Genomic DNA, 57671 nt, shown 5'->3' with positions numbered 1-57671 from the left:
AGTGCCAGGCACAGCCAGGAGGATAGCTTCTTGTCCGGGAGACTTCGGGCCAGACGCATCAGATCTTCCACATTCCGGGTCTGCGGAAGCTGCTGGGCGCATGCCTTGAGTCCATCCTCATTTAGCAGACGCAGACATAATATAGCAAAAGAAAACAGGTCGTAGCTCTCGTCCCCCGTACGGCTCCCGGCATTCCAGAAGCCGCGGTCATGCCATTCGGTAAACTGCTTGACGCTGCGCCCTATCGGGCTGGCTCCCCCGTAATCAATAAGCTCGGCGTCCCCGTAATCGGATACCATGATATTCTCCGGCTTCAGGTCGCCGAACACAAAGCCGCATTCATGCAGCTTCTCCAGCTTCTCCAGCACCCGGAGTCCCACCAGTCCCAGCCAGGTAGCTCCTTGTCTTGCCAGAAAATGATGCAGCGGCCGTCCCTCCACATAACGCATGACGTAAAACGGTTCATTGACGCCATCCTTAAAATCATCCGATTCCAGCAGGTACGAGGACAGCGGGGACTCACGGCGGGCCCGGTGTTCGCTGCGCTTGCGGCAGGACTGAAGAGAGGTCAGCACATTGATTTCGGACTGCAGCTCAAGGGTATCGTTACCTACCTTCAGCGCATACCTCTCCCGTCTGCCTTCCCGCTGCACGAGATATACGGTTCCGTTCGCCCCTTTTCCCAGCATCCGTTCGACGACATAGCGGTTCCCCCGCCATTTGCCTGTAATTACTGTGCCTACTGGATAGGGTGGATTAGACGACATACCCACCAATCATCCCTTCTCGTTCATCATGCTCCGCGCGATCAACGCGTTCGCGTTGTTCATCCAGTTTATCATAACGGTAATGCTCAAGCACACTGAAAATCGCCGGACCGGTCGGAGTTGCGCCTCTCATCTTTAGCCTGCTGAAAAGAGAGCGGACTTCCGATACATTGCTGCTCCAGTCCATATCAAGCGTTGCCTCCTCGCTGCTGGACCGTCCCGGAAAATGAAATACGGCAATTTCACTGCGCCCTTCACGGGCTTCCAGACTAAGCGCCAGGTCACGGATTGCTTCCTCTACCGCTGCAAGCTTGGGCTTCATGCTGGCACTTGCATCAATAAGCAGGGCAATGCGCAGAGGCGTTGTTTCAGTAAGCTCATCCACTACTGTTACCACCTGTGAGCGCTTGGCCGGCGGCAAATCCTCCAGCGAGCCTTCACCCAGTATTTTTTTCACCTCTTTATTAACCGCCTGCTGAATGGTCTGAACCACGGTCTTCCGCGTCATCATCTGCATCGTCTGCGCAAGCTGCGGTGTACCTACAATCCGGCTTAAGCCCCCGCCGGCCTTGGCAATATCAGCAATTTCCCGGCTGCCCAGCTCCCCGATTGTTCCATAGTCGACCACACCGACAACATTTACGGTGATTCCCTCCTGCCGGGCATGCGCCGCAGCCATCACCGGACTTTCCCCCACGTTTGAACAACCGTCAGTAATGAGCAGAATTTGTCTCATAACCCGTTCACTCCCCTTTGCCTTGTCTCTTTTCTAGCATATCCAAGGTTGAGAGATTTCAAACGCCGCTTAGGCGAGATTTTCAGGTGAAAAGCACTTGTTAAATATAGGGCAACTACGAGGAACTTTTGGGCTTCCGATCGCTGTTGTCCTCCGATTTCTTTAATTGATACCGCAGTTTTCGGTTGAAATCGGAGGACAAACTATTCTTTGATAGAATACCTGACTCTGCCTATCAGCTTACCGTACGCGGACGCTCCATCCGTCCGATTCCGGGCAGGTGCAGGCTGGACCACTGCGGATGATAATGATCCAGACGGCTGATGACAATGGTCATGTCATCATGAATCTCATTCCCCTGATAGCGGATCACCTTCTCCAGCAGCTCGTCGGCCATATCCTGCGGATCAACGCCTTCAAGCTCCTGGATCAGCCGCTTCATCCATATCTCTTTATTAACGGCATATCCGGGCGCATCGTAAATACCGTCGGTCATCATAATGAGAATATCCCCCGGACGCAGCTGCATGCTGATAAGATCGACCTCAATATCCTTAATGATTCCAATAGGCAGGTTGCTTGAGGTAATCGGAATGACCTCACTGCCCCGCCGGATGAAGCTTGGCGCAGATGCAATCTTCATAAAGGTAGTCTGCGCGGAGTACTGGTCAATCAGCGCCATATCCACAGTGGCATAGAATTCATCCGGTGAACGGAGGAGCAGAATGGAATTGACGGATTTGACGGCCAGCTTCTCATCCATTCCCGACTGCAGCAGCTTCTCAAGCATCGACAATGCGGCGCTGCTCTCCATGCGTGCCCGTTCTCCGTTGCCCATGCCGTCACTGACAGATACAGCAAAGGTTCCATTACCCAGCTCTACCGTGCTGAAGCTGTCTCCGGACAGGATATCGCCGCCCTTTGCCGCACCTGCTACACCTGTGCTGACTTCATATGCCTTGGCTGAACCAAAGGTAACCATCGACAAGCCCTCACGCGGATGGACGGCCGTCTCACTGACTACGGAAATATTTTCCTCAAGGATGTCAGAGAGCAGCGGTGCAATCATTTTGCGGCATTCATCGAATCCCCTTGTATACGCATGTACAATTTCTATTTCAACCCTTCCGGGGTCCAGACTTAGAATCTCAATACTGTGGATGGACAGCCCCAGCTTCTCCAGGGCCTCGCGGATCTGGCCCTCCTGACGGTACATGGCCTGTCCTTCCCGTTTGATCTCCCTGGCCAGGTCCTCCATGACCTGGGAGACGCCAGACAGCTGCTCGGCCACAAATTGCCGGCTGTCGTATATTTGCCGCTTCCAGCGCATATCATGCTGGTAAAGCTCATATTGCCCTTTCATCACTTCCAGAACATCGGCTGTCTTCCCGCAGATCCGGTTCCATTCGGGGGGAAGCTGGGCGGCCGTAATATCCGGGCATTCTTCTACAGTGGTCATCATATCGGTCATGTATCTATAAGTCTGATAGAATTTGGCATCCCAGCAGTGCGTCCGCCGGATGCAGCCGGCGCAGGCTCCCTCTGTGACGGTACTCATGAAGTTTTCCATTTCACGGTCGCTTTTGCCTGCCTCGGCAGCACGGGGAATCTGGCCGAAGCTGCTCGACAGCTGCTGAAACACCTGAGAAAACTGCGTCACCCGTTCAGCTGTAATATCCCGGACTCTTCGTGCATATTCATGCTGGGAGCGGCTGTGATCGGCAGTACCGGGAACATACTTGGCAATAGCAGTAATAATTCCTTTCGGTGTTAGAAGAAACATCACTACAGCAGCGCAGGTTTCCCAGGTGGAGGACATGACATCACCGGGACCGAGGAAATAGACAGATAGAATGGTTGAACCGAGCAGCATCCCCATGGATACGGCACCTTTGCGTCCCGACTGCATCATACCGGACAGCATGCCGGAAAAAGCAAGCAGGCTCATCTGATAAATGGCACCAACATTGGCAAGACTGAGAATCAGACCGGTTACCACGCCGACCGCGGCTCCAAGCGGAGCTCCCCCGGCCAGCGCAAAGAGCAGAATCAGGTATCTGGACAAGATATGTTCAAGGGACAGCCCGCTTACTGTCCAGCCCACAAGGCCAGTCATGACAGACGCAAGCAGAATGATCAGGCATAGAATCTCGTCGCTGCGCAGCGCCCTGCTCTTCATTTTGAAGGTAAACAACGGAAGCGCCTGCAAAAATACCAGAGTCAATACAAATCCCAGCAGGGCATCTACCGCACACATCAGCAGCGGGTACCAGGCAATCGACGGCCCGATTACAATCCGGAACAGTCCAACCATAAACGACGATACAAATACCATTAACGGTGCATAAGAAAGGTCCACCCGCTGGAAGTTCTCCAGACCTTTATAGATTAGGAAAAAGATAATCAGCTCTGATGCTACGACAATCGCTCCGGGAAATGGTGTGAACAGGCTTCCGAGAATAACCGCTGCCGCCACCGGCAGCACGGAATCTTTTCTCATAAACATAATGACAGCAAAGTAAGCGGCAGCAAAGGGTGACAGCTCGTCCAATATCATGGCCCGTCCTAACAGAAAGCCCATAAGACTCAGCAGCAGTGTCCATTTCTTCACCGATATCAGCTGGAGAAGCGGCTGTTTCATCATCCAGTTCTTCACACGCATGCCCCATGCCTCTCCCTTCTGCTCCTTGTCCTTGCTCCCGGCTCTGGTCCACTCCGGCAGATTCACCACATTGCTTTTGTTCATTCCTTCGCACCACCCGTTTGAGAATTTATGGTTCTCATTATAAGCGCACGATTCTATGAAAGTTTGTCAGAAACAGAGAGCCGTTCCTGAGAAATTTCCGACAAAAAAGCCAGAGCCGACATTATATGGAAATTCGCATCCAACCCTTACAGGTCACAGGATTGACACGTCTTGGAGCTGCCCGGACAACAAGCAGCATAAAACCTGACAGCGTACATTCGTCAGCGATTGCCCCGGAGATATGTGAAATCGGCAAGGATGCTGTCGTCAATTTGTCCGGCAACGACAAAAAAAATCCCACTTAGCGGGCCTGAACATGGAAGCCAGCCCCGGATACTTTGCGGGGACCCAAAACTTATAAATTATGATCTAACAAAAAAACCGCAGCGGCATTATGCCCCTGCGGTTATTTATGCTGTACCCGTACCTTATTACACGCGTTTGGCTCCACGGCCGCCGCGTTTTCCTTCAGTGTTCTTCTTGATCGAAGACATCCGTTCTTCGCTATCTTTCAGGAAGCGTGACATTTTATCCTCGAATGAAGGTTTACCGGCTGCAGGCTTGAATGGACGCCCACCCCGTTCACGATTGTAACCACCGCCGCCTCCACCGCCGCCGCTGCCTCCGCCAAAACGGTCTCCACCGCTTGGACGCTCAGGTCTGGGAGCTCTTGGGGGACGTACTTCTGATGCCGGCTTATCAACAGCCTGCTTGATGGAAAGTCCGATCTTGCCGTCCTTGTCAACATTGATCACCTTGACGGTCACTACATCACCAATCTTTAAATGATCGTTAACATCCTTGACGTAGTTATCGGCGATTTCCGAAATGTGAACGAGACCTGTGACACCTCCTGACAGATCCACAAATGCTCCGAAATGCGTGATGCCTGTCACCTTGCCCTCTAACTTGGTGCCCACTTCAATTGCCATAGAATAAAATGATCCTCCCTTAAAAATATACAGACGAATATACACTTCATCCAGTCTGCGGTGATTTGATTATACAGTAAAGAGCAAATCAAGGCAACACAGCGAAAGCCTGATTTGGCCTGCTTTATTCCCCTGATTGCTCTGTACGGATAGGCAGTTCGCCCGGAAGATACATATTGTACCATTTCCGCGCCAGCTGACCGATATATTCATCATCATTAAGCCTCGATACGTCGTATTTCAGCTGGTTAAGCGAGGCCGTTACACTTGCATTCGTTGCCTGCTTTTTGGCAAGCACCTCACTCTTGTCCGCTATCGAAGCGCTCTGGGCAAAGAAAATGTAACCGGACCAGCTGAAAAATACAGTCATTACCGCAAGCCATATGAACTTTCTTCTCTTCGCACCTGCGGCCAAAGCCTTGCTTGCTGTTCCCTTCTCTTCCGCAGTAAATCTGTTCATGCGTCGTACCCCCATTGTTAGGTCAGCGTTTCCGCCATGCGGTTATCCATTCAATAGATCTCTTAAACCAGGCAGACTGATAGATTCTGGACAGATGTGGAGAGATCCATCTTACTGGAAATACCCAAATGGGCTTCGTTAGACGCAAGAGCAGCTTCAGAATAAATAACAGGATGCGGCCGAGCAGCAGCAGCGTTCCTCTACAAAGCCTCCAAAGCCAGCGCAGCGGTACACCTATTAAGATTTCCAGGGTTCTCCATAGCAGTCTGCACGTATACTGGACCGACTGAATTAACATTACCACAAATCGCCGCACCGTAACACTGAAGATCAAAAAATAGATCCATACGCCTAGAAAGAGCCCCAAAAAGACATAAAACCTCAATTGCCCCTGATTTCCGGCATACAGCATGCGGAACACAAGCAGCGCCGCCCATATCCAATACAGCAGGTCCAGCAGCGCATTCAGCCATTTGGGAAAGCTCAGCTTCAGCGACAGCACCCGGTAGCTGTCATAAGTCACTCCCATAGCTGTACCTGCCAGTATCATATAGATCAGGGTCATCCACTGAACTGCCGGATTCATTTAAACAGCTTGCCCAGTAAGCCCTTATTTTTCCCCTGTGTTCCGGGATCGAGATAAATCAGGGAATGGACATTGCCTTCCAGCGACAGAATACCGTTCTCCAGGCTCAGGTTTTTGATATGTAAATGACTGCCGCGGATGGTGAGATGGCCAAGCTCCGTACGGAGCAGGAACTCCTCGCTGTCGAAGCTTTCTACATTCTGCACACCTGTCAGCTCCAGCTGCTTGCGGCTGCGCATGTGCAGATCATGCTGCTTACCTACTTTGACTGGCTCGATCATAGCATGTACCCCTCCTTCTTGATTCTAATCTATGGTGATCGGTGGGGTAATAGAACTGGCTGAATCTCCGGAAAATATAAAAAAGCACAGCTCTACGTAACGTAAGCTGTGCTTGTGGTTATAGCTGTCTGCCTCTACCAATCAAGACCGCTGCTTTTGGCAACAGGCTCCTCGCGGAGCAGGGTGTACATGCCGGCCGCCTCATCCTTGCGGGTGGTTTCAACCAGCTTTTCCACTTTGACTGTTACAAGCTTCTGGCCGAACTGCACTGTAATCTCGTCGCCGATCTTTACTGTGCTGCTTGGCTTCGATTCCTTACCGTTAATCAGCACCCGGCCCTGTTCGGACACATCCTTGGCCACTGTGCGGCGCTTGATTAGCCGGGACACTTTCAGATACTTGTCCAGACGCATTAGTTAACGGCTTCTTTGAGCTTGTTGCCAGCCTTGAAGGCCGGTACAGTCGATTCAGGGATCTCAATAGGTGTGCCCGATTGCGGGTTGCGGCCGGTACGGCCGGAACGTTTGCGGGTTTCGAAAGTACCGAAGCCGATCAGCTGTACTTTATCGCCCTTGGACAAAGCATCGGTAATTTCGCTAAGTACTCCGTTTAATACGGCTTCTACATCTTTTTTGGCCAATCCGCTTTTTTCGGAAATGTTGTTTACCAGATCTGTCTTGTTCATAATTTGAAGTTCCTCCTAGGATACAAAAAAATAAATGAAACGCGATAAGCTGCCAAAATATGCCGCTGATCGTCATTTCGTCTTTATGATATTCTTGATGCCGCCCGGAAATCCTGCCGCAAAACGTCGTTTTTTTGAAAAATCGCCTACTCCGGCTCCAGGCACTACTACATTATAAACCCTATACGGCATTTGGAACCAGAAATAAAGCCTTATTCCCAGCATTGCCGCTTCCTGCCGCAGCTATACGGTCACAGTAACATTTTATGGAAAAGGACTCATTTACAGATTCAGATCTACCTATACACGGCTATTTCCGCTCCTGAATCTTGGCTTCCTGCCATAACTGCTCCATCGTCTCCAGACTGCTCTCCTTCGCACTTGTGCCCCGGTCCTGCAGCTGCCGTTCGATATAAGCAAACCGCGATACAAATTTACGGTTGGTGCGGGTCAGCGCCTCCTCCGGATCTGCACCGATGAAGCGGGCGGCATTGGTTGCCGCAAACAGCAAATCCCCCAGCTCCAGCACCTGCTCCTCCGCCGCTGCGCCGCTCTCGATGGCCTCCTGCAGTTCATCGACCTCCTCGCGGATTTTGGCCAGAACATCCGTTATGTTATCCCAGTCAAAACCGACCTTGGCGGCCTTCTTCTGCAGCTTGTAGGCTTTCATGAGTGCAGGCAGATCACGCGGAACCCCGCTCAGTGCTGACTCCGACTCGGGCTTCACACCCTTCAGCCGCTTTTCCTCCGCCTTCATCCCGTCCCAGTTCTTTAAGGCTTCGTCCGCGTCGGCTGCGCTCATATCGCCAAACACATGCGGGTGGCGGAAAATCAGCTTGTCATTCAGACCCTCAATAACATCATAGACGCTGAATGTGCCGAGTTCCTCTTCAATCTGTGAATGGAGCATAATCTGCAGCAGCAGATCGCCAAGCTCCTCCTTCATGTGGTCCGGATCATCCTCGTCGATCGTTTCCAGCACCTCATAGGTTTCCTCGATCAAATTTTTGCGCAGTGATTCGTGTGTCTGTTCACGGTCCCACGGACAGCCCTCGGGGCTTCTCAGGGTATCGACAATTTCATGGAGCCGGGCAAAGGTGCGCCGGCGCGCGTTCTCCGCACGGTTCGCAGGGACATAGACCAGAGACAGATTACCGTACCCGTCAATCCGGTCCAGCTCATATAGCGGCACGCGGAGAATCTGCTCCTCCTGCTCTACCCCAAGGGCATGTCCGACAATCACTTCGTACTCAGCCGGGTACAGCTCCATCAGGCACAGCTTAGTCTCGGAGGCCGTAAAGCTGTCATAGACCTGTCCAATCAGTGTATGCAGCTCAGGCTGGAGCTGTGAGCTGCGGATGCCTGAAGCATCCAGTAGCTGAAAGCCTTCAATCGGATCGAAGCCGAGCCGCACAAAAGCCTCATCCAGAAAGCTCTCGCCGCCGAGAATTTCAAGCGTAATCCCTGCTTCAGGGCAGCGCCGGCGCAGCTGGGAAACGGCCGACTCCGCTACCATCGGATGGCCCGGAACCGCATAGACCATTTCGGTCCCGTCAGGTGCAGCAAGCGCTTCTTCTATTAACCTCGAGGTAATGGCTTCGTAGACCTCCGGGAAAGAGTCCAGCGACTCATACAGCCCGTCAAAGGACTGTGAGGCAATCTCAAGCTCCGCGAGAGCTGCCATCACGGGATGCTCGGCAGTCCTCACGTATACTACGGCTGCCGCCTTCAGTTTTTTGATAATCCCCAGCGTCAGCCGGTCCGGATTGCCTGATCCCAGACCGACTACTGTTAATCTTGCACTCATTCCGTTCCACTCCTTCTGGACCTGACCCTTTACCGGCTGAACCGGGGGCAGGCCTATAACATGCCATTAACTTTTACCTGTCTAAATGAAAAGGTTAGGGATAAAACCTGTTGTCCGCTCTGCTGACTCCCTCTAAGGGAACAGGCGGAGCCTCTTAAGCTTGTCCGCAAGCTTAGGGCCGAAGCCCGGCAGCTGACGCAGCTCGCTCTCGCTGAGCAGCCGCAGCCTGACTGCGCCCAGCCCAAAGACCGCGCAGCCTGCCAGCACGCCCAGCAGCGTCTGCACCAGGCTTGCCATCCGCCCGCCGCCGAGGCCGGCGGCGGTAAGCGTCAGCGCCGCGCCGCTGCTCATTGCGGCAGCGGCCAGACCCAGGCCCGCCAGCAGCAGCGCGGGCCGAAGCCCGGCATCTGCGAGGCGCAGCCGCAGATGGCCCTGCCGGTGCAGCAGCAGCACGTTCAGCGCTGCTGCGAACCCGTGCGCCGCCACGCTTGCGATGGCAGCGCCGGTAATACCCTGCTGCGGCACCAGCAGCAGGTTGAGGGCCGCCTTCAGCGCAGCGGCGGCTAACAGGTGCAGCGCCGGCGCGCGCACGGCGCCCAGGCCCTGCAGCAGCGCGGCAGAGATGATGCTGATCGTACCGCCGGCGGCGGTAAAGGCCAGCCACATCATAGTGCCGCTGCCTGCGGCATCGCCGTACAGAGCCACGTTAACCGGCTCTGCCAGAACCGCCAGGCCGACCGAGGCGGCCAGGCCCAGCAGCCAGAACCAGCGCAGCGACAAGCTGCAGCGGGTTCTTATCAATGCATCATCGCCGCGGTACTTTGCCTCCGCGAGCGCCGGGATGAAGACGACCGACAGCGAGGTCGCCAGCATGGTGACGATCTGCACGAGCGGCAGACCGCGGTTATAGATGCCGAACTGGGCCATGGAGACCGTCTCACCGTAAGCGGGCGTCAGCAGCCGCGGTACGGTGAAGACATCGACCAGCCCGATCAGGGGCACCGCCAGCGCCCCCAGCATCACCGGCAGGCCGTAGGCCAGCAGCTGCCAGGCGGACGCCCGTTTGATCCGGCCTGCACCCGCAGCATGGAAACTGCGCGGGGAATGCCCGCTGGCAGTTGCAGCCGGAGCAGATCCGGGCTGCTGCCCGCTTGCCTGCCGGCGGTGCCGTCTCCAGAAGAGCAGCATGACCAGCAGCCCGGCCGCTCCGCCTGCTGCCGATCCGAGCAGCGCACCAGCAGCAATCTCTGCAGCTCCAGCCCCGCGGCCTATCAGATACAGCAGCAGCGCGATCATGACAATGACGCGGACTGACTGCTCCACTACCTGTGAGACAGCAGTCGGCATCATATTATGCAGCCCCTGAAAGTAACCCCGCACAGCTGCCATAAGCGGAACAACCGCCAGCCCGAGGGCGCTGGTATGCAGAGCCGGAATAATGTGCGAGTTGCCCACAATTCGGGCAATGACAGGAGCGCCTGCGTAGGTTAGCATACCGATAATAATCCCGCAGACCGCCGTTAGAACCGCTGATAGCCGCAGGACCCGGCGCCCCTCCGCTTCGTCGCCCCCGGCGGAGGCTTCGGCTACAAATTTGGAGATGGCTGACGGCAGACCCAGCATGGCTACCGTAATCAGCATCGTATACAACGGATTAACCGTGTTATAAATGCCGAATACGGCGTCACCGCCCAGATTTTGCAGCGGTATTTTTTGCAGGGTACCGATAAGCTTGGATACAATGGCTGCCGCGCTGAGAATAAATGCTCCTTGCAGCAATTTGGAGCCGGTTGTGCCTGATTTCATAATTTACCTGCTTCTGCAGCAATAACCGCTATAATAGGATGAATTTCTATATTATACCGCAAGCAGGCAGACGACAAAACCCCGCTCCCCTTGATCTCGGATCAAAAGGAAAGCGGGGCTCCCGGCACCAAACCTTCTACTGCTCCATTTGCTTGCCCAGGAAGGCAGCAGCAGTCTCGGCCATCTTTATTTCCATCTGTGACATTTTTACAGAATCGTCCTTGTTCATCAGTACAACACAGCCGATCGGATCACCGCCGGAAATAATGGGGGCTGCCACATAGCTGGACAGCAGCTCGGAATGCTCTTTACTGATGTCATAATTTCCGCCGTTCGTCTCCAGCATGGTCTTGCGGCTCTCCATGACCTTCTCGAGCAGCGCCCCGACCTGCTTGTCCAGATATTCCTTCTTGGAGCCGCCAGCCAAAGCGATAAAGCTGTCTCTGTCGGTAATCATTGTGATATGCCCTGTACCCTCATAAAGCGATTCCGCGTATTCTTTGGCGAAGTCGCCCAGTTCCCCGATAGGAGAGTACTTTTTCAGTATGACTTCACCGTCGCGATCAACGAATATTTCCAGCGGATCCCCTTCACGGATACGCAGTGTACGTCTAATCTCTTTAGGAATAACAACACGGCCCAGGTCATCAATACGGCGAACAATACCAGTAGCTTTCATTTCACATGTTGCCCCGCTTTCTTAAGAAGTATGGTCCAACTACTGTCCATTACGGGAAAGGATAATCCCGGTGATTTATCGTAATATCTGACCATAGTATTCATCTGTTCCCAATTCCTTATACATGCCCGGCTCTTAAATAAACACAAGCTCCAGGTCCGTACATTATCCGGGTATTCATACCAAGCTTGTGCCTGTTTGCCCTTTCGTATACATACGCTCTTTACGCGAAAAAAAGCCATCCCTCGCTTGGAAGCGTCAGGATGGCTTGTCCGTCTGTGCATATTATTGGGCTGCTTCTGTAGCAGCCGGTGTTGCGCTTGGTGCTGCAGTAGCTGCAGCTCCGTTATCCGTTGTTCCGGATTCTTCAGCAGCAGCGGTGCTCTTAGGCAGATTGATCTCGATATTCAGCGAATCAAGCTCCTCATCAAGGAAGGTCTCCAGGTTCTTCGAAGCCAGCGTGCTCTTGACGGTTTCCTTCTGCTCGTCAGTCAGCTTGTCAAAAGCGGTCTCTGTACGTGACTCCACTTCAATGACGTGGTATCCGAAGCTGGTTTTTACCGGATCACTGATGGTGTTCAGCGGCAGGGTCTGTGCAGCCTGTTTGAATTCCTCCACATAAGTGCCCAGAGCCTTGTCTTTGTATTCACCGCCGGACTCAACCGAGCCGGTGTCATCAGAGTATTCCTTGGCAATTGCCGCGAAATCACCGCCGGCGTCAAGCTTGGCCTTAACTTCGTTAGCGCGCTTCAGTGCATCCTCATCCGTCCGTTCCTTGCCGTCAGCATCAGTCAGACCGACCAGGACATGACGCAGTGTAGCAACGGTATAGTCCCCTTTGGTTGCCTCATACTCAGCCTTGACTTCATCGTCGGTAATTTTCAGCAGCATATCCTGATAAACGGTGAGTACACGCACCATGTAGGAGCGAATGTCTGCTTCAGTCAGATCCGCTTCCTTCAGAGAGCTCTCATAAGTGTCGCCCAGCGCCTCTTTCATTGAGCTTACCTGCACATCCGCTTCTTTCTCGGCCTGCTTCTTCGCCTCATCCGTAGCTTGTCCGGCCAGATATTCAAAGGCAACCTCCTGCTTCAGGATGGATTCCTTAAAGGCGTCAATCTCCAGGTATGCCGCCTGCTGCGGAGAAAGGAACTTCATGACCTTGGTATCCAGATCGAATTCCTTCTCTGTGATCGTGCCGTCCTTGTACGTTGCGACTGCCTGGGTGTTATCCTCGGCTGCGGTGTTACTATTATTGCTGCTGCAGGCAGACAGCATGGAGAAGGAAACGGCTGCGGCTAAAGAAACCAGCAGCACCTTCCATGATTTTGTTTTATTTACTGACATTGTGTAATTCTCCCTTCGGTTTTAACGACTCTTTGGCTGCCGCCAGAAACTGCTCCAGCAGATCAAGCAGCTCTTTATCACTAAGATCCTTGGCTTTGATGCGGATGCCGGCCTTGGCCTCTCTATCAAATTGTACACGTCTTTCGAAGCTATTACCAACTTTGGCGAGCTTAGCCGTATCAAAGGCGGCTGCGCCCCCCTCATGGAAGTTAAGCGACACCTCATCACTGCGCCGGACCATGGACTCCATGCCGTACAGCTTACCGTATACTTTCAGCCGGGCAACCGACAGCAGATTGACGACAGCTTCCGGTAATTCACCGAACCGGTCAAGCAGCTCGTCCTCCAGCTCACTTGCATCCTCAAAGGAAGCCACTGCCGCAACTTTTTTATAGATTTCAATTTTCTGGATGCTGTCGTAAATATACTCTGACGGAAGATAGGCGTCAATCGACAAATCAATGACCGTATTCCCCTGCTTCAGCGAAGTATCCTCTTCGCCGAGCACAGTAACCTTCCGCTTGCGGATTTCCTCTGCAAGCATTTGTGAGTACAGATCAAAGCCGACTGAAGCAATGAAGCCGTGCTGCTCTGCACCTAGCAGATTTCCCGCTCCGCGGATAGAGAGGTCACGCATGGCAATTTTGAAGCCGGAGCCGAGCTCAGTGAACTCCTTGATCGACTGCAGTCGCTTCTCGGCTACTTCTGTCAGCACTTTGTCCCGCTGATACGTAAAGTAGGCATAGGCAATACGGTTGGACCGCCCGACACGCCCGCGCAGCTGATAAAGCTGGGACAGGCCCATCTTGTCGGCATCATGGACAATCAGGGTGTTAACGTTAGGGATGTCGACCCCTGTCTCAATAATGCTGGTGCTGACGAGCACATCATACTCCCCGTCAAGGAAGTCGAGGATGGTTTTTTCCAGCTCCGATTCCGACATCTGCCCGTGTCCGACGCCGACACGAGCTTCCGGAACGAGCGCAGATATCTGTGCTGCCATCTCATGAATCCCCTGTACCCGGTTGTACAGATAGTAAACCTGGCCTCCGCGGGCCAGTTCACGCTCGACAGCTTCACGTGTAAGAGTGTGGCTGTGCTCAACCACATACGTCTGTACGGGAAAGCGGTTCTCCGGTGGCGTCTCTATAACGGACAAATCCCGTACGCCCAGCATGGACATATGCAGTGTACGCGGTATAGGCGTTGCAGTGAGGGTCAGGACATCGACATTTGTCTTGAGCTTTTTAAGCTTTTCCTTATGGGTTACTCCAAATCTCTGCTCTTCATCGACAATCAGCAGACCCAAATCCTTAAAGACCATATCCTGCGAGAGCAGCCGGTGTGTTCCGATAACTACATCCACGGTTCCCTGCTTCACGCCTTTAATCGTTTCATTCTGCTCCTTGCGGCTGCGGAACCGGCTGAGCACCTGAATGTTAATCGGGTAATTGCCAAAACGCTCGCGGAACGTCTCATAATGCTGCTGGGCCAGAATGGTGGTCGGTACAAGCACAGCTACCTGCTTGCCCTCAATCGCCGATTTGAACGCGGCACGAATCGCAACTTCGGTTTTGCCATAGCCTACATCGCCGCACAATAGCCGGTCCATCGGACGGTTCTGCTCCATATCCTTTTTGATTTCTTCGATCGCCCGGAGCTGGTCGCGCGTCTCTTCATACGGGAACATTTCCTCGAACTCGTGCTGCTCCTGTGTATCCTTCTCGAACCCGTAACCGAGTGCGCTCTGCCGTTCTGCATAGAGCTTGATCAGGTCATCGGCAATATCCTGTACAGAGGAACGAACCTTGCTGGTGACTCTCGTCCATTCGTTGCCGCCCAGCTTGTATACCTTTGGCTCCTTGTCTTCTGAGCCGACATATTTCTGAATCAGGTCAATCTGGTCAATCGGTACGGACAGCTTGTCGCCGCCGGCATACATGATATGCATATAGTCACGGTGAATTCCGCTGACCTCCAGCGTGCCGATACCCATATACTTCCCGATACCATGATTCTGATGAACGACATAATCTCCGATTTTGAGCTCGGTATAGCTCTTGATCCGTTCTGCGTTATCAATTCCCTTGGACAGCTTGCGCGCTTTACGCTGCTTCTGGGAGAACATTTCACCCTCGGTGATGACGGCCAGATGAATCGACGGCAGCTCAAAGCCTGAGCCCAGGTTACCCTGAAGCAGCGTCGGCTCTTCAATACCGTAATCGTCGAGCACCCGGCGGACACGCTCCATCCGCTCCTCGCTGCTCGCTAGCATTACTACCTTCACGCCTGACTTCTGCCAGCGCTCCATCTCCGACTTCAGTACATTCATCTGCCCATGGAAATCCTGCATGCCGCGGCTGATGAAGCCCAGGATGTTCTGCGGCTGGATATGGGGAACCTGACGCAAAAAGATCGACATGAACAGGCTCTGGAATGGGCGCCGGTACATGATAACATCATTATCTACCGAGAGATGCAGATCGGGCAGATTCTTCCCGTTCTGAAGAAGGTGCAGGTTCCACTCGGATTCGTCACGTTCCAGCTGCTTCGCCGTTTCCAGCAGCCGGGCCGGCTCATCCAGCACCAGCAGGGTATCCCCGGCCATATAGTCATACAGATGCGTACGCTCAGGATATAAGAGACTGATATATTTATAGATTTCAGGGAAATAGGTGCCTTCACGCAGCATTTCAAGCTCCCGGCCCATTTCCTCACGCAGACGAAGCTTCGCCTGGCGGTCGGTCATTTTCTCCAGCTGACGCTCCAGCATCGCCGCTGCCGCCGTTGCTGCCGACTCAAGCCGGGACTGGTCGGCAATAATTTCTTTTGCCGGGGTAATTTTTACATTCCGGACTTTATCAATAGACCGCTGATCTGCCGGATCAAAGGTACGGATCGAATCGACCTCATCATCGAACAGCTCCACCCGGTATGCCAGCGGAGAGGTCATCGGATAGAAGTCAATAATGCCCCCGCGTACACTGAGCTCACCGCGGTTCTCTACACGCTCTACCCGCTCATATCCCATCTCAATCATCGACATCAAAAATTCGTCAAGAGAGAGGGTTCCCTCCTGCGATATAGTCAGCTGTGCTGCTGCCATCACATGAGGTGCAGGCAGCAGCCGCCGGACGCCGGAATAGGGAACCACGACAACTCCGCGGAAGCCCTGTGCACACCGGGTAAGCACATCAATCCGCTGGGCGAGCGTCTCCGGACTGGACACTGCGGCTTCAGCCGCAACCAGCTCGTTGGCAGGATAAAGCAGCACGCGGTCAGGAGAAAGCGCTTCCTGCAAATCCTCAGCCATCTTCTGGGCCGAGAACATATTATGCGTTACTACAAGCAGCGGCCTGGCGAGCTCTTCATGCAGTGCAGCCAGCATAATTTGTCTGGCCGAGCCGGACAGCCCCGAGATCAGCTGCTCCTTCATGCCTGCTGCTACGCCACGGGTGACAGATTGAAAATCAGGATCTTTGGAAAAAGCCTCTATAAGACCGTGTAACAACGAAAGACACCTCTCTAACTGAACAGGCCGGCAGTGATTTATCGATCACTGCCTCCCGTTATGATTGAAATCGAAAACAAGCCTTAGCATTTAGGCCAAGGCTTACGGTTGACAACAGAGACAGCCGCATTCATGTTACTGAAGCGGACTGGCCAGGAGGCTCAGTTCAGGATTGTTATCCAAGGCTTGCTTGCAATAATCGCAAGTAACCTTCACCGTGATTTCGCCGTCTGAATCATACGCTATGATGTCTCTGCGTTCCGCAGGGGTCAAGGAGTGAAGGCCCAGCTGTATTTCTGTAGCGCTGCTTCTATTGATGCTTCCCAGAAATGTCCGGCAGTGCCTGCACACGTAGTGTATTGCCATCTATATGCCTCCTGAAGGTAGTATATACCCTTCAGTATGCCCCGTACCCTGTGTATTTAGCCCGGAACAGGGGCACGGGCGCTGCTGTTAACCGTTGAATTTGGCCATTGTCTGCTCAAAGGTATGCTGCAGACTGAACTCCAGTGCATCACAGGTATCCAGAATCATCGATTTCAGCTTCTCCCCGTCCTTCTTGGGGAAGGTAGAGAGCACATAATCTACGATGGCATAGCCCGGCTCCGGACGGGAAATGCCCATCCGCACCCGGTTGAAGCTCTGGGTGCCAGTATGCTGGATAATTGATTTGATGCCGTTATGGCCTCCGGCGCTGCCTTGATACCTTAGCCGGATTTTGCCGATTTCAGTATCCAGATCATCATACACTACAATCAGGTCCTCAAGGGCTACTTTATAATATTCCATATAGGCGCGAACCGCTTCTCCGGACAGGTTCATAAAAGTCATGGGCTTAATCAGGACGGTCTTGACCCCGCCGATCATCCCTTCACCGATCACGGATTTGCATTTGTTCTGATTAAAGCTTATTCCGTTTCTGGCTGCAAGCTCGTCGAGCGCCATAAACCCGACATTGTGCCTTGTCTTGGCATACTGGGTTCCCGGATTTCCGAGTCCAACAATCCATTTCATGATTCCGGCCTATCCTTTCTATCCTCTCGTAAGCAGAAGAGTTCCGTTTTTGGTACAATGAGTTGTATATACTCCAGAGACAGGTGATGAACGATGCCACATCAGGGCGAAATCTTAACGCTTCAGCGCCATTTCCAGTATCACATTCAGTATGCTGTGCCTGTCGAGATCTACAGGGACGATGTGTTCGTGGCTATCGGTGTAGTTACGGCCGTTGACGAGGGTTTTGTTGAATTGCAGGGCACCCTCTACAACCGCGGCATCTTTACCTTTGTTTCCCGTCCGGGGTACTAGAAGGCCAGCATACGCCGATAAGGGTTACATCTTCCGACACCGGAGGTGTAACCCTTTTTTTGCATATCAGATTCAGCCGGCGCACCGGCTTGTCCTACTCGATCTCGAACAGTTTGCTGATTGACAATTCCTCGTGAACGCGGATAATCGCTTCACCCATCAGCGGAGCCACAGACAATACCTTCAGCTTGGAAGTCGGATTGGCACTGCGGATCGGAATGGTATCCGTTACGATAATTTCCTTAATCGGCGAATTCTCCAGGCGTTCATGCGCCGGACCGGACAATACAGGGTGAGTACAGCAGGCGTATACTTCCTTCACGCCGCCTTCCATCAGTGCATTGGCCCCTAATACGATTGTACCGGCTGTATCGATGATATCATCGATCAGAATCGCCGTCTTGCCTTCAATGTTACCGATAATATTCATAACTTCACTGACATTCGGCTCCGGACGGCGCTTGTCAATGATCGCCAGCGGGGCGTTAAGGAAATCAGCAAGCTTTCTTGCGCGCACTACGCCGCCGTGGTCCGGTGAAACGACAACCGGATTCTCAATCTGTTTGGAGCGGAAATACTGCGCCAGAATCGGAACGCCCAGCAGATGGTCGACCGGGATATCGAAGAAGCCTTGAATCTGCATAGCATGAAGGTCCATGGTAATAACACGGTGCGCGCCTGCCTTCTCGATCAGGTTCGCTACCAGCTTGGCCGTAATCGGATCACGGGAGCGTGCTTTGCGGTCCTGACGCGCATAGCCGTAGTATGGAATAACTACGTTGATGCTCTTGGCCGAAGCGCGTTTGAGCGCATCCACCATAACGAGCAGTTCCATCAGGTTATCATTAACCGGGCCGCACGTGGATTGGACAATGTAGACATGGCAGCCCCGGACACTTTCCGAAAGCTTAACCTGGATCTCTCCGTCACTGAAGCTTGTAGTGTGTGACTCCCCCATCGGAATGCCGATATAGTCGGCAATCTGACTGGCCAGCTTTGGATTGGAGTTACAAGTAAAGATCTTTAATTTTGAATCGCAATAAGTCATAAAATATAAACCCTCCGTGACGGAATTTAACTTCCAAGCAGCGCCGGACAACCCTTGTGCTCTGTCCGGCGCTCTGGCTTTGGCCTTTACGATGGACTAAGACTGTTCTTTCTTGGCTTTGGCGCGGGCGCGGATCTTATCCGCATACCCCGGCTTATTCTCCTGTCTTACTCTGGCCACAGCCAGATCATTCTCCGAAACAGAGCGTGTAATCGTCGAACCTGCTACAACAAAAGCCCCTTTGCCCACGGTTACCGGAGCAATCAGATTGACGTTGCTGCCGATGAAGGCATCATCCTCAATGGTGGTCTTTGCTTTATTATATCCGTCGTAGTTAACGGTAATTGCACCGCATCCGACATTGACGTTCTTGCCGACAGACGCGTCCCCGATATAGCTTAAATGCGATACTTTGGAGCCGTCGCCGATTGTGGCATTCTTGACCTCTACAAAATCGCCGATCTTCACCTCTTCACCAAGCACCGCGCCCGGCCGCAGATAAGCGAACGGACCGACAGATGCCCGTGCCCCGACGGTAGCCTGGCTCAGCACGGAATGCTTCACGGAAGCGCCGTCCCTGATTTCGGAATCCTCAATATCACTGGAAGGTCCGATCACACAGCCCTCTCCGATTACAGTCTTGCCTTTGAGCAGAGTCGAAGGGTGCAGAATGGTATCGGCACCAATAACAACATCCGCTCCGATATAAGTCGAGGCCGGATCAATGATCGTTACCCCGTTAAGCATATGTGTCTTGTTGATCCGCTGGCGCATATGTCCCTCTACTTCGGACAGTGCGAGCCGGTCGTTAACGCCAATAGACTCCGCAGCGTCATGAGCCTGATATCCCAGAACGATATCACCCTGTGCCCGGAGTATGCCGATACAATCGGTTAAATAATATTCCTGCTGATTATTGTTGTTCGTCACCTGTTCCAGCGCGGCGAACAGCTTAGCATTATCAAAGCAGTAAGTGCCTGTATTAATTTCCTTCACAGCCGCCTCTTCCGCCGAGCAGTCCTTCTGCTCAACAATCTTCAGCACACCGCCTTCTTCTCCGCGGATAATCCGTCCATAACCCGCAGGCTGGTCCATTACAGCAGTCAGGATAGATGCTGCCGCCTTCTGTCCTTCATGCAGTGCCATTAATCCTTCCAGCGTTTCAGGCGTGATAAGCGGGGTATCTCCGCAAATGACAATCGTCGTGCCTTCTTCACCGCCGAGAAGTTCCTTAGCCTGCTTCACTGCATGCCCGGTCCCGAGCTGGGTTTCCTGAAGCACATATTCAGCATTCTGGCCCAGATAAGCCTTCACTGCGTCTGCTCCATGTCCGACTACTACAATATTGCGTTCACATCCGGTCGCCTTTACGGTATCAAGCACATGCCCTACCATCGGCTTGCCGCAGACGGGATGCAGTACTTTGTATAATTTAGATTTCATGCGCTTGCCTTGACCTGCAGCAAGTACAACAGCCATTCTTTTCAAGAATGCCAACCTCCTACTTCTTGAGCTCACTACTGAATATATCTCATTCCGGGCAAAAAGAAAAGAGAACCATGCTGCCATGGTTCCCTTTTCTTCGAACCCCAATTGAAAACGGCCTGACCTTACGCCACCCCTTACGGGCAGGCGTTCTTCAGAGAAAGCACGCTTAGCGCCTAAGCTCCCTCTTCAATAACTTCCTCTTCTTCCGTAGCGGCGCGATCGTACTCGGCCAGAACCGCAGATTGAATCTTTTCGCGTGTTCCCGAAGAAATCGGGTGTGCGATATCGCGGAATTCACCGTCCGGTGTACGCTTGCTGGGCATTGCAACGAACATCCCATTATTACCGTCGATGACGCGAATGTCATGAACAACAAACTCGTTATCGATGGTAATGGATGCGATTGCCTTCATTCTCCCCTCAGAGTTGACGCGGCGGAGTCTGACATCCGTAATTTGCATGTGTGTGTTCACCACCTTTTTCCATCAGAGACTTGGTGTATAATTCCACACAGCAAAGCGAATTCCTTCTTTTTGATTCCAAAAAATGACTACTAAAGAAGATTATTTTTGCTAAATCAGCGTTTTCGACACATTTCGTGCTATTTTCTAATGGTTCCTCATGTTTTCGACACTTTACTGCACTTTGCTAAGCCGTCGATTCTTCCCCTCCTAAGAGGAAAAATAGTTACCGGGGTGCGCGGAAATTCTCCGCTCCCTGGAGTCCACTTCGGTCAGCTTCACCAGAGACACATAATCATGCAGCAGCCGTTCTTCCGTCTCTACCGCACCTGACTCAACTAGCACGCCGACTCCGGCAACCTGGGCGTTAAATTCGCCGAGCAGATCAACCATACCGCGTACCGTACCGCCTGCCTTCATGAAGTCATCCACAATCAGCACGCGCGATTTCTCGCGCAGCGCCCGTCTCGACAGGGACATCGTATGAATGCTCTTATGGGAGCCGGACACATAGTTGATACTTACCGCCGAGCCTTCCGTCACCTGATGGTCACGGCGGACGAGCACTACAGGCAGACCAAGCTGGGCGGCTGTAGCATAAGCAAGCGGAATCCCCTTAGTCTCTACAGTCATTACCACATCAATATCTACGCCGTAAAAGGCGGTGGCAATGATTTTGCCCGCCTGCTCCATTACGGAAGGGAGACCCAGCAGGTCGGACATATACAGATAGCCGCCGGGAAGAATCCGGTCACTCTGCTCAAGCTCCCCGCACAGGCGGTTAACAAAGGCCAGCGCCATATCTGTCGGCATGCGCGGAATATAGCGTACACCGCCGGCTGCCCCGGCCAGCGTCTGAAGCTCGCCCATGCCCTCCCCTTCAAATACCTCTTTTATAATAGCCAAGTCCTCACTGATGGATGACTTCGCCGCACCGTACCGGTCCGCAAAGGTGGATAACGGCAGCAGGTCATGCGGTTTCTCTAGCAAAAATTGGGTCATATCAACCAAACGTTGGCTTCTTTTAAGTTTTTTCACGGAATACTCCTCGCCAAAACCGAATATTATTAAAAATAATATCATTTTTGTACGGAATTACACAAGAAGAAACGGACCTGCCGCCCTTTTCGGGAAAAGGTTCCGTTTCTCCAAAGGTTAAGTCAGCGAGCGCACAGCGTATACTTCCTTGCAGAAGCCGCGCAGCCCGTTGTAGATTCTAGCCACCTTGGATTGCTTAGAGACCAGGCCAAATACCGTCGGCCCGCTCCCGGACATCAGTACTCCGTCAGCCCCCAGCTTCACCATGGCTTCCTTGAGCTGCTGAACCTCAGGGTGCAGCTTCAGGGTCACATCCTCCAGCACATTGCCCAGCCGTGCGCAGACTGCCCCAAAGTCTCCTGCCTCAATAGCCTCCTGCATCCGTGAAGCCGATGGATGCACGGCGATCTGATTGGCCCGCACACGGCCATATACTTCGGCTGTAGAGACATTGATCGGAGGCTTCGCCAGGATAACCCAGCACTGCGGCGGATTCGGGATCGGCGTCAGCTTCTCCCCCCGGCCGGTGGCCAGAGCCGTACCGCCAGTGACGCAGAACGGGACGTCCGAGCCAAGCTCGGCGCCAAGCTCCTGCAGCTCCTCTGCGGGGATATTCAGGCGCCAGAGCCGGTTCAGGCCGCGCAGCGTAGCCGCGGCATCACTGCTGCCGCCGGCAAGGCCGGCAGCGACCGGAATTCTTTTGTCCAGATGAATATGTACTCCGCTCTTCACATTGTAGCGGTCTTTAATAAGCCTCGCTGCCTGAAAGGCCAGGTTCTTCTCATCAAGCGGTATATATCCGGCCTGGCTAGAGATGATAATGGAGTCACGCTTCAGCTCAGACAGCTCCAAACGATCCGCCAGATCAACCATTGTCATAATCATTTCAACCTCATGAAACCCGTCAGCACGCTTGCGAAGCACATCCAGCATCAAATTAATTTTGGCTGGCGCTTTTTCATACATTTTCAAGGCGTTCACCCACCCTCAGCTTTTCCCGTAAAAACAACTTAACATATTATATGAGAAACTTGTAATGAAGTCCATGATCAAAAGTAAAGCCTGTTGCGGCAGGCCAAAAAGAGGGCCCTGCCGGTCAGGCAGTTCCCTCTTTTACGGATCTGCTAAAAAAGACAGATTATATATCCGACTTACGGGCAGCCTGCTCGGCAAGCTGGATAGCCCGCTTCACCATATTGCCGGCGTCCTTGGCCCGGATTCCGCCCCAGCCGTCCTTTTCCACCGTTTCGTAAAAGCCAAGCTCCTTGGCCAGCTCCGTCTTCAGTTCTTCTGACATCATACCCCGTCTTCTGCGGCTCATAGGTAAAAGTCCTCCCTTACAGTAGTGGATAAGAAGCATATTGCCCCTATAGTATGCTGCTGCAGGGCGCTGCCCATTCCCCGATACCTGTACTTGCCCCAACAAGACGAAATGCACAAACAAAAACAGCCCCTTGTAGGGACTGTCCTGTAATGCGTTAAGCCTTAATATACACAACCTGCATCTGCCCGTCATCTTCATAAACAGTGATTTCTACTGATTCAGTGAGGATATCGGCATAGCTATAGGAGACACGCTTAAAGGTCTGCTGCTCCTGATCCAGTTTGACAATAAAAACAGAAGGGTACGTTTCTTCCAGGACACCGGTGCGTTCAACGGTCTTACGGCGGCCACCATTAGCCCGCAACGTAATCTTATGACCGACGTGAGCTTCGAGACTGCGTTTGATTTCCAACAGCGCGTTATTAGCCATTGCCTGACGACCACCTCTTTCCTTGTCCCATTATACAACTTTTCACAAACTTTGTCAAAACAAATAATTAATTATAGATGATGCTAAAATAGTTGTCAACGGAATTTTTTTGAGAGAGTAGATTGCTGTTATAACTTAATTGTTAGCGGCAATCTTACTTTTAGATATGCATTCATTTCTTTGCCCCCAAACACATAAAAAAGAAGAAGGATAGCCCTAATGACTATCCTTCCCCTCTTATGTCCCGGTCATTCTCCAATTATGGAGATAAGTACTATATGGCCGACGGTGTTACCTTTAGTGTAGACAGGTTCTGCAGCCGCGGCATACCGATCCGGAAGCTCCCCCTGGTCTCAATACCGCCTATTCCCATGCTTCCGCTAATCGTATGGCCCAGCACATCCCCCAGGTTCACTGTCTCACGGACCGAGGTGAAAGCTGCCTTGGCTGCGATATACACAGGGTCCAGGGCGTGGATCAGTATTCTTCCCGGGGAGCTGGCAAAGTTGGCCCCTGTCCCTAGAAGTGCCTCAAAGTGGGACTGGCATGCCCCGGCCACGATTGTCAGGGCGTCAAAGTTACGTTCATACTCACGCGCAGCCTGAATTGCCGCCACAAAGTTCTGTGAATTCTTGTAGCTGGCCAGGCTGTAAAGATCATAAGTATGGGGCTGCTTCAGCACACCGTCATGGCCTGTGATGACCACAATATCCGGACGGACGCGCGGCAGCAGCCGGTAGAGCGTCTCTGCCATTTTGGATTCATGCACATGATGCCCTTCAGCCGGAATCCGCAGCTGTTCGTAGAGGCTCAGGCTTTTCCGCAGATAAAGCTGATCCCCGTCCAGGTGCAGCACTTTGCCAGGCACCTCAAAATAGGCCGTTTCTTTGGGCGTCTGGGGCCAGCCGGCAGCAGCGCTCTCCCCGCTCCGCTGGCTCTGCTCCTGGCGGTCCCTTCGCAGCTTGGTCAAAGACTCGGTAGCTTTGATCTGCGCCTGCTGGCCGCGTTCTGTGATACGGGTGGGCGGCACCTGGATCAGGTCATCCAAGGGGGAATCTGCAAGCAGGCGAAATTCCGTACCTTTGATGACGGCTGCATTCTGTACTATATTTTCTACCCGGAAGGTCACATCTCCGCCATATGATTTACGAACGACCAAATCTCCTAAATTCATTACAACACCACCTCTACCCCCATCGTATGGGCAAAGGCCCCGGTTGGTTCATAAACCGGCTTATTTTCGGAAATTAGATATTCCCGCCCCTGATGCTATTTAACTCCGGCTGCCAGCAGTACTGCGCTCAGCCGCGCATACTCGGCAATGCTCAGCGTCTCCCCGCGCCGGCTGGGTTCAATTCCCGCTTCAGCGAGCAGCGCCTCAAGGCGTTCACGCCCTTCACCGGGGAAGAAGCGGGCCTTCAGGTTGTTGGCAATCGTCTTGCGCCGCTGCGTGAATGCAGCCTGCACCACCTCAAAAAAGTGCTTCTCATCCTCCACTTCAACCGGCGGCTGTTCCCGCACCTTCAGGCGGATTACCGCAGATTCCACATTCGGCTGCGGAATAAACACCGTGCGCGGCACAATGCAGACCAGTTCAGGCTCGCTGTAGTATTGGACTGCTATGCTGAGGCTGCCGTATTCCTTGCCGCCCGGAGAGGCCGCCATACGTTCAGCAACCTCCTTCTGGATCATGACAACAATATTATCAAGCGGCAGCTTCTCTTCCAGCAGCTTCATGAGTATAGGTGTGGTTACATAGTAAGGCAGATTAGCTACAACACTTACCTTATCTACCGCGGCAAAATCCTCAGCGAACAGCTCCTGCAGATTCACCTTCAATACGTCGTCATTGCGTACTTTGACATGCGGGTAAGCCGCCAGCACGTCGCGGAGGATCGGGATCAGCCTACGGTCAATTTCCACCGCAGTGACGGCGCCTGCCTCCAGTGCAAGCCGCTCCGTAAGCGCCCCGATGCCAGGCCCGATCTCCAGGGCTCCTGAAGAGGCGGTGAGTCCGGCTGCATCGACAATTTTGTCCAGAATGTTCTGATCAATCAGAAAGTTCTGGCCCAGGCTTTTTTTAAACGAGAATCCGTACCGCTGAATAATTTCCTTTGTCCGTGTCGGGGACGAGATATGGTCATGTCCGCTCATATGGTGATGCCTCCCTGATCAATTTGCGTAAGTGCCGCCTGAAACTCCTCCCGGGTAATCCCAAACATCGCCAGCCGTTTATACAGCTGCTTGCCGTTGCAGTAGCCGATACCGAGCGCATTGCCGAGCGCCATTCTCCGCTCAGCCGCTCTGGGATGCACCAGCATCCCTGCCGCCATAAGCTCGTCCAGGCCAATCAGCGCAGGTGCACCCTCAAAAGAGGTATGCACATTGGCCAGCGCATGGCGGATCGCCTCAGGCGAGGCATTTTCCACTCCAATATCGCCTTTGCGGGTTGCATCCTTCTCCGGAATAAAGGCATGCTTGCAGCCCGGAACCTTGGACGAGACAATCTTGCGTATGCGCTCACCGGCATGGTCGGGATCGGTCAGGATGATGACTCCCCTGCGTTCCATAGCCAGCGCAATTTTGGCAATCACCTTGCGGTCAACTGCAGAACCGCCCGTCTCTATTGTATCGGCCTCCACCGCCCGCTTGACGGCTACCGTATCACTTTTGCCTTCCACTACAATTAATTCTTTGATCATCGCGATGATCTCCTTCCCTTACAACACAAAAAGAAGAGGATTCGCTCCCCTTCTTTTTGGCTAAAGAATGTATAAGTGATGAGCTAGCCCGTTCATAAAGTGCTACCCTCACTATATCGTATAAACCGCTAATTTGCAAAAACTGCCGCCTTAATTCAACTCCGGCTTCACTGGTCCAATTACGTATACCGTCCGGGACTTCCGTCCGAAATTACGGGCATGGCTTAATGAATCGTAGTAAACATCGATCTTGTTGCCTTTAATGGCACCGCCTGTATCCTCTGCACGGCGGAAACCCAATCCCTCAATGTACACCCACCAGCCGATAGGTATTACATCCGGATCAACAGCAATGGTACGGCCTTCAGTTACGCGTGTTCCGGAAGCCGTCTTTGTTCCGATGCCCGGTTCTTCAGAAGAATAAGCTGTCATCGACACATTCTTGATCATTTTCTTATATTCAAAGTCTACGCCTGCCTTGTGCACGACGTTGGTTGTTGCCGCTACTTTTTTAGCAGAACTGGAGGTAGTTGTTGTTTTGGTTTTGGTTGGGGTTGCTGCAGCAACAACAGGTGTCGGAAGCTTCTTGATACCAACGGCAATGATCTTGTCTTTGGTAACGGTCTGCACTTCCTTGCCGATCAGGGTCTTCGAGACCAGCTCACCATCCTGATAGATCTTCTGGTAATGCTGGATGATGGCTCCCGGCTTGCCTGCCTGTGCAACTCTTACGTCTCCCTTATACAGGGAGGGATCTGCGGTTTTGATGACTTTGAAAGGCAAACTTACCGTCTGCTGTACCGTTTGCTTGGTAATACGGACAATCTTGACTTTCATGTCAGGTGTAACTGCGGTGTCTAGCGAAGGGAAAATCTTGTCGTCGCCATCCAGGCTGTAGCCCAGCTTGGTAATAGCGTCCCCGAGTGAATCCTCGGTGGTATACAGCGTCTTGGTTGCGCCGTCTGCAGTAAGCGTAAGCTTCTGCGCACGGGTAATGGTAACACGGTCTCCGTCCTGTATTTCATCGCTAAGACCTATCGATACTACGTCATGCGGCGTAAGCGTAATCTGTTCTTTGGCCAGCACGTCGCTAAGCAGCGCCTCACGCGTTTCGAGCGTCAGCACTTCTCCGTCTATTACTAAGTTGATTACTTTATTACCTTGGCCGTGTACGTACAGCAGAATTAACAGTGCGATAACAATGGATACCGCACCTGCAAGTGAAAGTACGCGAGGATTCACTTGCTTGAGCCGTAATGCGAATGACCTGCTGGATGATTGCGAATCATGGGATACTTCTGGTTGGAATACGCCCATTCTCTCCATCCTCCTTACATAGCCCCGTCGTCCAAATAGTATATCAAAGTTGACTGAATCATATCTGACGAAACTAAGTTTGAGATTGCAACAGGATACGCCCGCATATCTTAAGCGTTTCCTGCTCATGGATCGCCTGCCCGGCATAATGACTCCCAGAACCTGTTATATAACAGTATGCTGGGGACAGCCGCATTATTCATAACAAAAAAAGCCCAAAAGAGTTCTATAGAGGACTCTTTCGTGGCTTCTCCGGATGTTAGAATACGCGGGAATGTGTATGCACGAGGTTTCCTCTCTTACTTGCGCTTACGGGGTTAGCTGTCGGGTTCGGGCATAAGAGAGACGCCCTATTTCAGGTCACCCGCTCACGGCGGTTGCCCTCAAATTCACCCCAAAGACCACGTGAAGAAATCAAATAAAGTCTGCGGCATTTCTTGTGTTGTACTCTATGTACGCCCATGCGGCAGTGCATTATTGGTTCCCCCGTTCTCCATACGGAGACTCAGCGAGACGATCCATGAATCAGTGACTGTCACAGTAACAACAGCTCACTGCACTGAAAAGATGATATCCTGTTTTGATGCATGTTGTAAAGGACGGTTCAACCACGTTTACGCAAAAAAATGATTAAAATATTGTAATATTCGCCCATTTTGAGTTTAAAAAGATTTAATATATCGGTTATACTTCTTTTTTCACCGCTTTTACTCCCGATTTCAGACAATACCAAATCGTACCAGTGCGTTCGTATACGTAATTTCCGCTAATTCCTGTAAATCAATCCCTTTTATTTCCGCCGCAGCTTCTGCAACTAATTTTACATAACTGCTCTCATTCCGCTTGCCTCTGAAGGGGTGCGGAGTCAGATAAGGGGAGTCAGTTTCGATCAGCAGGCGATCTAGCGGTGTCTTCGCCAGCACCTCTTTGGGCACCCTAGCATTCTTGAAGGTGACCGGTCCGCCGAAGCCCAGATGGAAGCCCAGATCGAGGCACATTTTTGCCGTTTCCCAGCTGCCGGAGAAAGAGTGCATGACACCGCCCACCTCATTCGCCTTCTCTTCCCGCAGAATCCGCACCACATCCTCATGGGCATCACGGTTATGAATACAGATTGGCATGTTCAGCTCACGGGCCAGCCCGATCTGCTTGCGCAGCACCTCATGCTGTACCTCTTTCGGTGAAGTATCCCAGTAATAATCCAGACCGATTTCCCCGATGGCCACCACTTTGGGATGACTGCACAGCGAAGCAATCCACTCGAGATCCCCTTCCTTCATGTCAATTGCATCAACGGGATGCCATCCGACGGCTGCATAAATATAATCATAGGTCTCGGCCAGCTTCATGGTGGTCGGGATCGTCTCACGGTTAAAACCGATATTAATCATCTTCGTTACTCCGGCTTCCCTTGCTCGGGAGATCACTTCCTCGCGGTCTTCGTCGAATTGTGGAGCATCCAGATGGGTGTGTGTGTCAAATAGACGCATTATACAGCTTCCTTTCTGTCTTCATTTCTATGATGAATGCCAACTTTTTTTGTATTATTTTGCAAAAATCTCTGCGATCGAGGAAGGCAGCAGCGGAAGAGCCTTTTGCAGCTTGTCCTGCGGGAAATATAGATGATATCTGCCGCGGTGAATCCCGCTGATTGAGCGTACAATATCAGAGACCTCGGATATTTCCCGCAGTTTATCATGGCGGTCAAGCAGCAGAATCTGCTTGCTGTCAAAAGCATCGCCCGGACGGAATACATCATAGGGGAGATCTGTCGGAAAATCGATTTCCAGGTCATATTCGGCATTTAGTCCGGCACCGGCAAAGCTGCGGCGGATTTCGCCAATGGTCTCGGAATCGAGATTCTCTATCTCTACATATTTATACAGTTTACGGTGTATAAAACGGCAGCACAAGTCGCTCAGCAGCTCATCCTGCTCCAGTGTCCATTGCATAAAGGCTGTCTGAATCATGGCTTCATCCAGCAGGAGATACTGCTCCACAGTCACCTCGCCCCTGAACAGGTCCTTTAAAGGCTCAATCATGAATCCAAAGGCATATCCGTTCTGGAAAAGCTCCTTCGCCCTGCGGAAAATCTGGCGGAGTATAATCTCCGAGCTGCGGGTTACCGGGTGGAAATACACCTGCCAGTACATCTGGTAACGGGACATCAAATAATCCTCTATGGCGTGCATGCCGGACTCTTTAACGACTACTCTGCCATGATAAGGGCGCAGCATCCGGAGAATACGGTCAATATCAATGGTTCCGTAGTTAACTCCGGTATAATATGCATCGCGAAGCAGATAATCCATCCGGTCGGCATCAAGCGGCCCTGATACCAGGTTGACCACAATTTCATGCTCATAGGTTTTGGAGATAACCGAGGCCACTTTCTGGGGAAAATCTTCAGCAACATCCTTTAGAATGGCTGTAATCTCTGTGTCCTCCAGAATGATCCGGCAAGTCCAGTCTTCATGATTCATTTCGAAGGCTTCCTCTATGGAATGGGAGAAGGGGCCGTGTCCCAGATCATGCAGCAGTGCTGCACACAGGGTCAAGAGGCTCTCTTCCGGCATCCAGTCCTTATAACCGCTCCGTTCAAACTGGGAAATAATCCGCCGTGTAATTTCATACACCCCCAGCGAATGGGAGAACCGGCTGTGCTCTGCTCCGTGGAACGTAAGATAGGAGGTGCCGAGCTGGCGGATACGCCGCAGGCGCTGAAACTCCCTGGTATTAATCAAACGCCAAATAATGGTTTCCTGCACATGGACATAATTATGGACCGGGTCCTTAAAAACCTTCTCCTCTGACAGCAGCTGTTTCACAGGATCAACTCCTTCACCATAATTTTATTAGTAATTCATTGGTATTAAGTCTATAATAATGAATAATGTCATAGTTTGTCGAATAATGGTAATTTGTATATCCGCAAATCGACAACTCAATTTCATGCACTTTTCGGGAAAACCCGGATAACTGCAGGGGTTGCGAAAGCTTTCTTTTAAAAATTCCTTAAAATTAGCCTCAAAAAAGGTTGACTGTTTTGGGAATGGTTGGTATTATAAATATCATAAAACGGTGAACAATGTCGAATAATGACGCTTTTGAACTTTGAGAGGAGCAAGATTGCAATGATGAAATCAACAGGGATTGTAAGAAAAGTAGACGAGCTTGGACGGGTTGTTATTCCGATCGAATTGCGCCGTACTCTGGGCATTGGAGAAAAAGATGCGCTCGAAATTTACGTGGACGGTGAGCGGATCATGCTGAAAAAGTACGAGCCTGCCTGCATTTTCTGCGGCAACGCCGAGAACGTTACTTATTTCAAGGGAAAAATCGTTTGTCACGAATGCATTTCTGCTATTCCTACCCCTGTGACAAATTAAATCAAATCGGTTATAATAGGAACTAATCCAATTGTTAATTCTAACCTTTTTATATCTCCTTGGCCTCCCGTTTATGCGGGGGGTATTTTTTTGCGGTTATGATGGGGCTTCCCCCGTTTTCCCCCTTTAATTTGTATCTTTTACTTCTTATAAACCTTAAACCATAATAATTAAGCCAACATAAAATGTCTTTACTTACCCTCCCAAACCCTCCCTGACAGGGAGGGCCCCAAAGGGCCCCGGCCCTCTGGACACCCGGAAGCTTGTCTGATTAAGCAGCAACGCGGACAAAAGTATTGTTCGGCGGAAGACCGGTCCTTTATCGGGCAAGCCCTCAGGGCCTTGTCATGCGAGTGACTCCCTTATAGGCGGTTTGCCTATGAGGGCTGCGCAGGGTGCTCCCGTGATGAGGATGAGGAGAAACGCGCTCTCCCTTCGGGAATCGCTCACAGCGGTGAATAGCTATATTTTAGACAGTTAAATTACTCCATATTTTATGGTAAATATTTTAGTATGCAATTTATACACTTATATCCATATAGAACCTCAAAATTGAGTAATTTCCTTAATTATAAATGTATAAAATACATTTTTAGCTAATAAAAGGGACTATTTGTGCCAAATAGGTGTACAAAATGAAATTATTTCTATAAATAAATTGATATGAATTGATCCAACAGCTCGTTTGGAGTTTTGAAGCTTCTTTATAGGAGAGCTTAAGGCAGAACGCTTACCCTCTGCTCCCTCTTACTCCTGCTCCAGCAGAGCATTATAAATATCCCGTTTAGCCAACCCGCGGTCGGAGGCTGCTTTTTTCATAGCGTCCTTACGTGTCAGGCCAGAGGATTCATAATGGGCAACATGCTGTTCAATGCTCAGCTCACGCCACCAGGAAGATTCGGCCAACTCGGCCTCCTCCTTGCTTTCTCCCTCAACGACAATGACGTATTCTCCAAGCGGCGGATGCTCGGTCAACCAGGTAATACACTCCTCAATCGTGCCCCGCAGAAATTCCTCATAGCGCTTGGTCAGCTCACGGGCCAGGACGACACGGCGGTTGCCGAAAGTCTCCTGCAGGTGAGCCAGCGTCTTGGCTACCCGATGCGGCGATTCGTAGAAGAGTAACGTGCTCTGTTCTGTACGCAAGCCGGTTAATACAGCGCGGATATCTTTGCGTTCACGCGGAAGGAATCCGATGAAGGTAAAGCTGGCGGTCGGCAGTCCGGAGGCAATTAAAGCTGACAACGCTGCGTTAGCTCCCGGGATCGGAATGACCGGAATACCGTGGCTGACAGCGAGTGCAACCAGGTCTGCACCCGGGTCGGAAATGGCCGGCAGACCGGCGTCACTGACCAGCGCCAGATTTTTACCTTCTATTATATAGCGTATTAATTCCGGTCCGCTGGCCGCCTTGTTATGCTCATGATAACTGAACAGCATCGAAGGTGTTATTTCGAAATGGCTTAGCAGCTTGCGGGTCTGTCTCGTATCCTCGGCGGCAATAATGTCACATTCCTGCAAAGTGCGCACGGCCCGGTAGGTCATGTCCTCCAGATTGCCGATCGGCGTAGCGACCAGATACAGGCTGCCGCTTCCCCCTGGCGCACCTGTGGCGGCTTCTGAATTTTTTTGAAAACTGCTCTGGCATTGTATGGTCATTGGCTGTTATCCTCTTTGTTTCCATAATAGATGTCCATGATTTCCGGACAGTATTGATTGTCATCATTATATACGATGAGCGGCGGTTGTAAACGCACCTCAGGCTTTCCGTCCCTTGCCGCTTCAATTAATACCATATTGGCTTCCAGATGAGCCCTCGGGTGAACAAACCGGATAATCTTCGGCTCCAGCCTGTATTGTCTCATTATACTGATGATGTCTACAAGCCGCTGGGGTTTATGCACCATACTAACTTTGCCTCCGGTACGAACGAGCCGGACACAGGCCTGAATGACCTCCTCCAGTGTACAGCCGATCTCATGCCGGGCCATAGCCTGGTGCGTATTCAGCTTGAGATCGCTTCCGTTAAGCGGCATGTACGGGGGATTAACGGTGATTGCATCATAAACACCATACCCGGCTATGTTATGCAGCTCACGTAAATCACCCTCATGAATCTGCACCCGCTCCTCCAGGCCGTTCAGGGCGACACTGCGCCGGGCCATATCCGCCAGACGGGGCTGAATCTCAATCCCTTCTATAGAAGCTTTGGTCCGTGTGGTCAATAACATGGGAATAACGCCATTACCGGTGCATAAATCAAGTACTCTGCCCCGCGGCGGAATGCTGGCGAAACGGGCCAGTAATACAGCATCCATTGAAAAGCTGAATACCTCATCGCTCTGGATAATCCGCAGATCATGAGTCAGCAGATCATCAATCCGCTCCGAGGGCTGCAAGGGCACATGTGCTTCGTTAAAAGAATTTGTCATTGTAATCTCCTAAAGTGTATAAATTCAAAAAAAACCGTAGGCGTAAATCTCCTACGGCTGGATATCCTCATTTATTAAGAAAAGAAAGACAGAACAGGCAGTCACCCTCTGTACGCAAATGTCCAAAATAGACATTGCAGATGTGAAAGCCCTCGTGATACAGCCGGGCCAGATTATCATAACCTTCCCCGACGACCTCCTCTGTTCCTTCAGCGGCAGCCAGCAGTGCTTCTGCTTCAGCTGTATCCACGGCCGGATCCAAAGGTGCTTCCCTTTTCAGTATTTTGCGGAGCTGTTCATTTTCCAGACTGAGCCTTTGATTGGCTTCCATTAGTTCCTTGACCGTCTGTTTCCAATCTCCGAGCGTGGCGCGCATGGTTTCCATCTGCGCTTCCATCTCCTGCATGTGTGCAAATATATTTATCTTCTCCAAGTTTCCACCCCGAAAGTAACCTTATATGGTTTACTTGACGACAACATCATCCATTGGAAGTTCCTTAACTTTGCCCACTTCGAACAACTGCACATGAACCGTTCGGCTTCCGGCGTTAATGCCTACTACCTTGCCTTCTCCCAGTGAGGTTATAACGAGCTTGCCTACGGCCGGCATTTCTTCCTTCGTGCTTTCGTAATTATCATGCTCAAACTTCAGACAGCACATCAGCCTTCCGCATAAGCCGGAAATCTTGGTTGGATTCAGCGAAAGATTCTGATCCTTGGCCATCTTGATCGATACCGGCTCAAAATCGCCCAGCCAGGAGGAGCAGCATAATACCCGTCCGCAAGGCCCAAGGCCGCCTAGCATCTTCGCTTCATCACGTACACCAATCTGCCGCAGCTCAATCCGGGTCCGGAAAATACTTGCCAGATCCTTGACCAGTTCACGGAAATCGACGCGTCCTTCAGCGGTAAAATAAAAAATAATCTTGTTGCGGTCAAAAGTGAACTCTACATCCACCAGCTTCATTTTGAGGCCATGATCGCGGATTTTATTTAAACAGGTGTTGAAAGCATCCTTTGCTGCACCCTTGTTCTCCTCCACCACACGGGCGTCGGTTTCACCGGCGATCCGCATGACTTTTTTGAGAGGCAATACAACATCGGCTTCCTGCACCTCTTTTTTGCCAACGACAACCTTACCGTATTCAACCCCTCGTGCCGTCTCCACAATAACGCATTGATCACGTTCAATCGGGAAATCAAGCGGATCGAAATAATATATTTTACCCGCTTTTTTAAAGCGGACGCCTACTACGCTGTACAAAAATTAACCCCCTTGTTTGCCGGTAAAAGGAACCCTTAAGCAAATCCGCTCCCTGGTGATCTATGCTTGTCCTTCCTTATCCGTGAAACCCTTACTTCCAGGCTGAAGCGTTGATCCGGAGGATTATATTAAACTAAACCTTTAGCCTTCCAATCGGATTAAAAACTGCTCCAGACAGAGCGCCGCATTGGCATTGGAACGGAGCTTGCGCTTGCTCTCCGCTGCGAATTCCATGTAGGCGACCCATTGTTCTGTGCTCCGCTCGCGGGCATGTCTGGAAATAAAGTCTAACTGATCTATGAAAACGATGCTTTCGTGTCTGCGGTACAGGAAGTAGAGCATATCTTTGAACCAGAGGTGGAACATGCTGAACAGAGTATCCAAATGTTCACCGAGCCCGGTCTTGGCCAGCTTCTGCCCGGCTGTTGCCACTGCAGTGCTGCCCTTTCCCATAGACTCCTTTGCTAATTGTAACACTAGATTTCTCATTTCTGCAAACCAATTCTGTGCCAAAAGTTCCCTGCAGCCATCGAGTCCGGAAGTGAGCGAAACGGCGCACCGCGCCAGTGCCACCGGGACGCCCTCCCCTGCCAAAGCCTGGAGCATTATATCCGGATGCAGCGGGCTAAAGGGGATCCGCTGGGTTCTCGACTGAATTGTAGGCAGCAGGGAACTGCTGTTATCGGAGATTAGAATGCCCACTGCGGGCGCAGGGGGCTCCTCCAGAAATTTAAGCAGACTGTTGGCGGCCTGAACCGTCATTTTGTCCGCTCCTTCTATAATGTAAACCTTCGGGTTAACTCCTTCTGACCGGTAGGAGAACATACGCTGCAGCTCGCGGATCTGATCGATCTTAATACTCGCCCCGTCGGGTGCCAGCAGTGTCAGATCAGGATGATTCCCGTGCTCCACCTTGCGGCACTCCAGACATTCCCCGCAGGCATCATCCTTAAGCCTGGTACAGAATATGGCCTGGGCAAACATCAGGGCTGTCTTCATCTGCCCGCTGCCGGAAGGTCCGGTGAACAGATAGGCATGGCTGACGGCATCCTTGCGGAGCGCGTTCTGAAGCAGGCGCTTTGCATCCTCCTGGCCTAATATATCATGAAAAGGCATAAATTCCTCCAACTTCTTTTAAAAAGAAAGATTGATCAGCATTCCACGGATTTCGCCGACCCGTCCAAGCAGATCGATCCGGCCCTGCTCGCTCTCCAGCAGATCATCTGCCAGATTCAGCAGGGCAGCATCAATTTCCTCGAGCAGCTTGTAGCGTTTGCCGCGGCCGCGGCGGTCCCAGCCTTTTGTTTCTTTTAGAACTACACCGCGCCGTGCCGTCTCTTCCAAAAAACGTTTGACCATATTTCTATATATAGCTAGCTCACGCACCGTCATTGATTTCGCCAGCCGGTCACCCTGCTGTTGTATATCTTTGATCTGACGGTTGAGCTCATCCAGTGTCTTCTGTTCACCCTGCTGCTGAAATATATCGTTAAATGTCCTCTGCTGGACAGGCCGCCGTTCTGCATCGGCATTCGGCATTTCACTTTTTAGGGGCCTGTAGCCCGGGTTAATTTTCACAGCTATCTACCGCCCTTATTATGCTCAATAATGCTCAAAACGATCGACAGGAAGTACAAATACTGTAGCTCCGCCTACCTGGACTTCAACAGGAAGCGGCAGATAGGAATCTGTGGTTCCGCTCATCGGAGTGACCGGAGTAACGAGCTGTTCGCGCACCTTGCAGCTATTGCGGATTACGCCGAGTACCGCATCTACCTGGGAATCATCTACACCAATCAGGAATGTTGTATTTCCCGCCCGCAGAAAACCGCCGGTACTGGCCAGCTTGGTGGCGCGGAAATTGGCTTTGACGAGTTCGCTGGACAACCGGTTGCTGTCTTTATCCTGGATAATAGCAATGATTAGATTCATCTCGCATTCCTCCTAAAAGTTTGGGTTAAAAGCTTGCTTTATTGAAGTGTACCTAGAGTACTATTAGACATTTTTCTTAAAAATCCTTTAATATCCGTTCTTTCAGGGTACGGACGATGTCCTGCTCCACCATATGAATGGGACGATTGGCATCAAGCACCACTACACGCCCGGGATCAGATTCCACCACCAGCTGATAGCCTTGGCGCACCTTCTGGTGAAAAGCCAGGTTCTCCAGATCAAGGCGGTTAATTTCCCTATCCTGGTTTGCAGCAATTCTTGCCAGACCCACTTCCGGATCTACATCAAGATAGAAGGTAAGATCCGGCTTGCGGCCGCCGGTGGCAAATTCATTAATGCTCCGCACTTGCTCAATTCCCAGTCCTCTTGCATGCCCCTGATAGACGAGGCTGCTGTCGACAAAGCGGTCACAAAGTACAGTTAGGCCCTGCTGTAATGCCGGCTCAACTACCTCCGCCAGATGCTGGCTTCTTGCAGCCGCATACAGCAGCGCTTCCGTCCGCGAATCCATCGCCGTATGGGCAGGGTCAAGGATGATGGAGCGGATCTTTTCGGCAATTTCAATGCCCCCCGGTTCCCGCGTAATGATATAAGGCATGGAATGATTCTGCAGATAAGCTGCTACCCTGCCCAGCACCGTTGTTTTTCCTGCTCCATCGCCTCCCTCCAGAGTAATGAAAAAGCCTTCGCGTCCCACTTATACTTCTCCGCCCTTCTTAATGTTGTAAACTAAAATATACTGCAATGCATGATCGGCACAGGCCTGAAACTTGGCACCGCCTTGCCTGAGTGCAATCAGCCTTTCGTATACTGTTTCATTTATGACTTCACCCGGATATAAAAGCGGTATCCCTGGCGGATAAGGAATCACCATCTCCGCTGCTGTCCTCCCTATACTGTATTCGAGAGGTACACTTTCGGTTTCTGCTGCTGATACCGGCTTCAGGGAGAACCTCACCGGCTGCGAAAAATGTTGACGATTAAAAATGTTCCACGTGGAAATATTACCTGGCCGGGATAATGCTGCTGCCGGGGCGTCTGACCTGTTAGGGTCAGATGGCGATACCGTAGCTTTAGACCGATTAAGACCCATTACGGCTGTCGGAGCTTCAGCTCCGTTAGGATCAGATGGCGATACCGTTTCGGTAGCTATCCCTCTCAGCGCGCCCAGCAGCGCGGCGGACTCCTCAGCCTTCGAGCCGAGGCTGAAGGCCAGTACTACGTGCCGGTCGTCGCTCATCTCCGGCACGATGCCCTTCTCTTCGAGCCTGCGCTGCAGCTCGAAGCCCCCCAGGACCCCGGCGGCGTCATAGATGACCGCCTTGAAGGGGTCCTGGGCGGTGTACGCCGCCGTGCCGGTTGGCGGCGTGTCTTGTCCGGCGGCTGCGCCAGCGCCGCCGGGGGGCTGCTGCTGCACCGGAGGCTGCAGCAGCCCGAAGCGCGGCAGCTCCGCCAGGCCGCGCTTCAGCACGTCCACGGCGGCCAGCCCCGCCGTGAAGGCACTGGCGCGCCCGGTGTGCACCAGCCGCCGGGCCAGATCGAGCGAAGCCATCAGCGGATACGATGGGCTGGAGCTCTGAACCATGGCCAGCCGCTGCCGCAGCAGCGTGCGGTCAAGGCGAGGCCCTTGTACATGCAGCATGGCGCCCATTGTCAGCGCCGGCAGCATCTTGTGCGTGGACTGCACCACGCCGTCCGCGCCACAGGCAAGCGCCCCGGCCGGCAGCGCCGGGTGCTGCCCGTAATGCGCCCCGTGCGCCTCGTCGACCAGCAGCGGAACGCTGTGGTCATGGCAGATGCGCGCGAGGGGCGCGAGGTCCGTTCCCATGCCGTAGTAATTCGGCATGGTCACCAGCACGGCGGCGGCTTCCGGGTAGGCTGCGAGGGCAGCCTGTACCGCTTCAGCCGCCGGGGCGACCGCCAGGCCGCTGTCCGTATCCAGCTGCGGCTCCAGAAAAACAGCATTCACGCCGGCCAGCATCAGTCCGTGTATCACGGATTTATGGACATTCCGCTGAAGAATCAGCGTCATCCCCGGCTCAGGACATACGGTTAAGATAAGCGCAAGATTGCCGGCAGTACTGCCGCCAACCAGCAAAAAGCTCTCCTCCGCCCCAAAACAGTCCGCCGCCAGCTCCTGTGCTTCCTGAATAACACCCTCAGGATGATGAAGATCATCGGTCCCGGTAATCTCGGTCACATCGTACTTCATAATCTCATCCAGATATCCTGCCCCTCCGCCGGTGCTATAAGCATGTCCGTCCTTGTGGCCGGGCACATGATAAGATATATTACCCTTAAGTCTATATTGTTCCAGCATTTCATATATAGGTGCCCTGCCAGGCTCTAATTTGTCCATGTTCAATATCCTTCCTGGGGGGTTACCTCTATTTTAACGCAAATACGGCCAAACGCCTATAATACCATGCAAAAGCTTCGGCTGCACAGCAAAACGGCTCCTCCGCACCCATACAGAACGGGGAAGCCGTTATACAAATTGCCTGATATGCAGCCATTGCGACACTACTTCACCGCCCGCTCTCTTTTACGCCTTTGTTGTTGTTACTCTGTCCCGTTCAGGCGTTCTTTTGCAGTCCGATTTTCTTCATCCGGCCAATGAAAAAGCGGTACTTGATGTCTTCAGCATCGGTACGCACCATTTCGCTCTCGCAATCCTCACAAATAAAATGCGAGACAATCACAATCCCTTCCTGCTTCAGCTGCCCGCAGATAATGCAGGACTGCTCGGTTTGCTGTTCCATAACCATCCCACCTTGACTCTTTTAAGAACAGTATGTTACACCTTCTATTATTTTAAACCTTTTCATAGTTTTTTCCTATACTGCCCTGCCCGAAATATATATATTCCGCAATACGCCTAACAGTGACTGTAATACCTGAGTTTAACAAAACACCTGAATCTTCCGATATTATTAACATGAGTACTCACGAGGAGGTCTGAAATTTCGCTATGGAATCCAACACCAAAGGCGCAGCAACATTCTACCAATACAAGCTTATCAAAAAAATAAATCTGACGAACACCAAGCTGCGCATATATTATCTGCTTCCTCTGGTATTTCTGATACTGGAGAGCATATTCATATCCTGGTGGAGCTTTCTGTACATGCTGGTTGCTGCCCCTGTTATCTTGTGGATCCAGTATGTCATCTCACGCTCGGTATTGCTTATTACCGGACATCCAATCGCAAAACGCTGGAAAATCTCCCTGCGTCCGCCCTGGTTAGGTTATATGCCGGAGCAATACATCAGCTACAGCATTTACCGAAAAGTTCAGCTGCACAATTTCTGGATTGGCTTTTGTGTTGCTGCACTCTTCATAGTGTGGGTACCTGCTGCTTTCACTGCTTCTCTGGCCGTCTGCCACCTCTGGCTGCTTCTGCCCCGCTTATACGTACTGTTCATGCTGCGGGACAATGAAAAGAGCGGGATGCTTAAATTCAGCCCGGCCGACGCCTCATACTATGCACAGTGAGTCCTAGAGCCCATACATACATCACCGCAGAATTGGAGCATAATTAAAGGCCAGGACCCATTAGAAAACAATAATCGCCGTCCAGATGGACGGCGATTATCTATTTACTCTTAAGCCCTTTAATGGCTACTTTCTTTTCCTTGGGGATCATGACTATAAAGTAGCCGTCGTGCACGGTTAGATGAACGATTAATCCATCTTTTTGAAAGACTCGGGAATTCCCCGCATCCTCATCCCCTCTTTGTTCCTTCCAGCCCCAGGCTTCGATAGCCTTCAAATAAGGATCAGGCAGCCCTTCCTTCTCCCTAAGTCCGGATAAAGAATAGCGTACATAATCCATAGCAGCATTTGTGGTCGTTCGATCAGGAGAGCTTGCCTCCTTGGGAACAGGAAAGCTCTTTTCATTTAGAGCTCCTTCAAAGCTATCCCAGCTAGGCTCCTTAGACCCACAGCCGATCAGCATAACACTCAATATACAAACAAGTAGTAATATCCACATGGGCCGGTTCCGCTTCATACCTTAAAACCTCCTTACAACCACCATGCATCAAAAGACACAAGAAAATTCAAAGTTAGAATTTATCAGTAGTTCATTCGTATTAAGGACTATGCTTAATATTTGCACATTTCTATTATACTTGGATAACCCATATCGTCGGTAACAAAAATGTCACTCAATTGAAAGCGTTTTATTACAAAATTTTCTCTTCTGTACACCCTTTCAAGCCTGTAAAAAGAACAAAAAAGCCATTGTCGATTACTCAACAATGGCTTCATGTGCTTGGCGGCGTCCTACTCTCCCGGGACCCTTCGGTCCAAGTACCATCGGCGCTGGAAGGCTTAACGGTCGTGTTCGGGATGGGTACGCGTGGAACCCTTCCGCTATCGCCACCAAACATGCGTCTGTGAAACAGACGCTGCCGCTAGACATTTGGTTCATCACCCGAAGTGCGAATAAATGTCGTTGCGTTACAGGCTTAATCACCTGAAAACTGAATCCGAAACGAATCTGCGATTTATTGATTGGATAAGCCCTCGACCGATTAGTATTGGTCAGCTCCATGCATTGCTGCACTTCCACCTCCAACCTATCTACCTCGTCGTCTTCAAGGGGTCTTACTAATTGGGAAATCTCATCTTGAGGGGGGCTTCACGCTTAGATGCTTTCAGCGCTTATCCCGTCCGTACGTAGCTACCCAGCCATGCTCCTGGCGGAACAACTGGTGCACCAGCGGTACGTCCATCCCGGTCCTCTCGTACTAAGGACAGCTCCTCTCAAATTTCCTGCGCCCACGACAGATAGGGACCGAACTGTCTCACGACGTTCTGAACCCAGCTCGCGTACCGCTTTAATGGGCGAACAGCCCAACCCTTGGGACCTACTTCAGCCCCAGGATGCGATGAGCCGACATCGAGGTGCCAAACCTCCCCGTCGATGTGGACTCTTGGGGGAGATAAGCCTGTTATCCCCAGGGTAGCTTTTATCCGTTGAGCGATGGCCCTTCCATGCGGTACCACCGGATCACTAAGTCCGACTTTCGTCCCTGCTCGACTTGTAGGTCTCGCAGTCAAGCTCCCTTATGCCTTTGCACTCTTCGAATGATTTCCAACCATTCTGAGGGAACCTTTGAACGCCTCCGTTACTCTTTAGGAGGCGACCGCCCCAGTCAAACTGCCCGCCTGACACGGTCCCCGTACCCGTTTAGGGTACCAGGTTAGAACCTAGATACGATCAGGGTGGTATCCCAACGGCGCCTCCACAGAAGCTTGCGCTCCTGCTTCTACGGCTCCCACCTATCCTGTACAGATCGTACCCAAATTCAATATCAAGCTGCAGTAAAGCTCCATGGGGTCTTTCCGTCTTGTCGCGGGTAACCTGCATCTTCACAGGTATTAAAATTTCACCGGATCTCTCGTTGAGACAGCGCCCAAGTCGTTACGCCATTCGTGCGGGTCAGAATTTACCTGACAAGGAATTTCGCTACCTTAGGACCGTTATAGTTACGGCCGCCGTTTACTGGGGCTTCGGTTCATAGCTTCGGGTTACCCCTAACCACTCCCCTTAACCTTCCAGCACCGGGCAGGCGTCAGCCCGTATACTTCGCCTTGCGGCTTCGCACAGACCTGTGTTTTTGCTAAACAGTCGCTTGGGCCTTTTCACTGCGGCCCCCTCGGGCTATTCACCCTACCGAGGCACCCCTTCTCCCGAAGTTACGGGGTCATTTTGCCGAGTTCCTTAACGAGAGTTCTTCCGCGCGCCTTAGAATTCTCTTCTCGCCTACCTGTGTCGGTTTGCGGTACGGGCACCTTCTCCTGACTAGAGGCTTTTCTTGGCAGTGTGAGATCATGACCTTCGCTACTATAATTTTCGCTCCCCATCACAGCCCAGCCTTACGATGTGCGGATTTGCCTACACACCAGCCTCACTGCTTAGACGGACATCCATCAGTCCGCGTCACTACCCTCCTGCGTCACCCCATCGCTCATAACGGATTACGGTGGTACAGTAATTTCAAACTGTTGTCCTTCGACTACGCCTGTCGGCCTCGCCTTAGGTCCCGACTTACCCTGAGCGGACGAGCCTTCCTCAGGAAACCTTGGGCTTTCGGCGGATCAGATTCTCACTGATCTTTTCGTTACTCATACCGGCATTCTCACTTGTATGCTGTCCAGCGCTCCTTACGGTACACCTTCAACCTACATACAACGCTCCCCTACCCCTGATGCAAAGCATCAAGCCATAGCTTCGGTGGTGTGTTTAGCCCCGTTACATTTTCGGCGCAGAGTCACTCGACCAGTGAGCTATTACGCACTCTTTAAATGGTGGCTGCTTCTAAGCCAACATCCTGGTTGTCTGTGCAACTCCACATCCTTTCCCACTTAACACACACTTGGGGACCTTAGCTGATGGTCTGGGCTGTTTCCCTTTTGACAATGGATCTTAGCACTCACTGTCTGACTCCCGGCAAGAAGTTAATGGCATTCGGAGTTTGACTGAGCTTGGTAACCCTTGCGGGCCCCGCACCCAATCAGTGCTCTACCTCCATCACTCCATTCACCGAGGCTAGCCCTAAAGCTATTTCGGGGAGAACCAGCTATCTCCGAGTTCGATTGGAATTTCTCCGCTACCCCCACCTCATCCCCGCACTTTTCAACGTACGTGGGTTCGGGCCTCCAGTGCGTGTTACCGCACCTTCACCCTGGACAGGGGTAGATCACACGGTTTCGGGTCTACGTCCACATACTAATTCGCCCTATTCAGACTCGCTTTCGCTGCGGCTCCGGCTTCTCACCTTAACCTTGCATGTTAAACGTAACTCGCCGGTTCATTCTACAAAAGGCACGCCATCACCCATTAATAGGGCTCTGACTTTTTGTAAGCACACGGTTTCAGGTTCTATTTCACTCCCCTTCCGGGGTGCTTTTCACCTTTCCCTCACGGTACTGTTTCACTATCGGTCGCCAGGTAGTATTTAGCCTTGACAGATGGTCCTGCCGGATTCATACGGGGTTTCACGTGCCCCGCACTACTCGGGATCCGTCTCGGAGAGAACACAATTTGGGCTACAGGGCTTTTACCTCTATCGCGGGCCTTTCCAGACCTCTTCACCTACCATATTCCTTTGTAACTCCATGTGAGACGTCCCACAACCCCAGGAGGCAAGCCCCCTGGTTTAGGCTGTTCCGCGTTCGCTCGCCGCTACTGACGGAATCACTATTGTTTTCTCTTCCTCAGGGTACTTAGATGTTTCAGTTCCCCTGGTCTGCCTCTGCGCATCCTATGTATTCAGATGTGAGTAACTGCGAATTACCACAGCTGGGTTTCCCCATTCGGACACCCCCGGATCAAAGCTTGCTTACAGCTCCCCGAGGCAGTTTCGTTGTTCGCCACGTCCTTCGTCGGCTCCTGGCGCCTAGGCATCCTCCGTGTGCTCTTATTAGCTTAACCTCGATTTTTCCTTCGGAAAATATCGGACATTGAATGAATTCAAGATCTTCATTTCCTTCACAGAAAAATTCGTATCAACTAATAACTATTTCAACTTGCTTACACAAGTTTCAGCTAAAAGATGTTCTAAAACGCAAATTCGTTTCGGTATCCAGTTTTCAAGGATCAAGTTGAGAGCTTAAACTCTCAAAACTGAGCAACGAGTGAGTAACTAACCGACCGGTTAGATTTAAGATTTGAATGTCACCATTGCAGATGACGATTCTCCATAGAAAGGAGGTGATCCAGCCGCACCTTCCGATACGGCTACCTTGTTACGACTTCACCCCAATCATCTACCCCACCTTCGGCGGCTGGCTCCCTTGCGGGTTACCCCACCGACTTCGGGTGTTGTAAACTCTCGTGGTGTGACGGGCGGTGTGTACAAGACCCGGGAACGTATTCACCGCGGCATGCTGATCCGCGATTACTAGCAATTCCGACTTCATGCAGGCGAGTTGCAGCCTGCAATCCGAACTGAGACCAGCTTTGCTGGGATTGGCTCCACCTCGCGGCTTCGCTTCCCGTTGTACTGGCCATTGTAGTACGTGTGTAGCCCAGGTCATAAGGGGCATGATGATTTGACGTCATCCCCACCTTCCTCCGGTTTGTCACCGGCAGTCACTCTAGAGTGCCCAGCTCAACCTGCTGGCAACTAAAGTCAAGGGTTGCGCTCGTTGCGGGACTTAACCCAACATCTCACGACACGAGCTGACGACAACCATGCACCACCTGTCTCCTCTGTCCCGAAGGCCGCCTCTATCTCTAGAGGATTCAGAGGGATGTCAAGACCTGGTAAGGTTCTTCGCGTTGCTTCGAATTAAACCACATACTCCACTGCTTGTGCGGGTCCCCGTCAATTCCTTTGAGTTTCAGTCTTGCGACCGTACTCCCCAGGCGGAGTGCTTACTGTGTTAACTTCGGCACCAAGGGTATCGAAACCCCTAACACCTAGCACTCATCGTTTACGGCGTGGACTACCAGGGTATCTAATCCTGTTTGCTCCCCACGCTTTCGCGCCTCAGCGTCAGTTACAGCCCAGAAAGTCGCCTTCGCCACTGGTGTTCCTCCACATCTCTACGCATTTCACCGCTACACGTGGAATTCCACTTTCCTCTTCTGTACTCAAGCCACCCAGTTTCCAGTGCGACCTCAGGTTGAGCCCAAGGTTTAAACACCAGACTTAAATAGCCGCCTGCGCGCGCTTTACGCCCAATAATTCCGGACAACGCTTGCCCCCTACGTATTACCGCGGCTGCTGGCACGTAGTTAGCCGGGGCTTTCTTCTCAGGTACCGTCACTCCGGTAGCAGTTACTCTACCGGACGTTCTTCCCTGGCAACAGAGCTTTACGATCCGAAAACCTTCATCACTCACGCGGCGTTGCTCCGTCAGGCTTTCGCCCATTGCGGAAGATTCCCTACTGCTGCCTCCCGTAGGAGTCTGGGCCGTGTCTCAGTCCCAGTGTGGCCGTTCACCCTCTCAGGTCGGCTACGCATCGTCGCCTTGGTGAGCCGTTACCTCACCAACTAGCTAATGCGCCGCAGGCCCATCCCTTATCGACAGATTGCTCCGCCTTTTATCCTTCCCTCAGGCGAGGAAAGGGATTATCCGGTATTAGCTACCGTTTCCGGTAGTTATCCCAGGCTAAGGGGCAGGTTGCCTACGTGTTACTCACCCGTCCGCCGCTAAGCTTATCCCGAAGGATAAACTCCGCTCGACTTGCATGTATTAGGCACGCCGCCAGCGTTCGTCCTGAGCCAGGATCAAACTCTCCAATAAGGTTTTTCCGAGCGGTTACTCCACCCGAATCACTCCGAGGAAATAACCATCCGAAAACTATTGTCAGAGCGATTCGCTCATTTTGAAACATCTGACGAGAATGTTACATTCTCAAGATCAATTTCTAAAGCGTACAAGACGCTGCGAAAGTCATCAGTTTTGGAATCACCGAAGTGAATTCCGATACTCACTCGTTGTTCAGTTTTCAAAGATCAAGCTCGTTGTCGCCTTCGATGTTCTCGTCAGCAGCAACTCTTATACTATATCATTTCCAACCATTCAATGTCAAGCTCTTTTTTAATTTCTTTTTTCGAGCTTGGCGTCGATGCTTTTCAGCATTTCTTGGCCGGAATAAGAATATACCATGTCCAGAAATAGAATGCAAGCATTATTTTTGAAATATAAAAACAAAAAGCTGTACTCACATCCCTTTTCCTCAAAAAGAGGATCCGGTCATAAGACAGCTCTACTCCGTTATATGCATTGTGGCATAGCGTTAAGCAATAATCTCCATAATATGCAGCTCGCGCTCCACCATGAGATTAACAATCCTGCCCTCTACTTGGACCATAGGCCGTGTAGGATTGCTGCGGTCCGTGAAGATGATCTCTCCATGGCGTCCGTCACTCAGCTTGATTCTGGTTCCGTTATATAGATCTGTTGTTTTCTGAATGAAGGTCTGAACAATAACCGGATCCAGCTTGCCAAAACTCTCAGCCAGAATCTGTTCAAGTACCAGATAAGGCGACTGTGCCTTTCTATAAGCCTTTCTCAGCGTCATTGCGTGGAAGATATCTGCTACAGCCACAATTTTGGCGTAGAAATGAATCTGGGTCCCTTCCAGACGCAGCGGATAACCTGACCCGTCTATTTTTTCATGGTGCTGAAGTGCAGCAAGCCGGACACCTTCATTGATTGCCGTAACATTACGCAGCAGCTGGTAGCCGTAGGTTGTATGTCTGCGCACTTCTTCTAGTTCAGCTCCTGTCAGCGGCGTCGGCTTCTGGAGCAATGAGGCATCAACCTTCGCATTTCCGATATCATGCAGCAAGCCGGCAAAAGCAGCCTGCATCCAATCCTTTTGCGGATAGCCGCACCATTGGGCAATTTTATATGAGGTTAAGGCTGACAGTACAGCGTTATGATAATTATAATCCTCCTCATGAATGACACGCGGAGAAAATTTTAAAACATGATAGTCCTTGAGCTCATTGATCAATGCCTCCAATTGACTGCGTATCTCCAGGATCGGCAGCGGGGCAGCAGCCACAGAACGGTAAAATTGCTTAACCAGGGCCAGCATTTTGTCGTATTCGTCATGCAGCGAAGAATGGCTCTTGGCAAGCAGTGACTCATCCACCGTTGCTCCTGCTTTAACAGGTGTAGCTTTGGCTGCCGTTTTGGCCGGCTCAGGAGCTTTATTCTCACTCTGTGTACCCTCAATTTCCACGTATTGCACTAGAAATGCCTGCAGTATCTCGATATCACGCGGCAGGATTACTTTCCCTTTAGTAAAAAGCAGCCCTCCCAATGGAGTGTTGACATCTTTAATAATTTTCGAACCCGGTTTTACTTCTGCCACGGATATACTTGGCATACACTCAGCCCCTCTGTTTCTGTAAAACTTGCCTACTGTTTAATCCTCTAATTATATTATGGATATTTGGAAGCGACTAGATAGCGTGCAGCCAATTCCGTAAAATTAATTAAAAAAAGCACAGGTTTCTATAATCAGAAACCCGTGCTCCTTGTAAAAGGTTCTATTCCAGACTATCTTCTTCACCCTCAGCGTCCGCCAAAGGCTCTGATTCAGTCACTCCCTCTTCATCCACTGCCAGTGCGCCTTGTCCTTCTTCCCCATCCTCATGACCAGGAAGCTCGTCTTCTTCTTTATCCGCTCTGCACAGCGTAGCTACAGCATCATCCTCACGGATGTTAATCAGTTTAACACCCTGCGCATAACGGCCCATTGTCGAGATTCCATCCATGCTGGTACGGATCAGTGTTCCGCTGGTTGTGATAATCATCAGGTCCTCATCACTCTTAACAACCTTCAGACCCACTACCAGACCGTTTTTGTCAGTAAGGTTAATCGTCTTGATCCCCTTACCTCCGCGGGTCTGGGAACGGTAATCGCCAGCAGGCGTCCGTTTGCCGTAGCCTTTGGCTGTTACGATCAGGACCTCGAGATCCTTATCTACGCAGTCCATTCCAATGACATGGTCATCTTCATCAAGGGTGATCCCCTTAACGCCGGTTGCACTGCGTCCCATAGAACGGACATCATTCTCAGAGAAGGTAATGGACATTCCGCGAGCCGTACCGATAATCAGATTCTGCTCACCGTCGGTCAGCTTCACCTCGATCAGGGAGTCCTCTTCACGAAGGTTGATTGCGATGAGACCGCCTTTACGGATATTGTTGTAATCCTCAAGCGGTGTCTTCTTCACAATACCTTCGCGGGTAGCAAAGAACAGATACTTATCGCTGTCTGTCTCCTGCACTTGAATTACAGCGCTGATCTTCTCACCCTGTTCAATTTGAATCAGGTTGATGATCGGCGTTCCACGCGCTGTGCGCCCAAGCTCTGGGATCTCATAGGCTTTGATCCGGTATACCTTACCCTTATCGGTAAAGAACATCAGATAGTTATGGGAGTTGCTCACGAAGAGATGCTCCACAAAATCCTCATCCTTGGTATCCATTCCGATTACACCGCGTCCGCCCCGCTTCTGGCTGCGGTACGTGCTGACCGGCAGACGTTTAATGTAGCCGGTGTGTGTAATCGTAATAACGACCTCTTCACGCGGAATCAGATCCTCATCCAGAATACTTTCTTCACCCACCGTAATTTCAGTCCGGCGTTCGTCGGAATATTTATCGCGGATTTCCTGCAGCTCGTTACTGATAATCTCCAGGACAAGATGCTCGTTAGCCAGAATTTCCTTGTACTCGGCAATTTTGGCTACCAGCTCGTTATATTCGTTCTCGATCTTCTCCCGTTCCAGTCCGGTCAGACGCTGCATCCGCATATCGAGGATAGCCTGTGCCTGCTCGACGCTGAGATTAAATCTTTCCATTAAGCCTTCGCGGGCAATATCCGTTGTGCGTGAACCTCTGATTAGCGCAATAATCTCATCCAGATTATCAAGCGCTATACGAAGACCTTCCAGAATATGTGCACGGGCCTCAGCCTTCTTCAGATCAAAGATCGTCCGGCGGCGGATAACTTCAATCTGGTGCTGCAGATAGTGATACAGCACATCACGGAGATTGAGAATTTTAGGCTCGTTGTTCACAATCGCCAGCATATTAATGCCGAAGGTCGACTGCATAGCTGTATGCTTATACAGATTGTTAAGCACAACGTTAGGATTAACGTCGCGGCGCATCTCGATAACAACACGCATACCGGTACGGTCTGACTCATCACGCAGATCCGTAATGCCTTCGATCCGCTTCTCACGGACCAGCTCGGCAATTTTCTCTACCAGTCTGGCTTTGTTAACCTGGTAAGGAAGCTCATGCACAATGATCCGGGCCTTACCGTTATTTTCTTCAATAGTCGCCTTGGCGCGCATCGTAACAGAACCGCGTCCGGTGCGGTAGGCCTGGCGGATACCCTCACGGCCCAGGATATACCCGGCTGTCGGGAAGTCAGGACCCTGAATATATTCCATAAGCTCCATTGGGGTAATATCCGGATTCTTGATCATGGCCTGTACGCCGTCAATGACCTCGCCCAGATTATGCGGTGGAATATTGGTGGCCATACCTACTGCGATCCCTGATACCCCGTTAACGAGCAGATTCGGATAACGGGCAGGCAGAACTACAGGCTCATGCTCTTCACCGTCATAGTTAGGTGCAAAATCAACCGTTTCTTTGTTAAGGTCCCGCAGCATTTCGCCTGCAATTTTGGATAGACGTGCTTCTGTATAACGCATTGCCGCAGCCATGTCACCATCAATGGAACCGAAGTTCCCGTGGCCGTCTATAAGCATATAACGCATAGAGAAATCCTGAGCCATACGTACCATGGTCTCATATACGGCAGAGTCACCGTGCGGATGATACTTACCGATAACCTCGCCGACGATTCTCGCTGACTTCTTATGAGGTTTATCCGGAGACATTCCGAGTTCTGACATTGCAAACAGAATGCGCCGGTGAACAGGCTTGAGTCCGTCCCGCACATCCGGCAAAGCCCGGCTGACAATGATGCTCATCGCATAATCCATAAAGGATTCGCGCATTTCCTCGCCAATGTCCCGGTCTTTGATTTGCGGGTTATTTTGTTCAGCCATGAGTTGCTGGACCTCCTTCAGTTAAAAACCGCTACCCTTAATTATATTACTTTCACAAAAACAGCACAATTAAACAGGGTAGCCTTATATCTGCTATTATTCATTTCTTTTAGCACCGGCTAGGGTAAATGCCCTTTCCGCCAATGCCTCCAGTACATAGACTATACAGACAAGTGGAACGGGTTTATGACCCTATTTTAAGGCCATACAGGTATAGCCCCATATCCTAATATTATAACATTATTTAGTTAACTTGTCCTGACAATTAAGAGCGCAATCTGCAATTAAGAAATAGGCCGGGAGGAAAATAATGAGGATTCAACGCGTGTCCAGCAAATGGGCCAAAACCAGAGTCATCCTGCAAAACCGCCAGCTGGCGATCTTTATTCCGGAAACGCGAAGATACAGTCTGGACCATTTGACCGAACTGCTTGATGTCTACGGCACTGTATATATTAAGCCTGACCGGGGTACTTACGGTATTGGGGTAATGCGGGCTGAACGGCGTATCGTACATTTAAGTCCGGGCGGGCAGACAAGGGACCGGGAGCCAGCAGGTGAAGAAGAAGATGATGAGCCTGTACCGCAGGAGCAGGTTATGTACGTACTGCGCTATGCAAAAGATGCCGAGGTATATAACTCAGCCGCCGAGCTCCATAATGCCATTCTCCCCAAGCTGAAGGAGCGCCCTTATCTGGTGCAGCAGGGCATTGATCTGCTTAAGTATCATGAACGGCCGTTTGATCTTCGTGTGCTTACGCAAAAAACACCTTCAGGCGGCTGGGAAACAACCGGTATGCTCGGAAGAGTAGCAGCACCGCAGAAAGTAGTTACCAATTATCATAACGGCGGCAGTATTTTTTCAGTTGATGCTTTGTTTAAAGAGCATATGAGTCCGGGAGAGACAGCCGGCATGATTCAGCAGCTGAAGTCACTGGGAGTCAGAATCGGGAATCAGCTTGAAACCGCATATCCGGGGCTGAAGGAAATCGGGCTTGATGTCGCACTTGATCAGCATCATGATCCGTGGCTGCTGGAGGTAAATACGCTCCCCGCCATTATGGTGTTCAAAACATTCCCCGACAAATCGATATACCGCAAAATCCGCCGTTATGCCATAGCTTATGGACGCCTGAAGAAACCCCGGTCTGCAGCCTCTGCCCGCAAAAAGCTTGTTGCCAGACCGTAAAGCCTAAAGATAACAAGTGAAAAAGAACCTCCGGCCCGCTATTCAATCTGAATAGAGAGGTTGGAGGTTCTTGTCATAGTAAAAATATTAAACGTCCAGGTTACGGACAGACTGCGCATGTTCCTGGATAAACTCACGGCGCGGTTCTACGTTATCGCCCATCAGCGTATCAAAGATACCGTCAGCCAGTATGGCATCTTCAATGGTCACCTGAAGCATAGTACGGCTCTCAGGATCCATTGTCGTATCCCACAGCTGCTCCGCATTCATCTCTCCAAGTCCTTTGTAACGCTGAACATTGACTTTCACATTTTCGCCGAAGCCGGCAATGATCTCATCACGTTCCTTCTCGGACTGCGCATAGCGGATTACCTTGTTACGCTCAATCTTGAAGAGCGGCGGCTGGGCAATATAGATAAAGCCTGCCTCGATTATCTTCCGCATGTAACGGTAGAAGAAGGTCAGCAGCAAGGTACGGATATGGGCTCCGTCGACATCGGCATCGGTCATGATGACGATTTTGTGGTAGCGCGCTTTGGATATATCAAAGTCATCGCTGATTCCTGTACCCAGTGCCGTAATAATCGCCCGGATTTCAGCATTGGACAGAATGCGGTCAAGCCGCGCCTTCTCAACGTTCAGAATCTTCCCGCGCAGCGGCAGGATCGCCTGGAAATGACGGTCGCGTCCCTGCTTGGCAGATCCGCCGGCAGAATCCCCTTCGACGATATACAGCTCACTGATTGAGGCATCCTTGGACGAGCAGTCAGCCAGCTTACCCGGAAGGGCGCTGACTTCAAGCGCGCTCTTACGGCGTGTCAGCTCACGTGCTTTGCGGGCTGCCTCACGGGCACGGGATGCCTGCAGCGACTTCTCCAGCACGCGCCGGGAAACCGCCGGGTTCTCCTCCAGGAATTCCTGCAGCTTTTCGCCGAACAGCGATTCTACTACGCCGCGGACTTCACTGTTCCCGAGCTTTGTTTTTGTCTGTCCCTCAAACTGCGGTTCAGGAATCTTGACGGAGATAATTGCCGTCAGTCCTTCACGAACATCGTCACCGGTCAGATTGCCGCTGCTGTCCTTGATAACGCCGGTTTTGCGGGCATAATCGTTAATAATACGGGTGAGGGCACTCTTGAAGCCTGATTCATGCGTTCCGCCCTCATGCGTATTAATATTATTGGCAAAAGAGTAGATGTTCTCTGTATAGGAATCGTTATATTGCAGGGCTACCTCAACAGCAATCATATCCCGTGAACCTTCCACGTAGATCGGCTCTTCGTGCAGCGCTTCTTTTTTCTCATTCAGGTATTTCACATATTCAACAATACCGCCGTCATATTTGAATGTATTGCTGGTTCCCGTGCGCTCATCCAGCAGCGAGAGCTCAATGCCCTTATTCAGGAAGGCAAGCTCACGGATACGGGTCAGCAGGGTTGTATATTCATAAACCGTTGTCTCGGTAAAGATCTCCGGGTCCGGAAGAAAGGTTGTGGTTGTCCCGGTTTCATCGGAATCCCCGATGATCTTGATATCGTACTGCGGAACGCCGCGTCTGTACTCCTGCCGGTAGGCATGGCCGTCACGCTTGACGGTAACCTCCACCCGCTCGGACAACGCATTTACAACAGAAATCCCCACGCCGTGCAGACCGCCGGATACCTTGTATCCCCCGCCGCCGAACTTACCACCGGCATGCAGAACCGTCATTACAACCTCAAGCGTGGATTTCTTCAGCTTCACATTCTCGCCGACAGGAATACCCCGCCCGTTATCAATTACGGTAATACTGTTATTTTCATGAATAATCACTTGAATCCGGTCGCAAAAACCTGCCAGCGCCTCATCGATACTATTATCGACAACCTCCCAGACCAAATGATGCAGACCTTTGGCGCTGGTAGAGCCGATATACATGCCGGGACGCTTGCGAACGGCTTCCAGCCCTTCAAGCACCTGAATCTGGCTCTCATCATATGTCGGTTGATTCATTGACATGCCTTCACCTACTTCTTTCAGATTATCTCTTGAAATCTCAACGATTTATATTTCAAACAAGATTTTGGCTCTTTTTTTGAGAGTGGAGGAGGATATGGGGGAGTAGTAGACCGTATTTTTAGTGACGACGATAGATTTTGCTTCCTCTTCACCGATCCGCTCCAGCTTCTTGTCCTGGCCGGAATGAAGGATGAACTGTTTCGACACCTTAGAGGATTTCTCAATCGATATATCAAATATAGCTATCAGCTCTGAGGATCTTATAACCTTCTCCCCGCCCAAATGAATATACATGCTCTGCCTCCGCTCTTTAATTCTCCACTTTTCCATCATGAACATGGTATAGGCTTGCGCCTTTCAGCTTATCCGTATTCAGAGTCTCCACCCCGGTAGCAGTAATGAAGGTCTGTACCTTGCTCTGGAAGGTCTCTATAAGCTGGGTCTGACGATAGGGATCAAGTTCGGACAAAACATCATCAAGAAGCAGCACAGGATACTCTCCGATCTCCTCATGGATCAGTTCAATTTCCGCCAGCTTGAGCGATAAAGCTGCCGTACGCTGCTGTCCCTGGGAGCCGTAGACCTGAGCTTCTCTTCCGTTGATAAAAAAGGACAGGTCATCCCTATGGGGACCCGTCAGCGTCATGCCGCGCCTAATTTCCTGTTCTCTCGTTTGTGATAACTTTAACATAAATTTGTCCAATAAGACAGCTTCATCTTCCTCTTCACGCTCTCCAAAGGATGGAACATACTGCAGTTTAAGCTCTTCCCCGCCGTTCGTAATGCCCCGGTGAATGCTTTCTGCCCATATCTGCAGCTTCTTTATGAATTGTTTCCTTTTTTTGACGATTTTAACACCATGCTCTATAAGTTGGGCATCCCATATTTCCAGCAGCTCCTTGCCGGCAGCCTCTTTGCCCCAGAGCTGTTTCAGCAAATTCCCCCGCTGAAGCAGCACCTTCTGATACTGCTGTAAGTGAAAAAGGTAGCTGGGCTGCACCTGGCCGATCTCCATATCGAGAAAACGGCGGCGTATACCCGGCGTACCTTTAACAATCTCCAGATCCTCCGGAGCAAACATGACTACATTCAGCGAACCGACAAATTCGCTTAGCCGGCGCTGTTCCAGTCCGTTTATTTTGGCCTTCTTTCCCCCTGCGGACAAGGTCAGCTCCAGCTTGAGATCCCCGTATTTGCGCTCAACTTCAGCAACAATCTGTGCGGAGCCTGCCGGAGCATCAAAAGAAATCAGCTCCTTGTCCTTGGAGGTGCGGTGGCTTTTGGTCATGGCCAGTACAAACAGAGCCTCCATGAGGTTGGTTTTGCCCTGGGCATTCCGGCCGAGAATCAGGTTGACATCGCCCAGGCTTTCCAGACGCAGCAGTTCATAGTTGCGATAATGCTGCAGACCGATATTTTTAACAAACACGAAGCTAGGCCTCCCCGAAGTACTACTCTTGTATTCCGCCGCTTTCAACCTCGAAAACGCCGTTATCCTGAACCTCTATTCTATCACCAGGGTAGAGCTTTCTTCCACGCCGTTCTTCCACTTCACCGTTAACAAGCACATGCCCCTCCTGCAGCAGAGCCTTGGCCATTCCCCCTGTGGATACACAATCGGAGAGCTTCAAAAACTGGTCGAGCTTAATATATCCACTGTGGATAAGTATTTTTTTCATGATTTTTATCCTTTCCACCACTTATCCACAGGTCCGTGAACAGCGGCATTTAGTTAGTTGTGCGGTAAGGCAGGATAACATACAGGCTGCGGCTTTCGTCAAGCGGACGCAGAATAATAGGGCTCATCATACCGGTAAAAGCAATTACCAGCTGCTCGCTTTCGACAACCTTCAGCACATCCAGCATATATTTCGAGTTAAAGGAGATTTTGAGCGGCTCGCCTTTGAAATCAATCACTTCCAGCTCTTCCCGGACTTTACCTAGCTCTGAGGAGCTGGAGGAAATTTCAACGTCACCGTTATCCAGCGTCTGCATGCGGACAATATTCGTTTTTTCTTCACGGGACAGCAAATAAGCACGGTCGATCGATTCGCTTAACTTTTTTGTATCTAAAGTCAGTTCTGTTTTGTAGGCTGTGGGAATAATTCTAGAAGTATCCGGATAAATGCCGTCCAGGATGCGGGAATAAAACAGGACTTTATCAATTTTGAACAGGACCTGGTTATCGGCCACGACAATATCCACCAGCATGTTCTGGTCCGGAATGATTTTGCTAAGCTCGTTTAGCGTTTTACCGGCAATGACCACATTGGAGAACTGGACATTTTCGGTGCCTTCCAGATGTGCAGCTCTTGTCGCCAGGCGGTGGCGGTCGGTTGCTGTAAATTTGAATTCATTATCGGCCAAGTTCCACAGGATACCGGTAAGAATCGGTGTTGTTTCCTGAGTGGAAATGGAAAAAGCGGTCTGCTTGATCATGTTCTTGAGCAGGTCGCCAGGCAGGGAGATCGTTTCGTTCTCCTCAATGCTAGGCAGAACCGGGAATTCTTCCGGATCAAGACCAACGATCTGAATCTCGGTGGAACCGGAGGAGATATAAGTCTGGAAGCCTTCCTTCACTTCCATGTGGATTTCTTTGGAGGGCAGCTTTTTGATAATTTCGACAAAAAACTTCGCTGGAAGCACCACGCTCCCCGGCTGCTCTACCTTAACGATCGTATGGCTGTCGTTTTCTGCGGGAATAAAGGATTGAATGGAGATATCCGTATCGCTTGCAGTAAGTGTGACACCCTGATGGCTAACCTCAAATTTAATACCGGTGAGGATCGGAATGGTTGTTCTGCTGGAAATCGCCTTGGATACATGTCCGATGGATTCATTGAGCTCATTTTTAAGAATGCTTATTTTCATGATTTCACTCCTAGCTGGAAAGTTGGGATTTTGAGCTTTGTTTAGCTTCTTTTACAGCTGCTCTTAGAAGATTAATTATTATAGATCTTTAATAGTATTAGTAGTAGGGGCTCCGTTTATGTGGATAAGTCTCCAAAACAGCATAAAATTAAGCCTACCCACATGTGTATAGATTGTGTATAGGCTCTTGATTCCTCTTAGGAAGGATTTTTAATTTTCTCTGCTAGATTATTTACCACTTTGTACAACTCCTGATCGACCTTTAATGACTGTGTAATCTTCTCATGAGCATGAATGACGGTGGTATGGTCGCGCCCTCCGAAGGCTTCTCCGATCTTGGGCAGCGAGTAGTCCGTCAGCTCGCGGGACAGATACATAGCGATTTGCCGCGGAAAAGCGACAGCTTTGGTGCGTTTGCGCGCTTTGAAATCCTCCATGCGCAAATTGTAGTATTCCCCGACCTTTTGCTGAATATCTCCGATGGTGATCATTTTGGGGCGGCTCGACGGGATAATATCCTTCAGCGCTTCAGCTGCCAGATGAGTCGTGACATCCTGATTGGTCAAAGACGAGTAGGCAACAACCCGGATTAGCGCACCTTCAAGCTCACGGATGTTCGTATCGATCTGGTTGGCGATATACATCATAGCCTCATTGGGAATGTCGAGGTTCTCCGCCTTGGCCTTTTTGCGCAGGATGGCGATCCGGGTCTCCAGATCCGGTGGCTGAATGTCAGTAATCAGTCCCCATTCAAACCTGGAACGCAGCCGTTCTTCCAGCGTCGGAATCTCCTTAGGCGGACGGTCACTGGAGATGATAATCTGCTTGCGCTCTTCGTGCAGGGCATTAAACGTATGGAAAAATTCCTCCTGCGTCGATTCTTTGCCGGCCAGGAATTGAATGTCGTCAATCAGCAGAATATCAACGTTGCGGTATTTGTTGCGGAAGCTTTCACCGCGGTTATCACGGATGGAATTGATGAATTCATTCGTGAACTTCTCTGAAGAGATGTAAATAACCTTATTGTTGGGGTTATGCTCCAGCACATAGTGCCCGATGGCATGCATTAAGTGGGTCTTACCGAGACCTACCCCGCCATACAGGAACAGGGGATTGTAAGCTTTGGCAGGCGCTTCGGCTACAGCCAGCGAGGCTGCGTGTGCAAAACGGTTGCCGGAACCGATTACGAACGTGTCGAACGTATATTTCGGATTGAGCAGATGAGTCTGCGCTTCTTCACGCGATACTGCCGGCGAAGGCGCGGTCTGTTGAACTACAGGCTCTGCAGGCTTGTTCTCCTCAATGACAAATTTGACCTCTACCTGTTGTCCTGTAACTTCATAAACTGTAGCTCCTACCAGCTTGGTATAACGACTTTCCAGCCATTCTACGGCAAAAGTTGTAGGCGCCGAGATGATCATGGCCTGCGAACTGAACGAGATTGCCTTCGTCGCTTTAAACCATGTATCAAAGCTCGGTTTGCTTAGTTTAGTTTGAATAATCGATAATATTTGCTGCCATAATTCAGAAGTATGGCTGTCCAC

At 51.2% G+C, this 57671-nt stretch carries 52 protein-coding genes, 3 rRNA genes and 1 riboswitch (1 of these 56 running past the window's edge); of the genes, 4 read left to right on the top strand and 51 right to left on the bottom strand.

Annotated features, from left to right (window positions below):
• The 16 genes from AC4G46_RS00275 to pth all read right to left on the bottom strand — a co-directional run.
• Window positions 1-767 carry the 5' portion of a serine/threonine protein kinase gene (locus tag AC4G46_RS00275; protein ID WP_491126209.1) on the bottom strand. Its footprint begins 172 nt before the window's first position, so 767 of the gene's 939 nt are visible here — the first part of the coding sequence; it begins with the start codon at window positions 765-767; the stop codon falls past the left edge of the window.
• On the bottom strand, window positions 757-1503 hold the full coding sequence (locus AC4G46_RS00270; RefSeq protein WP_491126208.1) for a vWA domain-containing protein: 747 nt from the start codon (window positions 1501-1503) through the stop codon (window positions 757-759). Before AC4G46_RS00270 ends, AC4G46_RS00275 begins: the two co-directional genes overlap by 11 nt.
• Window positions 1504-1738: 235 nt before the next feature.
• A complete protein-coding gene (spoIIE, locus tag AC4G46_RS00265; RefSeq protein ID WP_491126207.1) occupies window positions 1739-4249 on the bottom strand; it encodes a stage II sporulation protein E in 2511 nt (836 codons plus the stop codon).
• Between the two features lie 431 nt (window positions 4250-4680).
• A complete protein-coding gene (locus tag AC4G46_RS00260; protein ID WP_068729242.1) occupies window positions 4681-5181 on the bottom strand; it encodes a S1 domain-containing RNA-binding protein in 501 nt (166 codons plus the stop codon).
• Between the two features lie 124 nt (window positions 5182-5305).
• Window positions 5306-5641 carry an FtsB family cell division protein gene (locus tag AC4G46_RS00255; protein ID WP_491126206.1) on the bottom strand — a complete coding sequence of 112 codons (336 nt, stop codon included), beginning with the start codon at window positions 5639-5641 and terminating at the stop codon, window positions 5306-5308.
• A 22-nt stretch (window positions 5642-5663) separates the two neighbouring features.
• Window positions 5664-6227 (bottom strand): spore cortex biosynthesis protein YabQ, encoded by a 564-nt coding sequence (gene yabQ, locus AC4G46_RS00250; protein ID WP_491126205.1) that lies wholly within the window; start codon window positions 6225-6227, stop codon window positions 5664-5666.
• Window positions 6224-6508, bottom strand: coding sequence for a sporulation protein YabP (gene yabP, locus AC4G46_RS00245; RefSeq protein WP_491126204.1), 285 nt, complete (start codon window positions 6506-6508; stop codon window positions 6224-6226). The genes yabQ and yabP overlap by 4 nt, the downstream gene beginning before the upstream one ends.
• A gap of 134 nt (window positions 6509-6642) precedes the next feature.
• Window positions 6643-6921, bottom strand: a complete 279-nt coding sequence (locus AC4G46_RS00240) for an RNA-binding S4 domain-containing protein (RefSeq protein ID WP_042171862.1) — start codon at window positions 6919-6921, stop codon at window positions 6643-6645.
• Window positions 6921-7193 carry an HU family DNA-binding protein gene (locus AC4G46_RS00235; RefSeq protein WP_039868883.1) on the bottom strand — a complete coding sequence of 91 codons (273 nt, stop codon included), beginning with the start codon at window positions 7191-7193 and terminating at the stop codon, window positions 6921-6923. Before AC4G46_RS00235 ends, AC4G46_RS00240 begins: the two co-directional genes overlap by 1 nt.
• Window positions 7194-7503: 310 nt before the next feature.
• A complete protein-coding gene (gene yabN, locus AC4G46_RS00230) occupies window positions 7504-9000 on the bottom strand; it encodes a bifunctional methyltransferase/pyrophosphohydrolase YabN (RefSeq protein WP_491126203.1) in 1497 nt (498 codons plus the stop codon).
• A gap of 132 nt (window positions 9001-9132) precedes the next feature.
• A complete protein-coding gene (locus AC4G46_RS00225; RefSeq protein WP_491126202.1) occupies window positions 9133-10806 on the bottom strand; it encodes a putative polysaccharide biosynthesis protein in 1674 nt (557 codons plus the stop codon).
• Between the two features lie 136 nt (window positions 10807-10942).
• A complete protein-coding gene (gene spoVT / locus AC4G46_RS00220; protein ID WP_221803637.1) occupies window positions 10943-11485 on the bottom strand; it encodes a stage V sporulation protein T in 543 nt (180 codons plus the stop codon).
• 285 nt (window positions 11486-11770) lie between these two features.
• Window positions 11771-12832, bottom strand: coding sequence for a peptidylprolyl isomerase (locus AC4G46_RS00215; protein ID WP_491126201.1), 1062 nt, complete (start codon window positions 12830-12832; stop codon window positions 11771-11773).
• The gene (mfd, locus tag AC4G46_RS00210) at window positions 12819-16343 is read right to left on the bottom strand and encodes a transcription-repair coupling factor (protein WP_491126200.1); all 3525 of its coding nucleotides are present in this window, start codon (window positions 16341-16343) and stop codon (window positions 12819-12821) included. The genes AC4G46_RS00215 and mfd overlap by 14 nt, the downstream gene beginning before the upstream one ends.
• 135 nt (window positions 16344-16478) lie before the next feature.
• Window positions 16479-16709, bottom strand: coding sequence for an anti-sigma-F factor Fin (gene fin, locus AC4G46_RS00205; protein ID WP_068728917.1), 231 nt, complete (start codon window positions 16707-16709; stop codon window positions 16479-16481).
• Between the two features lie 87 nt (window positions 16710-16796).
• Window positions 16797-17357, bottom strand: coding sequence for an aminoacyl-tRNA hydrolase (pth, locus tag AC4G46_RS00200; protein ID WP_491126199.1), 561 nt, complete (start codon window positions 17355-17357; stop codon window positions 16797-16799).
• 93 nt (window positions 17358-17450) lie between these two features.
• Between pth and AC4G46_RS00195 the strand changes: the two genes are divergently transcribed.
• The gene (locus AC4G46_RS00195; protein WP_068728914.1) at window positions 17451-17651 is read left to right on the top strand and encodes a hypothetical protein; all 201 of its coding nucleotides are present in this window, start codon (window positions 17451-17453) and stop codon (window positions 17649-17651) included.
• A gap of 94 nt (window positions 17652-17745) precedes the next feature.
• On the opposite strand, the gene AC4G46_RS00190 is transcribed toward AC4G46_RS00195, so the two are convergent.
• From AC4G46_RS00190 to AC4G46_RS00130, 13 genes are all read right to left on the bottom strand, one after another.
• Window positions 17746-18699, bottom strand: a complete 954-nt coding sequence (locus AC4G46_RS00190; protein WP_036678796.1) for a ribose-phosphate diphosphokinase — start codon at window positions 18697-18699, stop codon at window positions 17746-17748.
• Between the two features lie 96 nt (window positions 18700-18795).
• Window positions 18796-20187 carry a bifunctional UDP-N-acetylglucosamine diphosphorylase/glucosamine-1-phosphate N-acetyltransferase GlmU gene (gene glmU, locus AC4G46_RS00185; protein ID WP_491126198.1) on the bottom strand — a complete coding sequence of 464 codons (1392 nt, stop codon included), beginning with the start codon at window positions 20185-20187 and terminating at the stop codon, window positions 18796-18798.
• Between the two features lie 173 nt (window positions 20188-20360).
• The gene (spoVG, locus tag AC4G46_RS00180; protein WP_020425826.1) at window positions 20361-20648 is read right to left on the bottom strand and encodes a septation regulator SpoVG; all 288 of its coding nucleotides are present in this window, start codon (window positions 20646-20648) and stop codon (window positions 20361-20363) included.
• Window positions 20649-20858: 210 nt separating this feature from the next.
• Entirely contained in the window at window positions 20859-21686 is an 828-nt protein-coding gene (gene purR / locus AC4G46_RS00175; protein ID WP_491126197.1) for a pur operon repressor, read from the bottom strand.
• 117 nt (window positions 21687-21803) lie between these two features.
• Entirely contained in the window at window positions 21804-22658 is an 855-nt protein-coding gene (gene ispE, locus AC4G46_RS00170) for a 4-(cytidine 5'-diphospho)-2-C-methyl-D-erythritol kinase (protein ID WP_221803655.1), read from the bottom strand.
• 166 nt (window positions 22659-22824) lie between these two features.
• The gene (locus AC4G46_RS00165) at window positions 22825-23007 is read right to left on the bottom strand and encodes a small, acid-soluble spore protein, alpha/beta type (protein ID WP_068728905.1); all 183 of its coding nucleotides are present in this window, start codon (window positions 23005-23007) and stop codon (window positions 22825-22827) included.
• A 157-nt stretch (window positions 23008-23164) separates the two neighbouring features.
• The gene (gene veg / locus AC4G46_RS00160) at window positions 23165-23440 is read right to left on the bottom strand and encodes a biofilm formation stimulator Veg (RefSeq protein WP_068728903.1); all 276 of its coding nucleotides are present in this window, start codon (window positions 23438-23440) and stop codon (window positions 23165-23167) included.
• 274 nt (window positions 23441-23714) lie between these two features.
• A complete protein-coding gene (gene yabG, locus AC4G46_RS00155; protein ID WP_491126196.1) occupies window positions 23715-24614 on the bottom strand; it encodes a sporulation peptidase YabG in 900 nt (299 codons plus the stop codon).
• 95 nt (window positions 24615-24709) lie between these two features.
• Window positions 24710-25594, bottom strand: coding sequence for a 16S rRNA (adenine(1518)-N(6)/adenine(1519)-N(6))-dimethyltransferase RsmA (rsmA, locus tag AC4G46_RS00150; RefSeq protein WP_491126195.1), 885 nt, complete (start codon window positions 25592-25594; stop codon window positions 24710-24712).
• Complete coding sequence (rnmV, locus tag AC4G46_RS00145; RefSeq protein WP_491126194.1) at window positions 25591-26142, bottom strand: ribonuclease M5; 552 nt, start codon at window positions 26140-26142, stop codon at window positions 25591-25593. Before rnmV ends, rsmA begins: the two co-directional genes overlap by 4 nt.
• 150 nt (window positions 26143-26292) lie before the next feature.
• Window positions 26293-27459, bottom strand: coding sequence for a resuscitation-promoting factor (locus tag AC4G46_RS00140; protein WP_491126193.1), 1167 nt, complete (start codon window positions 27457-27459; stop codon window positions 26293-26295).
• A gap of 291 nt (window positions 27460-27750) precedes the next feature.
• Window positions 27751-27980, bottom strand: a riboswitch (cyclic di-AMP (ydaO/yuaA leader).
• Between the two features lie 198 nt (window positions 27981-28178).
• On the bottom strand, window positions 28179-28949 hold the full coding sequence (locus AC4G46_RS00135; RefSeq protein ID WP_277472553.1) for a TatD family hydrolase: 771 nt from the start codon (window positions 28947-28949) through the stop codon (window positions 28179-28181).
• Between the two features lie 54 nt (window positions 28950-29003).
• A complete protein-coding gene (locus AC4G46_RS00130; protein WP_068728884.1) occupies window positions 29004-30287 on the bottom strand; it encodes an HD domain-containing protein in 1284 nt (427 codons plus the stop codon).
• Window positions 30288-30593: 306 nt separating this feature from the next.
• Here AC4G46_RS00130 and AC4G46_RS00125 point away from each other — a divergent pair, with 306 nt between their 5' ends.
• Entirely contained in the window at window positions 30594-30848 is a 255-nt protein-coding gene (locus AC4G46_RS00125) for an AbrB/MazE/SpoVT family DNA-binding domain-containing protein (RefSeq protein WP_019914502.1), read from the top strand.
• A gap of 747 nt (window positions 30849-31595) precedes the next feature.
• Here AC4G46_RS00125 and rsmI read toward each other — a convergent pair.
• From rsmI to AC4G46_RS00075, 10 genes are all read right to left on the bottom strand, one after another.
• Complete coding sequence (rsmI, locus tag AC4G46_RS00120; protein WP_491126192.1) at window positions 31596-32507, bottom strand: 16S rRNA (cytidine(1402)-2'-O)-methyltransferase; 912 nt, start codon at window positions 32505-32507, stop codon at window positions 31596-31598.
• Window positions 32504-33280, bottom strand: a complete 777-nt coding sequence (locus tag AC4G46_RS00115; protein WP_491126191.1) for a tRNA1(Val) (adenine(37)-N6)-methyltransferase — start codon at window positions 33278-33280, stop codon at window positions 32504-32506. The genes rsmI and AC4G46_RS00115 overlap by 4 nt, the downstream gene beginning before the upstream one ends.
• Window positions 33281-33347: 67 nt before the next feature.
• The gene (yabA, locus tag AC4G46_RS00110) at window positions 33348-33713 is read right to left on the bottom strand and encodes a DNA replication initiation control protein YabA (RefSeq protein WP_068728883.1); all 366 of its coding nucleotides are present in this window, start codon (window positions 33711-33713) and stop codon (window positions 33348-33350) included.
• Between the two features lie 30 nt (window positions 33714-33743).
• Window positions 33744-34544, bottom strand: coding sequence for a PSP1 domain-containing protein (locus AC4G46_RS00105; protein WP_068728881.1), 801 nt, complete (start codon window positions 34542-34544; stop codon window positions 33744-33746).
• Between the two features lie 141 nt (window positions 34545-34685).
• On the bottom strand, window positions 34686-35660 hold the full coding sequence (gene holB / locus AC4G46_RS00100) for a DNA polymerase III subunit delta' (protein WP_491126190.1): 975 nt from the start codon (window positions 35658-35660) through the stop codon (window positions 34686-34688).
• Between the two features lie 18 nt (window positions 35661-35678).
• Window positions 35679-36122 carry a YaaR family protein gene (locus AC4G46_RS00095; RefSeq protein ID WP_491126189.1) on the bottom strand — a complete coding sequence of 148 codons (444 nt, stop codon included), beginning with the start codon at window positions 36120-36122 and terminating at the stop codon, window positions 35679-35681.
• Window positions 36123-36146: 24 nt separating this feature from the next.
• Window positions 36147-36476 (bottom strand): cyclic di-AMP receptor DarA, encoded by a 330-nt coding sequence (gene darA, locus AC4G46_RS00090; protein WP_042171809.1) that lies wholly within the window; start codon window positions 36474-36476, stop codon window positions 36147-36149.
• Window positions 36477-36552: 76 nt separating this feature from the next.
• Window positions 36553-37194, bottom strand: a complete 642-nt coding sequence (gene tmk / locus AC4G46_RS00085; RefSeq protein ID WP_491126188.1) for a dTMP kinase — start codon at window positions 37192-37194, stop codon at window positions 36553-36555.
• Window positions 37195-38856, bottom strand: a complete 1662-nt coding sequence (locus AC4G46_RS00080; protein ID WP_491126187.1) for an aminotransferase class I/II-fold pyridoxal phosphate-dependent enzyme — start codon at window positions 38854-38856, stop codon at window positions 37195-37197.
• A gap of 217 nt (window positions 38857-39073) precedes the next feature.
• The gene (locus AC4G46_RS00075; RefSeq protein WP_068728868.1) at window positions 39074-39259 is read right to left on the bottom strand and encodes a sigma factor G inhibitor Gin; all 186 of its coding nucleotides are present in this window, start codon (window positions 39257-39259) and stop codon (window positions 39074-39076) included.
• A 209-nt stretch (window positions 39260-39468) separates the two neighbouring features.
• Here AC4G46_RS00075 and AC4G46_RS00070 point away from each other — a divergent pair, with 209 nt between their 5' ends.
• Window positions 39469-39993 carry a hypothetical protein gene (locus AC4G46_RS00070; protein WP_491126186.1) on the top strand — a complete coding sequence of 175 codons (525 nt, stop codon included), beginning with the start codon at window positions 39469-39471 and terminating at the stop codon, window positions 39991-39993.
• A 100-nt stretch (window positions 39994-40093) separates the two neighbouring features.
• Here the strand turns inward: AC4G46_RS00070 and AC4G46_RS00065 are convergent, their stop codons facing one another.
• The 6 genes from AC4G46_RS00065 to gyrA form a co-directional block, all read right to left on the bottom strand.
• Window positions 40094-40510, bottom strand: coding sequence for a hypothetical protein (locus tag AC4G46_RS00065; protein WP_491126185.1), 417 nt, complete (start codon window positions 40508-40510; stop codon window positions 40094-40096).
• Between the two features lie 262 nt (window positions 40511-40772).
• Window positions 40773-40889 (bottom strand): 5S ribosomal RNA (rrf, locus tag AC4G46_RS00060).
• Window positions 40890-41016: 127 nt separating this feature from the next.
• Window positions 41017-43942: ribosomal RNA gene (locus AC4G46_RS00055) — 23S ribosomal RNA — on the bottom strand.
• A 272-nt stretch (window positions 43943-44214) separates the two neighbouring features.
• Window positions 44215-45762 (bottom strand): 16S ribosomal RNA (locus AC4G46_RS00050).
• Together the 16S, 23S and 5S rRNA genes form the textbook arrangement of a ribosomal RNA operon.
• Window positions 45763-46258: 496 nt before the next feature.
• Window positions 46259-47359 carry an HD-GYP domain-containing protein gene (locus AC4G46_RS00045; protein WP_491126184.1) on the bottom strand — a complete coding sequence of 367 codons (1101 nt, stop codon included), beginning with the start codon at window positions 47357-47359 and terminating at the stop codon, window positions 46259-46261.
• Between the two features lie 163 nt (window positions 47360-47522).
• Complete coding sequence (gene gyrA, locus AC4G46_RS00040; RefSeq protein WP_491126183.1) at window positions 47523-50069, bottom strand: DNA gyrase subunit A; 2547 nt, start codon at window positions 50067-50069, stop codon at window positions 47523-47525.
• 310 nt (window positions 50070-50379) lie between these two features.
• Between gyrA and AC4G46_RS00035 the strand changes: the two genes are divergently transcribed.
• Window positions 50380-51258, top strand: coding sequence for a YheC/YheD family protein (locus AC4G46_RS00035; RefSeq protein ID WP_491126182.1), 879 nt, complete (start codon window positions 50380-50382; stop codon window positions 51256-51258).
• Window positions 51259-51345: 87 nt separating this feature from the next.
• Here AC4G46_RS00035 and gyrB read toward each other — a convergent pair whose 3' ends face one another.
• The 6 genes from gyrB to dnaA form a co-directional block, all read right to left on the bottom strand.
• On the bottom strand, window positions 51346-53256 hold the full coding sequence (gene gyrB / locus AC4G46_RS00030) for a DNA topoisomerase (ATP-hydrolyzing) subunit B (RefSeq protein ID WP_491126181.1): 1911 nt from the start codon (window positions 53254-53256) through the stop codon (window positions 51346-51348).
• 45 nt (window positions 53257-53301) lie between these two features.
• The gene (remB, locus tag AC4G46_RS00025) at window positions 53302-53550 is read right to left on the bottom strand and encodes an extracellular matrix regulator RemB (RefSeq protein WP_068729588.1); all 249 of its coding nucleotides are present in this window, start codon (window positions 53548-53550) and stop codon (window positions 53302-53304) included.
• A gap of 16 nt (window positions 53551-53566) precedes the next feature.
• Window positions 53567-54685, bottom strand: coding sequence for a DNA replication/repair protein RecF (recF, locus tag AC4G46_RS00020; protein WP_491126180.1), 1119 nt, complete (start codon window positions 54683-54685; stop codon window positions 53567-53569).
• 22 nt (window positions 54686-54707) lie between these two features.
• Entirely contained in the window at window positions 54708-54935 is a 228-nt protein-coding gene (yaaA, locus tag AC4G46_RS00015; protein ID WP_491126179.1) for a S4 domain-containing protein YaaA, read from the bottom strand.
• 49 nt (window positions 54936-54984) lie between these two features.
• The gene (gene dnaN / locus AC4G46_RS00010) at window positions 54985-56127 is read right to left on the bottom strand and encodes a DNA polymerase III subunit beta (RefSeq protein WP_491126178.1); all 1143 of its coding nucleotides are present in this window, start codon (window positions 56125-56127) and stop codon (window positions 54985-54987) included.
• 197 nt (window positions 56128-56324) lie between these two features.
• Window positions 56325-57671, bottom strand: a complete 1347-nt coding sequence (gene dnaA, locus AC4G46_RS00005) for a chromosomal replication initiator protein DnaA (protein WP_491126177.1) — start codon at window positions 57669-57671, stop codon at window positions 56325-56327.

The sequence above is a fragment of the Paenibacillus sp. fava2 genome (genome assembly GCF_058313675.1).
The sequence above is the reverse complement of the archived record's forward strand: the minus strand, read 5'-3'. Positions and strand labels throughout refer to the sequence as shown.

Bases quoted from the DNA above. Each gene is read 5' to 3' on its own strand.
- AC4G46_RS00270 (WP_491126208.1), bottom strand. From the start codon at position 1,503: ATGAGACAAATTCTGCTCATTACTGACGGTTGTTCAAACGTGGGGGAA.
- spoIIE (WP_491126207.1), bottom strand. From the start codon at position 4,249: ATGAACAAAAGCAATGTGGTGAATCTGCCGGAGTGGACCAGAGCCGGG.
- AC4G46_RS00260 (WP_068729242.1), bottom strand. From the start codon at position 5,181: ATGGCAATTGAAGTGGGCACCAAGTTAGAGGGCAAGGTGACAGGCATC.
- AC4G46_RS00255 (WP_491126206.1), bottom strand. From the start codon at position 5,641: ATGAACAGATTTACTGCGGAAGAGAAGGGAACAGCAAGCAAGGCTTTG.
- yabQ (WP_491126205.1), bottom strand. From the start codon at position 6,227: ATGAATCCGGCAGTTCAGTGGATGACCCTGATCTATATGATACTGGCA.
- yabP (WP_491126204.1), bottom strand. From the start codon at position 6,508: ATGATCGAGCCAGTCAAAGTAGGTAAGCAGCATGATCTGCACATGCGC.
- AC4G46_RS00240 (WP_042171862.1), bottom strand. From the start codon at position 6,921: ATGCGTCTGGACAAGTATCTGAAAGTGTCCCGGCTAATCAAGCGCCGC.
- AC4G46_RS00235 (WP_039868883.1), bottom strand. From the start codon at position 7,193: ATGAACAAGACAGATCTGGTAAACAACATTTCCGAAAAAAGCGGATTG.
- yabN (WP_491126203.1), bottom strand. From the start codon at position 9,000: ATGAGTGCAAGATTAACAGTAGTCGGTCTGGGATCAGGCAATCCGGAC.
- AC4G46_RS00225 (WP_491126202.1), bottom strand. From the start codon at position 10,806: ATGAAATCAGGCACAACCGGCTCCAAATTGCTGCAAGGAGCATTTATT.
- spoVT (WP_221803637.1), bottom strand. From the start codon at position 11,485: ATGAAAGCTACTGGTATTGTTCGCCGTATTGATGACCTGGGCCGTGTT.
- AC4G46_RS00215 (WP_491126201.1), bottom strand. From the start codon at position 12,832: ATGTCAGTAAATAAAACAAAATCATGGAAGGTGCTGCTGGTTTCTTTA.
- fin (WP_068728917.1), bottom strand. From the start codon at position 16,709: ATGGCAATACACTACGTGTGCAGGCACTGCCGGACATTTCTGGGAAGC.
- pth (WP_491126199.1), bottom strand. From the start codon at position 17,357: ATGAAATGGATTGTTGGACTCGGAAATCCGGGAACCCAGTATGCCAAG.
- AC4G46_RS00195 (WP_068728914.1), top strand. From the start codon at position 17,451: ATGCCACATCAGGGCGAAATCTTAACGCTTCAGCGCCATTTCCAGTAT.
- AC4G46_RS00190 (WP_036678796.1), bottom strand. From the start codon at position 18,699: ATGACTTATTGCGATTCAAAATTAAAGATCTTTACTTGTAACTCCAAT.
- spoVG (WP_020425826.1), bottom strand. From the start codon at position 20,648: ATGCAAATTACGGATGTCAGACTCCGCCGCGTCAACTCTGAGGGGAGA.
- AC4G46_RS00165 (WP_068728905.1), bottom strand. From the start codon at position 23,007: ATGAGCCGCAGAAGACGGGGTATGATGTCAGAAGAACTGAAGACGGAG.
- veg (WP_068728903.1), bottom strand. From the start codon at position 23,440: ATGGCTAATAACGCGCTGTTGGAAATCAAACGCAGTCTCGAAGCTCAC.
- yabG (WP_491126196.1), bottom strand. From the start codon at position 24,614: ATGAATTTAGGAGATTTGGTCGTTCGTAAATCATATGGCGGAGATGTG.
- rsmA (WP_491126195.1), bottom strand. From the start codon at position 25,594: ATGAGCGGACATGACCATATCTCGTCCCCGACACGGACAAAGGAAATT.
- rnmV (WP_491126194.1), bottom strand. From the start codon at position 26,142: ATGATCAAAGAATTAATTGTAGTGGAAGGCAAAAGTGATACGGTAGCC.
- AC4G46_RS00140 (WP_491126193.1), bottom strand. From the start codon at position 27,459: ATGGGCGTATTCCAACCAGAAGTATCCCATGATTCGCAATCATCCAGC.
- AC4G46_RS00135 (WP_277472553.1), bottom strand. From the start codon at position 28,949: ATGCGTCTATTTGACACACACACCCATCTGGATGCTCCACAATTCGAC.
- AC4G46_RS00125 (WP_019914502.1), top strand. From the start codon at position 30,594: ATGATGAAATCAACAGGGATTGTAAGAAAAGTAGACGAGCTTGGACGG.
- rsmI (WP_491126192.1), bottom strand. From the start codon at position 32,507: ATGACCATACAATGCCAGAGCAGTTTTCAAAAAAATTCAGAAGCCGCC.
- AC4G46_RS00115 (WP_491126191.1), bottom strand. From the start codon at position 33,280: ATGACAAATTCTTTTAACGAAGCACATGTGCCCTTGCAGCCCTCGGAG.
- holB (WP_491126190.1), bottom strand. From the start codon at position 35,660: ATGCCTTTTCATGATATATTAGGCCAGGAGGATGCAAAGCGCCTGCTT.
- darA (WP_042171809.1), bottom strand. From the start codon at position 36,476: ATGAATCTAATCATTGCTATTATCCAGGATAAAGACAGCAACCGGTTG.
- AC4G46_RS00080 (WP_491126187.1), bottom strand. From the start codon at position 38,856: ATGGACAAATTAGAGCCTGGCAGGGCACCTATATATGAAATGCTGGAA.
- AC4G46_RS00075 (WP_068728868.1), bottom strand. From the start codon at position 39,259: ATGGAACAGCAAACCGAGCAGTCCTGCATTATCTGCGGGCAGCTGAAG.
- AC4G46_RS00070 (WP_491126186.1), top strand. From the start codon at position 39,469: ATGGAATCCAACACCAAAGGCGCAGCAACATTCTACCAATACAAGCTT.
- AC4G46_RS00065 (WP_491126185.1), bottom strand. From the start codon at position 40,510: ATGAAGCGGAACCGGCCCATGTGGATATTACTACTTGTTTGTATATTG.
- AC4G46_RS00045 (WP_491126184.1), bottom strand. From the start codon at position 47,359: ATGCCAAGTATATCCGTGGCAGAAGTAAAACCGGGTTCGAAAATTATT.
- gyrA (WP_491126183.1), bottom strand. From the start codon at position 50,069: ATGGCTGAACAAAATAACCCGCAAATCAAAGACCGGGACATTGGCGAG.
- AC4G46_RS00035 (WP_491126182.1), top strand. From the start codon at position 50,380: ATGAGGATTCAACGCGTGTCCAGCAAATGGGCCAAAACCAGAGTCATC.
- gyrB (WP_491126181.1), bottom strand. From the start codon at position 53,256: ATGTCAATGAATCAACCGACATATGATGAGAGCCAGATTCAGGTGCTT.
- remB (WP_068729588.1), bottom strand. From the start codon at position 53,550: ATGTATATTCATTTGGGCGGGGAGAAGGTTATAAGATCCTCAGAGCTG.
- yaaA (WP_491126179.1), bottom strand. From the start codon at position 54,935: ATGAAAAAAATACTTATCCACAGTGGATATATTAAGCTCGACCAGTTT.
- dnaN (WP_491126178.1), bottom strand. From the start codon at position 56,127: ATGAAAATAAGCATTCTTAAAAATGAGCTCAATGAATCCATCGGACAT.